The organism is Rhabdochromatium marinum (assembly GCF_016583795.1).
In the GTDB taxonomy this organism is placed as follows: domain Bacteria; phylum Pseudomonadota; class Gammaproteobacteria; order Chromatiales; family Chromatiaceae; genus Rhabdochromatium; species Rhabdochromatium marinum.
On sequence record NZ_NRRS01000002.1, the window covers coordinates 1 to 55926 of the forward strand.

Annotated in this window: 55 protein-coding genes and 1 tRNA gene (1 of these 56 only partly in view); 23 read left to right on the top strand and 33 right to left on the bottom strand. The window is 60.4% G+C overall.

Going from position 1 to position 55926, the window contains the following annotated elements:
* Window positions 1-430 precede the first annotated feature (430 nt).
* The 5 genes from CKO36_RS00820 to CKO36_RS00840 form a co-directional block, all read right to left on the bottom strand.
* Complete coding sequence (locus tag CKO36_RS00820; protein WP_200279213.1) at window positions 431-1168, bottom strand: alpha/beta hydrolase; 738 nt, start codon at window positions 1166-1168, stop codon at window positions 431-433.
* A gap of 340 nt (window positions 1169-1508) precedes the next feature.
* Window positions 1509-1796 (bottom strand): DUF6790 family protein, encoded by a 288-nt coding sequence (locus tag CKO36_RS00825; RefSeq protein ID WP_200279215.1) that lies wholly within the window; start codon window positions 1794-1796, stop codon window positions 1509-1511.
* A gap of 3 nt (window positions 1797-1799) precedes the next feature.
* Window positions 1800-2690 carry an SDR family oxidoreductase gene (locus CKO36_RS00830; RefSeq protein ID WP_200279218.1) on the bottom strand — a complete coding sequence of 297 codons (891 nt, stop codon included), beginning with the start codon at window positions 2688-2690 and terminating at the stop codon, window positions 1800-1802.
* 588 nt (window positions 2691-3278) lie between these two features.
* The gene (locus CKO36_RS00835; RefSeq protein WP_200279221.1) at window positions 3279-4277 is read right to left on the bottom strand and encodes a hypothetical protein; all 999 of its coding nucleotides are present in this window, start codon (window positions 4275-4277) and stop codon (window positions 3279-3281) included.
* Window positions 4278-4338: 61 nt separating this feature from the next.
* Window positions 4339-4680 (bottom strand): hypothetical protein, encoded by a 342-nt coding sequence (locus CKO36_RS00840; protein ID WP_200279224.1) that lies wholly within the window; start codon window positions 4678-4680, stop codon window positions 4339-4341.
* A 213-nt stretch (window positions 4681-4893) separates the two neighbouring features.
* On the opposite strand from CKO36_RS00840, the gene CKO36_RS00845 reads away from it, so the two are divergent.
* Window positions 4894-5883, top strand: a complete 990-nt coding sequence (locus CKO36_RS00845) for a diguanylate cyclase (protein ID WP_200279227.1) — start codon at window positions 4894-4896, stop codon at window positions 5881-5883.
* Window positions 5884-5939: 56 nt separating this feature from the next.
* Here the strand turns inward: CKO36_RS00845 and CKO36_RS00850 are convergent, their stop codons facing one another.
* The 5 genes from CKO36_RS00850 to CKO36_RS00870 are packed head-to-tail and all read right to left on the bottom strand — an operon-like array spanning window position 5940 to window position 10557.
* Entirely contained in the window at window positions 5940-6956 is a 1017-nt protein-coding gene (locus CKO36_RS00850; protein ID WP_200279229.1) for a nickel/cobalt transporter, read from the bottom strand.
* Window positions 6957-7005: 49 nt separating this feature from the next.
* Complete coding sequence (locus CKO36_RS00855; RefSeq protein ID WP_200279232.1) at window positions 7006-7710, bottom strand: DUF1007 family protein; 705 nt, start codon at window positions 7708-7710, stop codon at window positions 7006-7008.
* The gene (locus CKO36_RS00860) at window positions 7697-8953 is read right to left on the bottom strand and encodes a DUF4857 domain-containing protein (RefSeq protein ID WP_200279234.1); all 1257 of its coding nucleotides are present in this window, start codon (window positions 8951-8953) and stop codon (window positions 7697-7699) included. The genes CKO36_RS00855 and CKO36_RS00860 overlap by 14 nt, the downstream gene beginning before the upstream one ends.
* Window positions 8954-8962: 9 nt before the next feature.
* Entirely contained in the window at window positions 8963-9634 is a 672-nt protein-coding gene (locus CKO36_RS00865; RefSeq protein ID WP_200279237.1) for a hypothetical protein, read from the bottom strand.
* 11 nt (window positions 9635-9645) lie between these two features.
* Entirely contained in the window at window positions 9646-10557 is a 912-nt protein-coding gene (locus tag CKO36_RS00870) for an ABC transporter ATP-binding protein (protein WP_242469302.1), read from the bottom strand.
* A gap of 191 nt (window positions 10558-10748) precedes the next feature.
* Here CKO36_RS00870 and CKO36_RS00875 point away from each other — a divergent pair, with 191 nt between their 5' ends.
* From CKO36_RS00875 to CKO36_RS00910, 8 genes are all read left to right on the top strand, one after another.
* Window positions 10749-11069 carry a hypothetical protein gene (locus CKO36_RS00875; RefSeq protein WP_338053392.1) on the top strand — a complete coding sequence of 107 codons (321 nt, stop codon included), beginning with the start codon at window positions 10749-10751 and terminating at the stop codon, window positions 11067-11069.
* A gap of 94 nt (window positions 11070-11163) precedes the next feature.
* Window positions 11164-12219: a DUF4198 domain-containing protein gene (locus CKO36_RS00880; protein ID WP_200279243.1), complete on the top strand. Its 1056-nt coding sequence runs from the start codon at window positions 11164-11166 to the stop codon at window positions 12217-12219.
* 36 nt (window positions 12220-12255) lie between these two features.
* Window positions 12256-12840 carry a hypothetical protein gene (locus CKO36_RS00885; RefSeq protein WP_200279246.1) on the top strand — a complete coding sequence of 195 codons (585 nt, stop codon included), beginning with the start codon at window positions 12256-12258 and terminating at the stop codon, window positions 12838-12840.
* Window positions 12837-13181, top strand: a complete 345-nt coding sequence (locus CKO36_RS00890; protein WP_476705506.1) for a magnetosome protein MamC family protein — start codon at window positions 12837-12839, stop codon at window positions 13179-13181. Before CKO36_RS00885 ends, CKO36_RS00890 begins: the two co-directional genes overlap by 4 nt.
* Entirely contained in the window at window positions 13178-13369 is a 192-nt protein-coding gene (locus tag CKO36_RS00895; protein WP_200279252.1) for a carbon monoxide dehydrogenase, read from the top strand. The genes CKO36_RS00890 and CKO36_RS00895 overlap by 4 nt, the downstream gene beginning before the upstream one ends.
* Before the next feature lie 54 nt (window positions 13370-13423).
* Window positions 13424-13828, top strand: coding sequence for a YtxH domain-containing protein (locus CKO36_RS19475; RefSeq protein ID WP_242469303.1), 405 nt, complete (start codon window positions 13424-13426; stop codon window positions 13826-13828).
* A 51-nt stretch (window positions 13829-13879) separates the two neighbouring features.
* Complete coding sequence (locus CKO36_RS00905; protein WP_207161351.1) at window positions 13880-15985, top strand: heavy metal translocating P-type ATPase; 2106 nt, start codon at window positions 13880-13882, stop codon at window positions 15983-15985.
* An 82-nt stretch (window positions 15986-16067) separates the two neighbouring features.
* Window positions 16068-16379, top strand: a complete 312-nt coding sequence (locus tag CKO36_RS00910) for a FeoA family protein (protein WP_200279258.1) — start codon at window positions 16068-16070, stop codon at window positions 16377-16379.
* On the opposite strand, the gene CKO36_RS20360 is transcribed toward CKO36_RS00910, so the two are convergent.
* Entirely contained in the window at window positions 16264-16944 is a 681-nt protein-coding gene (locus CKO36_RS20360) for an HMA2 domain-containing protein (RefSeq protein WP_420826300.1), read from the bottom strand. The two genes, CKO36_RS00910 and CKO36_RS20360, sit on opposite strands and share 116 nt — an antisense overlap.
* Window positions 16945-17055: 111 nt before the next feature.
* On the opposite strand from CKO36_RS20360, the gene CKO36_RS00915 reads away from it, so the two are divergent.
* From CKO36_RS00915 to CKO36_RS00925, 3 genes are all read left to right on the top strand, one after another.
* Complete coding sequence (locus tag CKO36_RS00915; RefSeq protein WP_200279261.1) at window positions 17056-18291, top strand: LbtU family siderophore porin; 1236 nt, start codon at window positions 17056-17058, stop codon at window positions 18289-18291.
* A gap of 81 nt (window positions 18292-18372) precedes the next feature.
* A complete protein-coding gene (serB, locus tag CKO36_RS00920; RefSeq protein WP_200279265.1) occupies window positions 18373-19632 on the top strand; it encodes a phosphoserine phosphatase SerB in 1260 nt (419 codons plus the stop codon).
* 99 nt (window positions 19633-19731) lie between these two features.
* Window positions 19732-20937 carry an ammonium transporter gene (locus CKO36_RS00925; RefSeq protein WP_200279268.1) on the top strand — a complete coding sequence of 402 codons (1206 nt, stop codon included), beginning with the start codon at window positions 19732-19734 and terminating at the stop codon, window positions 20935-20937.
* Window positions 20938-20944: 7 nt separating this feature from the next.
* Here the strand turns inward: CKO36_RS00925 and nifM are convergent, their stop codons facing one another.
* The 5 genes from nifM to nifV are packed head-to-tail and all read right to left on the bottom strand — an operon-like array spanning window position 20945 to window position 24499.
* Window positions 20945-21856, bottom strand: coding sequence for a nitrogen fixation protein NifM (gene nifM / locus CKO36_RS00930; protein WP_200279271.1), 912 nt, complete (start codon window positions 21854-21856; stop codon window positions 20945-20947).
* On the bottom strand, window positions 21853-22323 hold the full coding sequence (locus CKO36_RS00935; protein ID WP_200279273.1) for a nitrogen fixation protein NifZ: 471 nt from the start codon (window positions 22321-22323) through the stop codon (window positions 21853-21855). The genes nifM and CKO36_RS00935 overlap by 4 nt, the downstream gene beginning before the upstream one ends.
* Window positions 22307-22654 carry a nitrogenase-stabilizing/protective protein NifW gene (gene nifW / locus CKO36_RS00940; RefSeq protein ID WP_200279275.1) on the bottom strand — a complete coding sequence of 116 codons (348 nt, stop codon included), beginning with the start codon at window positions 22652-22654 and terminating at the stop codon, window positions 22307-22309. The genes CKO36_RS00935 and nifW overlap by 17 nt, the downstream gene beginning before the upstream one ends.
* 55 nt (window positions 22655-22709) lie before the next feature.
* Window positions 22710-23261 carry a hypothetical protein gene (locus tag CKO36_RS00945; RefSeq protein ID WP_200279277.1) on the bottom strand — a complete coding sequence of 184 codons (552 nt, stop codon included), beginning with the start codon at window positions 23259-23261 and terminating at the stop codon, window positions 22710-22712.
* A 32-nt stretch (window positions 23262-23293) separates the two neighbouring features.
* Window positions 23294-24499 carry a homocitrate synthase gene (gene nifV / locus CKO36_RS00950; protein ID WP_200279279.1) on the bottom strand — a complete coding sequence of 402 codons (1206 nt, stop codon included), beginning with the start codon at window positions 24497-24499 and terminating at the stop codon, window positions 23294-23296.
* A 236-nt stretch (window positions 24500-24735) separates the two neighbouring features.
* Here nifV and ubiD point away from each other — a divergent pair, with 236 nt between their 5' ends.
* Window positions 24736-26208, top strand: a complete 1473-nt coding sequence (ubiD, locus tag CKO36_RS00955; RefSeq protein ID WP_200279282.1) for a 4-hydroxy-3-polyprenylbenzoate decarboxylase — start codon at window positions 24736-24738, stop codon at window positions 26206-26208.
* A gap of 2 nt (window positions 26209-26210) precedes the next feature.
* On the opposite strand, the gene CKO36_RS00960 is transcribed toward ubiD, so the two are convergent.
* Genes CKO36_RS00960 through CKO36_RS00970 form a run of 3 tightly spaced genes read right to left on the bottom strand, consistent with a single transcriptional unit; the run spans window position 26211 to window position 28726 of the window.
* Window positions 26211-27479 (bottom strand): vWA domain-containing protein, encoded by a 1269-nt coding sequence (locus CKO36_RS00960; protein ID WP_200279285.1) that lies wholly within the window; start codon window positions 27477-27479, stop codon window positions 26211-26213.
* Window positions 27480-27506: 27 nt separating this feature from the next.
* On the bottom strand, window positions 27507-28169 hold the full coding sequence (locus tag CKO36_RS00965) for a hypothetical protein (RefSeq protein WP_200279288.1): 663 nt from the start codon (window positions 28167-28169) through the stop codon (window positions 27507-27509).
* Window positions 28166-28726 carry a PspA/IM30 family protein gene (locus CKO36_RS00970; RefSeq protein WP_200279291.1) on the bottom strand — a complete coding sequence of 187 codons (561 nt, stop codon included), beginning with the start codon at window positions 28724-28726 and terminating at the stop codon, window positions 28166-28168. Before CKO36_RS00970 ends, CKO36_RS00965 begins: the two co-directional genes overlap by 4 nt.
* 249 nt (window positions 28727-28975) lie before the next feature.
* Between CKO36_RS00970 and CKO36_RS00975 the strand changes: the two genes are divergently transcribed.
* Window positions 28976-29695 carry a response regulator transcription factor gene (locus CKO36_RS00975; protein ID WP_200279294.1) on the top strand — a complete coding sequence of 240 codons (720 nt, stop codon included), beginning with the start codon at window positions 28976-28978 and terminating at the stop codon, window positions 29693-29695.
* Complete coding sequence (locus CKO36_RS00980) at window positions 29644-31926, top strand: sensor histidine kinase (RefSeq protein ID WP_200279297.1); 2283 nt, start codon at window positions 29644-29646, stop codon at window positions 31924-31926. The genes CKO36_RS00975 and CKO36_RS00980 overlap by 52 nt, the downstream gene beginning before the upstream one ends.
* Window positions 31927-32045: 119 nt before the next feature.
* Here the strand turns inward: CKO36_RS00980 and CKO36_RS00985 are convergent, their stop codons facing one another.
* A complete protein-coding gene (locus tag CKO36_RS00985; protein WP_200279300.1) occupies window positions 32046-32258 on the bottom strand; it encodes a hypothetical protein in 213 nt (70 codons plus the stop codon).
* A gap of 290 nt (window positions 32259-32548) precedes the next feature.
* On the opposite strand from CKO36_RS00985, the gene CKO36_RS00990 reads away from it, so the two are divergent.
* The 6 genes from CKO36_RS00990 to CKO36_RS01015 all read left to right on the top strand — a co-directional run bounded on the left by CKO36_RS00990 (window position 32549) and on the right by CKO36_RS01015 (window position 38265).
* Entirely contained in the window at window positions 32549-33379 is an 831-nt protein-coding gene (locus CKO36_RS00990) for an NAD(+)--dinitrogen-reductase ADP-D-ribosyltransferase (RefSeq protein ID WP_200279520.1), read from the top strand.
* A 135-nt stretch (window positions 33380-33514) separates the two neighbouring features.
* Complete coding sequence (locus tag CKO36_RS00995; RefSeq protein WP_200279303.1) at window positions 33515-33760, top strand: hypothetical protein; 246 nt, start codon at window positions 33515-33517, stop codon at window positions 33758-33760.
* Between the two features lie 406 nt (window positions 33761-34166).
* Window positions 34167-35609, top strand: coding sequence for a Fe-S cluster assembly protein SufB (gene sufB / locus CKO36_RS01000; RefSeq protein ID WP_200279306.1), 1443 nt, complete (start codon window positions 34167-34169; stop codon window positions 35607-35609).
* 70 nt (window positions 35610-35679) lie between these two features.
* Entirely contained in the window at window positions 35680-36432 is a 753-nt protein-coding gene (gene sufC / locus CKO36_RS01005) for a Fe-S cluster assembly ATPase SufC (protein ID WP_200279309.1), read from the top strand.
* 11 nt (window positions 36433-36443) lie between these two features.
* Window positions 36444-37772, top strand: coding sequence for a Fe-S cluster assembly protein SufD (sufD, locus tag CKO36_RS01010; protein WP_242469304.1), 1329 nt, complete (start codon window positions 36444-36446; stop codon window positions 37770-37772).
* A 55-nt stretch (window positions 37773-37827) separates the two neighbouring features.
* Entirely contained in the window at window positions 37828-38265 is a 438-nt protein-coding gene (locus tag CKO36_RS01015) for an SUF system Fe-S cluster assembly protein (protein ID WP_200279315.1), read from the top strand.
* Window positions 38266-38326: 61 nt separating this feature from the next.
* Here CKO36_RS01015 and CKO36_RS01020 read toward each other — a convergent pair whose 3' ends face one another.
* From CKO36_RS01020 to CKO36_RS01045, 6 genes are all read right to left on the bottom strand, one after another.
* A complete protein-coding gene (locus CKO36_RS01020) occupies window positions 38327-39442 on the bottom strand; it encodes an alkene reductase (protein WP_200279318.1) in 1116 nt (371 codons plus the stop codon).
* Between the two features lie 492 nt (window positions 39443-39934).
* A tRNA-Pro gene (locus tag CKO36_RS01025) sits at window positions 39935-40011 on the bottom strand.
* Between the two features lie 87 nt (window positions 40012-40098).
* Window positions 40099-41067, bottom strand: coding sequence for a polyprenyl synthetase family protein (locus CKO36_RS01030; RefSeq protein ID WP_200279321.1), 969 nt, complete (start codon window positions 41065-41067; stop codon window positions 40099-40101).
* 77 nt (window positions 41068-41144) lie between these two features.
* Window positions 41145-41546: a response regulator gene (locus CKO36_RS01035; protein WP_200279324.1), complete on the bottom strand. Its 402-nt coding sequence runs from the start codon at window positions 41544-41546 to the stop codon at window positions 41145-41147.
* Window positions 41547-41562: 16 nt separating this feature from the next.
* Window positions 41563-44505 (bottom strand): PAS domain S-box protein, encoded by a 2943-nt coding sequence (locus CKO36_RS01040; RefSeq protein WP_200279327.1) that lies wholly within the window; start codon window positions 44503-44505, stop codon window positions 41563-41565.
* Between the two features lie 5 nt (window positions 44506-44510).
* Window positions 44511-46082 (bottom strand): HD domain-containing phosphohydrolase, encoded by a 1572-nt coding sequence (locus tag CKO36_RS01045; RefSeq protein ID WP_200279329.1) that lies wholly within the window; start codon window positions 46080-46082, stop codon window positions 44511-44513.
* 284 nt (window positions 46083-46366) lie between these two features.
* Here CKO36_RS01045 and CKO36_RS01050 point away from each other — a divergent pair, with 284 nt between their 5' ends.
* Window positions 46367-47401: an efflux RND transporter periplasmic adaptor subunit gene (locus CKO36_RS01050; protein WP_242469305.1), complete on the top strand. Its 1035-nt coding sequence runs from the start codon at window positions 46367-46369 to the stop codon at window positions 47399-47401.
* Entirely contained in the window at window positions 47394-50660 is a 3267-nt protein-coding gene (locus CKO36_RS01055) for an efflux RND transporter permease subunit (protein ID WP_200279335.1), read from the top strand. Before CKO36_RS01050 ends, CKO36_RS01055 begins: the two co-directional genes overlap by 8 nt.
* Before the next feature lie 51 nt (window positions 50661-50711).
* On the opposite strand, the gene minE is transcribed toward CKO36_RS01055, so the two are convergent.
* From minE to dnaX, 7 genes are all read right to left on the bottom strand, one after another.
* A complete protein-coding gene (gene minE / locus CKO36_RS01060; RefSeq protein WP_200279338.1) occupies window positions 50712-50996 on the bottom strand; it encodes a cell division topological specificity factor MinE in 285 nt (94 codons plus the stop codon).
* Window positions 50997-50999: 3 nt separating this feature from the next.
* Window positions 51000-51806 carry a septum site-determining protein MinD gene (gene minD, locus CKO36_RS01065; protein ID WP_200279523.1) on the bottom strand — a complete coding sequence of 269 codons (807 nt, stop codon included), beginning with the start codon at window positions 51804-51806 and terminating at the stop codon, window positions 51000-51002.
* Window positions 51807-52171: 365 nt separating this feature from the next.
* Entirely contained in the window at window positions 52172-52951 is a 780-nt protein-coding gene (minC, locus tag CKO36_RS01070) for a septum site-determining protein MinC (protein WP_242469306.1), read from the bottom strand.
* A 129-nt stretch (window positions 52952-53080) separates the two neighbouring features.
* Window positions 53081-53431, bottom strand: a complete 351-nt coding sequence (locus CKO36_RS01075; protein ID WP_200279344.1) for a histidine triad nucleotide-binding protein — start codon at window positions 53429-53431, stop codon at window positions 53081-53083.
* 45 nt (window positions 53432-53476) lie between these two features.
* Entirely contained in the window at window positions 53477-54073 is a 597-nt protein-coding gene (gene recR, locus CKO36_RS01080) for a recombination mediator RecR (RefSeq protein ID WP_200279347.1), read from the bottom strand.
* Between the two features lie 46 nt (window positions 54074-54119).
* Window positions 54120-54443: a YbaB/EbfC family nucleoid-associated protein gene (locus CKO36_RS01085; protein ID WP_200279350.1), complete on the bottom strand. Its 324-nt coding sequence runs from the start codon at window positions 54441-54443 to the stop codon at window positions 54120-54122.
* A gap of 48 nt (window positions 54444-54491) precedes the next feature.
* Window positions 54492-55926: the 3' portion of a DNA polymerase III subunit gamma/tau gene (gene dnaX / locus CKO36_RS01090; RefSeq protein WP_200279353.1), read on the bottom strand. The gene runs 269 nt beyond the window's last position; 1435 of the gene's 1704 nt are visible here — the last part of the coding sequence; its start codon lies beyond the right edge, outside the window; its stop codon occupies window positions 54492-54494.

The following is a 55926-nucleotide window of genomic DNA, read 5'->3' on the forward strand; positions in this document are numbered from 1 at the left end:
GGCTCACTTCGATGGTGATCTCTTCGCCCGAACGCCGAACAACCGTGGCCATGATCGCTCCTCGCCTCATCATTTACAGAGGCTTAGAGCATACTCCTCGAAATAACATCTTGTCGAGGCCGCACCCCGTCGGACTGGCTTAGGCCCTGGCTTTCTTAGCTTGAGCACGCGCTTGAGGCGTTGCTCCAGATCCTCAACAAAGGCATCGGGACCGAGCGGCCGCCCGGTACTGGCATGGGTGTGCAGTCAGTCGCCAATGTCTAAGAAGCTGTCTGAAAACCCGTTTATGACAGGATAGGCGTGTCGGTTCATCGTGATCCCCCCTTGGCGCAAGGGCACCAGAAAACTCATCGGCTATCCTCATGAGGTAGCAGCGTCTCGGACTTTGCTCCAGAGGCTTTGACCATTGATCGAAAGGGGAATTAGGTTTTCAGACAGCTTCTAACCCTTGCCCCCGCGCGATCCTGTCGAGCAGACTGGCGGTCGACTCGGGATCGGCCAGCATCATGTCGTGGCCGCTCCGAATACGATGGATCTCCCAGCCGCCACCGAGGGCACGCTCGACGGACATCGCAAGCGATGGCAACTCGGGGTCAGTATGTTCGATGTAGACCCGCCTGAGCGCATCCAGCGCCGCCGGCTCGAACGTCAAGCGATCGGTCAGGCATTTCAGCGGAAAGTCGGTCAACCGCGGCGTGACCAGCGCGCGCAGCCCGGGATCACGAATGCCCCATTGATCCAGGAATCGAGGCATCGCCGGCAATCGCCAGCCATCCCCCTGTTCCCGCGCCAAACTCAGATACCGATCACGCGTTTCCTGCGGCTGGACATCCAGCAGGCACTCACCCGGCCGGGCCAAGAATCCGCCAACCACCACGAGCGTGCGGACCTTTCCGGCCAGCCGTTCTGCCAGCGGTCCAGCGAGGATCCCCGCATAGGAATGGAGCACCAGGACCGCATCGTCGATCGCCTCGAAGAAGAACAACTGCTCCAGATCGCGCAGATGCGTCCCAATCCCCACCTCGGGCGTCAGCAAGTGCGAACGCTCACCCTGCCCCGTCAACGAAGGCCTGTGGACCCGATGCCCCGTGGCAGTCAGCCGATCGGCCACCACGCGCCAACACCAGCCACCATGCATCGCCCCATGCACCAAGACCAAAGTCGCCATTTCCAGTGCTCCAACCCCGATTGGGAAAGCCAGAAACCCGAGTATAGAACCCTGGGTCGGCCCCCTTCCCGTGACAGAGTGAACGAAGTCCACATGGACTTGATCGATCGACTAGCCGAGCAGCACATCCAAACCGCCCTGAAGCGACTTGCCACCGATCTCGACAGCCGCCATGCGATAAAGGATATACCGCACATCATCAACAGGCTTCATGCGCGGAAGATTGTTGCCAGCACCAGGAAAAGCCACTCCCTCATTTTCCCGCCCCCTGCTCACTCGGCCTTTCCGTCACTTCAGTTCCCCGTGAGTCCATTCGCGGCCCCGCGACGCGCGGATTCCTCTATTGCGCGTAAAGCAGTGCGAAGCCGACGACCGGCAGCAGTAGATCTGTCCAAAGAATCGACCCCGCATTACCTGGGGCTAGATTCTCTGTCGTTAGGATCTGATAGACATGTCCACCGGCCGCACCCAGCAAAAACAACGCCGGTGGGATAAAGGTCGCCACCCGAAATGAGAGACCTTGCCAGAACGCGATCACTCCGGCCACGCCCAAGATGAAAAAGGTAACTGTAGGATTCGACAACACAAGCTCAACAAGCTCAACAAGCTCAATGAAGGAAGCGATCATCGATTACTCTTCTTTGCCGTTTTGAAAAACCGCCACCGACGACTCAGCATCACGAAGGGCGGAAAAGTACGCTCGCAACGAATGATTCCCATACTTGGGGGCAAGCATTTCCATCGACATGACCGTCAAAAAGAACTCGATCGGCCCATAGATTCGAATACCGGCAAACGTTCTGGCCACCTTGAGGGTCAGGTTCGCCACCCACTGCGGGATATAGGTGATCTTGGGTTCACGCCCCAAAACTTCGAAGGCCATCATCGCGATCTCGTTCTGAGAAAGCACTTGCGGTCCACCGACCTCAAGCTCACCATCGCATTCGTCGATCGCATCGACGCAAACCTTCGCCAAATCTTCACCATGAATGGGATTCGATGTCAACTTGCCGTGACCCAAGAGATAGATCCGCCCTTTGTTCGCCATATCAAAAAACTCGGCTACATCCGAGAAAAAGCCATTTGGGCGGACAACACAGACGTCCAAACCAGAACCCTTCAATTCATCGACAAACCGCTCCTTCGCATCACAGATCTTCAAGTGCCTGAGCTTGTTGCCATTTAAGACTGAAACATAGACAAACTTCTTGACCCCGCTACGCCTCGCCTCCTCCAACAGGTTCATATTCGCCTGATAGTCGACGTCCATGTAAGTGAGACCATCCTTTTGCCGCGTGATACCTACGGTCGAGATCACGACATCCATACCCTCGCAACAACCTGCGATCGATTTGGGAATCGTCACCTCCGCCTGGATGACCTCATCAACCTCGACCTGCTTGCGGTCCAAGGCCTGCGGATTGCGCACAATTGCCCGGCAATGATGGCCGCGTCTTCGAAGCTCTTTCGCGATATAGCCTCCCAGATAGCCTGTCGCTCCCGCCAACAAGACGTTTTTCATGCACGCAAACCCCGCCACGCGATTCGATCAGAAAGAAAAAGGCCGGCTCACAGAGAACAAGGCAAAACCATCCACCTAAGGATCGCTGCTCACAAGGCCGCGGCCGTCGTTTCGAGCGCAGAATAGGTAGAGTAGAGAGCAGGCGTCCTGCATCCGTAGATCCGGCCTATCTGTTGCCGCCCCTTTCGTCTGGCGGTGCCTCAATAGCCAAATCATAGCCAAAGTATACCCCCCCTACTCCATCAATACGTGCATGCAGTTGTACTCGGCATAGGCTTTATCGCTGCGCGCCTCGATCGCGTCCCAGCAAAACAGGTTCGTTTGTGTCATGGCCACCAAGGGGTCTCTCCTCTTCAGGGGAGCGTCTCGGCAACGACAAGGATCCCTTGGTGGCCGCCCTTTTTCATCCCCTGTGGGGTGGCTGGGGTGATTGTTTCCGTCCTCGACTGAGCGTCATGCGCAAGTCATTAATTGTTCGTTCATCGCTGAGGCAAAAGAACTCTTACCCGACTTCTAGGCTCATTCAATTCAGGGGGTTAGAGACTGCACAAATGTCTCCGGTTGTGAGAGCACGGCTTGGCTGCCGACTCAGTTTCGCAGCGCGTCGATCAGGCGCCGCCACAAAGGTGGTTCGCGTCCGCCGGGTTCCGCAACCGCGCCCAGCATCGCCACCGCCCGACCCTGGTGGTCGTACAGCCGCAGATGTCGCATCCCCCCACCTTCCACTACCCAGGCGGTGGCCAGCTCTTGGTGGGCAAGGCTCAGGGCGACATCCTTCCCGCGCAGCCAGCGGCGCCCCGCATGGAGTTGTGAATGCGTCAGCGACAGGCGGCGATACACCAATACCCCCGCATTCCCCGTCGCACACCACAAGGGTTGATGCTGGTCGGTGCAGATAGCAAGCAGGCCGGAGATCAGCTCGGGGTCGACGGCGCTGGCATGGCCCATTGCCCGCAGGCGATGGCTGTCCAACGCGAGGCACCCGGTCAGTTCCGCGAGATCGGCATCGGTCAAGCCCGGAATCACTGCGGCTGTGGTCTGGGCCAGGATGGCCCACACTGGATGCGAACCGACGTCATGCAGGGAGGACTGCTGGCGGCCCGACGCCAGATCCAACCAGATGCGCGGGCCGCCCCCTCGGGTCTTTATCAAGGCGTCCAGCGCAAAGGCGAAACCCGGTGTCACCCGGCGAGGCAGCAGCCGCAGCAAGGTCTCCCCGCGCGGGCTTTCCAGGGTCAACGCGCGCCCCCCCGCCACCCCCCAAAGCCATGCCCATTGCTGGGGCAGCCACAGCACGACGCCGTCTTCACCAACCGAGGTGCGCGCAACACCGCTTGCATCGAGGCGCGACGGCAACGGCGCCGGCATGGCCAACGTCAGAGCCGCGTTGCCCGCTTCCATCCACAGCGGCCCGAGGCAGCCGATATCCGCAAACAAGGCAACGGCCCGCGCTAGGCGATCCGCATCCAGGATCACTTCTGGCTCCGCTGCGCGTGAAGCCGTGCGGCGACGCGTCGGCTGCTCGACGATTGCCCCGCCGGACTGCCCTAGGGCACCGCCCAGTACGCTATAAGGTTCTGCAAACATAAATCCTGTCCTCGCATGGATAAAGAATGAATCGGTGTCGTCTCGTTGCGTACACGAGGGATCAGCCGGGCTGATGACCGCCATGGCCAGCCAGCCAGAACCAATGGCGCACTAGGCCGCGATAGGTGCAATGGCATTCGGGATCGCTGCACACCTCAGGGTGCCAGGCGAGACTCGCGCAGCAGGCACCGACCTGTTCAGCCAGAACCCGCGAGGGCGTGCGAACATAGCGCAGCATCAGATCGGCGACGCGCTGGCGCAGATGGTCCGCGCTTGGACGGGGCTGAATGTCTTCAAGCGAGAAGGCGTGGGGCTCGGACCACAGAGTCGATATCTCGCAGCTATCGGCGTCGATTCGGGACTGGCTGCGAGCGGATACCGGTGACTCGGGAACATTAGACATGGCGAAATCTCCCTGCAACTCAAACGGCAAAAATTCATATTGCGAACGATTCGCATTTAGAATAGACTGGGTTCTCGTGACAGTCAAGTGCCTTTGTTCACCCTGTTCTGCACCGGAATTTCACGATGTCACTTCCAGCCCCAGCCCCAGCCCCAGCCAACCCGAGCACTATTTACAACGACCGTCGCCATGCAACTACGTCTGATTAACCGCGTGCACTTGTCTGTATTCATCATTCTGCTGCTTGGTTATGCAGGCTTCGGGCCGCTGCTCTACGGGCTCGAACTGGCCGCACTCGAAACCCTGGCCATCTTCATGCTGTTGAACCTGGTCGCACTTTATGCGCTGTTGCCGTTGTTCATGCCGTGGATTGCCGCGCGCGATATCCGTGCAATTCAAGCCGTGTTGACCGGACTCAAGCAGGGCAACTTCCGGGTGCCGATTCAAATCGCACCCCAACCCCAGGATCCTAATGACGAGAACGAACTTAACCGCCTGAAGCGCGACATCGAGCGCATGCGCGCCAGCATTTACACCCGCGAATCCATGGTCCATCGCCAGTCCGAGCGCATTCTCAAGTTGAACGAAGCCCTGCGGCGCGAGGCCACCACCGATCGACTGACCGGACTCTACAACTCACGCTATTTCTGGGAACGCATGGAGGATTGCCTGGAGGCTTACTGGCATCACGGAACGGCCTTTTCCCTGGCGCTGCTGGATATCGATTTCTTCAAGCGCGTTAACGACACCTATGGCCATCTCGGCGGTGACCGGGTGCTCGCCAGCCTCGGCGCCTTGCTGCGCGGGAACGCACGCGACAGCGACATCGCTGCACGCCTGGGCGGCGAAGAATTCGTTTTGATTTTGCCCGGTGCCACCGCCACTGCCACCGCAAGCCTGCTGGACCGCTTGCATCAGCAGTTGCGCACCACGCCCATCGTACTTGACGACGATCGTTCCATTCAGGTGACCGCCAGCATCGGCTATACCACGTTAGGCGAGCCGGGATCGGCGACGATCGACCACCCCGATCACGCATCGCCGCAGGAGATCGTCAAACGCGCCGACGAGGCACTCTATTGGGTCAAGCGCCATGGCCGCGACGCGGTCATGTCTTGGGACGCCTTGCCGATCCCCCCAACGACGCCGATATCGAAACATCAGCACAGCAAGCAGTGCGGATATGTCAGAACATCCGCTTAGGGCAGCGGCCGGGCATTGCGCATCATTGCATTCCCATGGCTGAAAACAGCAAAGGTTCAGCCTCCAACCGCATGCACGTTTTGGGATACTGTGGCGGATAACAAGGGATGCGAAGGCGCCTTGGCACTGCCTTGCAACAGCAGTAAACCGATCGCCAGGATGGCCAGGCCGCCAAGAATGGTGCTGATGGGACTCACCAAGCGCCAGTATGGGTGAGGACGAACGGGCAGGCGCTCCAGCCAATAATTGGCTTGCACCGCTAAGGTGGCCAAGAGCGAGACGGTAATGGCGGTTCCGAGTGACATGGCCAACACGGCCAGGATGCCTGCCAGCCAGAGGTTGAGCAAATTGGCCACGGCCAGCACCATCACCGCGCCGGTGCAGGGGCGGATGCCAACGGCCATCACCACCAGCAACCGGGTGCCAAGCCCGGGGCTGGCTGCCACGGGCAGGACAGACTCCGCCGCGCAAGATGCCAGCGCTTGCCGATCGCCGCGCGCCCTTGCCGGGTCTTGGCTCCCACGCCAAGCCCAGAGTTTTCGCAGCCCACGCAGAATCAACCAAGCGCCCAGCAGCGCGACCAGCGTAAAACTTATCATGTTGACTAGGCGCACTTGCCCCACCGCATCGCGTGCCAACCAGCCACCGACCTTGACCAGGGCGAACACCAACACAATGGCGGTCACCCCCTGCGCCAGAGCGGCCAGGGTGGCGATCAGAACCCCTTGGCGCGCACGCTGGCGATGCGTTAACAGATACGTCGAAATGACCAATTTTCCGTGCCCGGGCCCGGAGGCATGCAGCACCCCGTACAGAAAACTGACCAGCACCAAAACACCGGCGGTTGTGGCACTGGGCGTGGCTTGCAGTTGACGCAAGCGCTCAGACAGTTGCCTCTGGAGTTGGCGTTGCTGTTTGAGTACCCAGGCGCGTGCATTCAACAGCACCTGCTCTACCACACCGGGCGTGGCTTGCACTGGATGACTCACCGGCGTCTGGTCGGGAGCAGCGCCGGTCAAAGGCGATGCCGGTGCCGACGGTGCCAAGGTGAGCATCAACATCATTATCAGCATCAGGACCGGCGCCAGTCGAGCTTTCAAGGACATCACGCGCATTAGACAATCACTCGCATTGCATGTGAACCCACTCAGCAAAATGGCGCCCCAGATCCGGATCGCCCGTCTCATTCATCCCCAACGCGGCGGCCTGGGCCATCTGCGCCAGGGACGGATTAGGTGGCTGAATCTTGATTTGGCAGGCGGGCGCCAGAGCGTCAGTACGAATGGCATCCTTGCTCTCTTCGTGCAACATCTCGATGTAGAAGGTCGGATCGGCAATGGCATAACTGAACCGACTGGCGGCCAGGGACCGAGGTTTGTCCAGCAGCACCTCGAAGGACAGTCGTAGGCGGTCCTGTTCGGCTGTCATCACTGAAGCCCCCGGGCTGATATCCACAATCGGTTCGCCTTCCAGTTCCAGCGTGGTGAAATACCGGTAGTCCGCAAGGTTCTCCAGGATTCGCGCCGCGATGGCCGCAAGCCATGCCTCCTCGTTGGCGCCCTTCACCTCGGAGCCGACATCCTCAAGCACGATTTGGCTATAGTAGGGATCGAAGAGCCATTCCTGGTAAAGCCCGGTCAGCTCGCCCGCCTCATTGGCCATCACTGTCACCCGCAGATCGATCCAAGCGTGCGGATGCGCCCATGTCCAGGCAGGCAAACTCAACAGGATTACCGTGATGACAGAAAATATAAATTTTTGTGTATAACACAATCTAAATGAACAACAAAGGTGCATAATATTCGGCTCCAACTCACTGCGATACATTCTCTTCCGGCGGGAACAACAAGAACGCGATCAGGCCCATAAAACCGGTCAGAACCACCAATGCCAGGAAAGCTCGGTTTGCCAGCAGAGGCGCGCGGCGCCAGCGCAGCCAGGCGAGCGCCAGCACCAGCGCGAGGCCACTGCCGATGCAGGCTTTGGCACCATGCCAGCAGAGGCGCAGCTGCAAATAGCGTGACTCGGGCAAGCGCCATTGCAGGCTGAAGGGCGTCAGGCTATCCCAGAGGGTATCGACCAGGCGTGGTTCGGCCATGGCCATGCGCCTTTGATAGTGGGCGATAGGAGTGAAATCGCGTTGCATCGCCACTGCGTGAATGTCCTGGCGGTCGGAGTAGATGGCGGTACGATAGAGCGGATTGAAGAGAATTTTCAGCTCCATGCGCTCCGGGTCGAAAGCGGGCAGCTCCAGGGGAATCAGCGGATCATCATCGCGACCGAGCAAATACAGCTGGCCATCCTCGGCGAGCAGAAAGCCCAGATGGGCGCTGCCCGTGTTTTCGCTGATCTTCAGCGCGCGCACCTTGAGGCCCTCCGGCAGCGGCACCAGCCGCACCCAGGGTGCGCCGTCAACGCGCTTGAGCTGAAAGAGCGCGCCCGTGTCATCGAGCAGAAAATAGCCGGCGTCGAAGGCCTTGAGAATGGATACCCGCCCGAAAGTGGCCCGCACCGGGAAGACAAAGCCCGCATCATCGAGCGCGCGGGTAAAGGTGGCCGTCAGGGTCGGATCGCGGCGATTGGCATCGCTGTCGATGAAGGTCAGCGCCTGGCCAGGGCGCATGATGTTTTCGGGAAAGCGCAGTCGGGAGCGTCCCGGGTTCGATTCCAGCAGCGGGAAGAGTTGAATGCGCGGGGCCCGCGCGGGCAGATCCCGGGGCTCGAATTCGAGCACCAGGCGCTCGGCGCGAATCGCCGCCTTATCGAAGCGCTGCCCGGCCAACTCCAGCGGCAGCTGGCCCCAAAGCTCCATGTTCTTGTAATAGATAAAGGGGATGAGCTGCTCGAATTCCTCGCGGCTGTAATCCCGGCCGTCCTGGTCGCGATAGACGAATTGATGTCCGGTGCCGAGCAACTCCTTGTAGACGAAGCGCTCGATGACCGGACTGTAGAAGAGCTGCGTCTTGCCAAAGCGGTACTCAAACAACAGCGCTTTGACCTGCGGCAGCCAGATGGCGAGCAGGGCAAGGGTCAAGGCGATCAACGACCAGCGGGCAATGCGTGCGGTCATGGCGTTCCCCTAGAGACTGGCCTGATGGCGATAACGATGGGCAGGCAGAATGACCGCCGGAACGTACAGCAGCGCGAGCAGCAGCAGCGCGGGCATGACCAGGTCGTATTCCTGATAGCCGCGTTCCTGGAAGAGCAGGCCGACAAAGGCCAGACTGACACCCAAATAGGCCAGTCGGCGCGGCCAGGCCGGCTCCAGCAGGGCCAGGGTGGCGCCGCAATAGGCCACCCAGCCCGCCAGCAGCCAGGGTAAGGCAGTCAGCACCGCACTCGCCGCTGCCTCGCGCGGAAACCAAAGGCCAATCAGCCCGTAAAGGCCAATGGCATCCAGCGCGCTCAAGGCGGCGCCAAGCAACGCACCCACCGCCAGCCAGCTCCACACCAACAGGTCAGCACGCACCGGCAAATGCAACGACAGGCGAAAGCGCCCGTGCAGTCGTTCAGGGCCAAACTGCGCCAGCGCCAGCGCGGCGCCGGTGACCGCTGGCAGGTATTGCAGCGGCGTATGGAGCAAGCGCCGCAACTCGAAGGCCCAGTACCAAATCATTTCCGAGTGCTCGACTTGGAACTGATAGCGCAACGCTAGCCCCAGATAGGCGAGCAGACCGAGATGCACCACCAGCAGCGCGGCCAGAGTCCAGCGCAGCTTCAGCCACTCTTTTAGCAGGATTGCTTGCCACATGCGAATCAGTCTCAATATTTTCCGGTCAGCCCAATAAAGGCGTCTTCCAAGGTCATCGGCAGTTCCTCGCCGAGCGCGATCTCCGGGCATCGGGCGGCCAGATGCCTGGCGACCTGGTCGCGCTCGGCAAAGCTATACAGACGTGGTGGTCGGGCGAAAACATCCGGGTTGTGGATGATGGCATCGGCTGCTGGCGGTTGGGCGCTGGCTGGCAGAGAGAAGGCAAAACAGCGGAAGCTGTGGCGGAACTCGGCCAGCGGCATCTGCAGGATCTCGCCGCCGCGCTGCAGGAACACCACCTCGTCGACCAGCACCTCCATATCCTGCACCACATGGGAGGTCAGGAACACCGTCTTGCCGCCCTCGCCCAAATAGGCCGCGAGATAGTCCAGAAACAGCCGCCGATAGCCAGCGTCCAACCCCATCGAATAGTCATCCAGAATCATCAACTCCGGATTCTGGGCGAAGATCAGCCCGAGTACCACTTGCGAGCGCTGCCCGCAGGACATCTGGGCGATTTTGTGGTTGCGCGACAGCCCCATGCGGTCGACCAGATCGTAGTACAGCTCAGCGCGCCAGCCGGGATAGAAGGGCCGGTGATAGCGCTCGATCTGAGCGATGCTCATGTAGTCCTGGGTCAGATGGCCCTCGAACAGCAGCCCAATGCGCGCGCGGGTGGCGGGCGAGAGCGCGTGCGAGTCCTGGCCCAGCACTCGGCAATGGCCGCTGCTCGGGCGCAGAAAGCCCATTAGCAGGCGGATCAGAGTGGTTTTGCCCACGCCATTTTTGCCGAGCAGAGCCACCACTCGACCCTTGGTGATGGTCAGGCTGAGATTGCGATAGAGCGTTCGTTGCCCATACCGGTGGGTAATGGCGTCGATCTCAATCGCGGATTCAGGTGGCAGAGGGCGAACAGGAGACATGCCATGTTCAGTGTCGATTTGAGAACACGCCAGTCTAAAGACAACCAGCATCAAATGCAAATGCGAGCGCCTCTTGTTTGCAAAACCATTTATTCTGGGGTAAGATCCGCACATTCGGTTGGGTATTGTCAGCGCAACCCATAGCAATCCTTTGATCTAAAAACATTTATTCTTTAACCCTTAAGGAGAACATGATGCGTCGGCTTTCTTTGTCCGTTCTGTTTGCGACCCTGACCCTAAGCAGCCTGTCCGCCCTGGCGCACACCCCGCTGTGCGCCTGCTACGACATGGGCGATGGTACCATTCTATGCGAAGGTGGCTTTTCCGACGGCTCCTCCGCCTCGGGCGTGAGCATCCGGGTGGTTGACAGTGACGACAATCCGCTACTGGAAGGTGAGATGAGCGAAGACAGCGAGTTTGAGTTCGACAAGCCGGATGGCGATTACACCGTGGTTTTCGATGCCGGCCCGGGTCATAACATCGAGATCGACGGCCAAGACATCGTTGAATGATGCCGATGTCGGCCAACCACATATAAGCAGCTTTATCGACACTTCGCTGAGTAACACTTCACTATCAACACTCTAATCAGGAGAATTCTGATCAATGCGCACCCAACTTGCCCTGGCCACTGCGGCCATGCTGACCAGCAGCCTGGCGCAGGCTCACTTTCAACTGCTCTACACCCCCGAAGTCATGCTGGAGAAACCCGGCACCCTGGATTTCAAGCTGGTCTTCGGCCACCCGATGGAAAACGGCCATACCATGGACATGGGCAAGCCTGAAGACTTCTATGTGGTGTTCAAGGGCGAGCAGACCGACCTTACCGACAGCCTTCAGCCCATTACCTGGAAAGGCGCACACAACGAGGCGCAAGCCTACGAAGCCAGCTACAAGGTACGGCGCAATGGTGACTACGCCTTCGTGCTGGTGCCCGCCCCCTACTATGAGAAAAGTGAGGACATCTACATCCAGCAAATCACCAAGGCGTTGATTAACAAAGGCGGCATGCCAACCGACTGGCACGAGCCCCTAGGGCTGAAAACCGAGATTGTGCCGTTGAACAAGCCCTATCAGGTCTATGCGGGTGGCAGCTTCACCGGGCGACTGTTGCGCAACGGGGAGCCGGCTGCGGGGGTCGAATGCGAAATCGAATACATCAACACTACAATCGACATGAACGCTAACGCCTTTGCTGCCGATGCCTTGGGCGATGTGCCTCCCTCCGCAATCGTGACGATCACCGATGCCGACGGCGAGTTTACCTTCGGCATTCCCGGGCCGGGTGTTTGGGGCTTTGCCTGCCTGGGATCAGGACCGGACACCGAGTATGATGGCAAAGAACTGTCACAGGATGCGGTATTGTGGATCAATGCCAGCCCTCTTGACACCACGGGCGCACCGGCCACGGCGGCGCACGCATCCACCCACATGGAGGAACCTGACACCGCCAATACGCAACCCCTGACCCAGGATCAAGTCCGCGAGCTGCAACAGGCACTCGCCACCATTGGGCTGTACCAGGGCAGCACCGACGGCGTCCCCGGCCCTGGTACCACCAAGGCGGTTGAGCTTTTCCAGCGCGCCCACGGCATCGACGGCACCGGCGAGGCCACTTCCGCCCTGCTGGCGAACATCGTTCAAATAGCCAAGCAGCTATGAGTCCATTATCCGCACACCACACCAGAGATTAGAAGCATGAGTGAACAGTCCACCGGCGGCCCACCTGAATCAGCTGGGCCATCGACAGCAGGCAATGCGTGCGCCGAGGCACCTGCCCAGCCGACCTCTCCACCCGGCCCACCACCGGCATGGGCGCCCGAGGCACCAGCCGTTACAGGACATGGACCAGGGCCGGGTTCCCCTTATCCACCGCCTCCTGGCCCGTTTCCGCCGCATGGTTATGAGGCGGCCTATGGAGCTTATGGATATGCACCTGGATATGCGCCGCCCGGCTATGCGCCACCGCCCGGCGCTGGGTATCCTCCAGGCTATGGCGAACCCGGGCCGGGCGTTGCGCATGGACAGCCTGGCGCTCAGGATCACACCGGCCATGGCCGCCAGGCCGGTGTCTCCCAGGTCATCGACGAGCTGGCCAGCGGTGGCAATGGCCTCAACAGCCTGAGCCGCCTGCTCAACTTCGATGACACCGAATTCTGGAAAGGCGCCCTGGTCGGGGCGGCGGCGGTGATGCTGTTGACCAACGAATCGGTGCAAAACACCCTGTTTGGCGGCCGTGCGAAGAACAGCCGGTCCGGAAACGATCAAGGGGCTGACGGATGAATTATCCACCGAACCTACCCTCATCGCCGCCCCACCCCCCTCCGGGGGATCTGTGCGTGGATCTGACCCAAATGGCGCTGATGGGCGCGGTGATCGGTGCCACCGGCGCGGCCGGTCAGCAGTTACGCGCCATGCAGCTCGGGCGTACCAACGCACGCCAGATGGTGCGCGAGACGGCGCGCACGGCGCTGATCAGTGGCGCGGCCAGTGCGGTTGCCGGCGCAGCGGCGCATACAGTGTCGCGTAACGGTCTGACCCGCCTGGCGGTGTTGCTGGCTGCGGGCACAGCGGTGATGTACGCGGCGCACAGCCGCACCAACCCGGAGGATTCCAATCCATGAGCTCTTCCCAAGGCCCTCAACGCCAGCGCCACGGGGTAAAGAAAAAACTGGTTGAAGGCGCTGGTGGCCTGCTGATCGGTGCGGCCCTGGTGGTTTTTCTGCGCGGTCTGGTCAAGCAGCGCCAGTCACAGGGTCGGTCGTCAGCAGATGCCAACACGCCCGAGGCCCCACCATCGCGCCCGGCTTGAGCCACGGCGCTTGATCCCTTCCATCTTCCTTGTCACCACAGCGAGCATCTCCTAATGAGCGATCCCCGTTTTTCTTCCGTGCACCCCGGCTTGTCCAACAATGCCCACCCCGGTTACGGCCAGGCCAATGCGCCGGGCAGCGGTTCCCAGGGCTTTGGCGCCCAATCAGCCGGCTATGGCTATGGCGCCAGCGGGGCGCAACAGTGGCCACAAAACATGGCCGTGCGCCCCAACCAAAACAGCGGCTCCCTGTTAAATTTCACCAATGATCGCTTCATCAAGGGCGCGCTGATCGGTGCAGCGGCCGCCTACCTGCTCACCAACGAAAGTGTGCAGCGCACCCTGATTAAAAGCGCTGTGCGCACTTGGTCGCTGGTACAGACCGGTGTCGAAGAGGTCAAGGAGCGTTTCCACGACGCCGAGGCTGAAATTCACGCCGAATCCAACCAGGATGACTGAGTCGTACCCGGCCAGGCTGCACCCATCGGCCACCTCCGAACGGTGATGGGTATGCGCTACCAACTGATCCACGAACTGCCCGGTCGGCTGCGCTTACGGGTACCGGCGCTGAACCAGCCTGAGTGTCCCGCCGGGATGCTGGAACGCTGGATGGAGACCAGCCCGGTGATCCGCTCGGTGCGCGTCAACCCCAGAGCCAAGGCGGTAATTCTGGAGTATCAGGGCGCGGCCCAGGAGCGTCGCACGGCTTTGCACCATTTGCGCGAGGCGCGCTTTGACACACTGCCGGCGCTGGATACGGATTTCTACCCGCCTGAGGATGATCTGCTGCCGATGGTTCGAGGGGGGTTGGCCATGCTCGCTCTGCCTCTGCTACCGCTGCCGGTGCGTGGTCTGCTGACGCTGCTCAATGTCGGCCCCACGCTGCTTCACGGGTTGGATACCCTGGTGCATCGGGGGCTGAAGATGGAAGTTCTGGATGCACTGGCGGTGGGACTGGCTGCCACCGGCGGTCAGCATCAGACCGCCAATGTCACCGATTTTCTCCTCAAGCTGGGGGAATTTCTCGAACACCGCACCCAGCGCCAGTCCGATCAGCTACTGCGCCAGTTGTTGCGCCCGCCACCGGCGCTGGCCTGGGTGGAACGTGCGGGCACTCTGATGCAGCTCAGTGCCGATCAGGTGCAGCCGGGCGAGACAGTGGTGGTCGGGGTCGGTGAGGCGATTCCAGTGGACGGCTGGGTGCTGTCGGGCACGGCCTTGGTTAATCAAGCCAGTGTCACCGGCGAGGATGTCCCGGTGCGCAAGGAAGCCCCGGCGCGAGTGATCGCCGGCTCCACCCTGATGGAAGGACGCTTGCAGATCGAAGCGGCGCGCGTCGGTGCCGAGACCACCCAGGCACGGGTGGCCGGCTTCATCCAGCAGGCACTCGATCAGCGCTCAGCCACCCAGTGCCTGTCCGAGCGCTTGGCCGATCAGCGGGTGTCTTTGACCCTGGGCACCGGTGCTCTGGTCTATGCGCTGACCCGTGATCTCAGCCGTCTGCAAGCGGTGTTTTTGGTCGATTACTCCTGCGCGCTCAAGCTCGGCACCCCGGTGACCTTCAAGGCAGCGCTGTCGAAAGCGGCGCACCACGGCGTCCTGATCAAGGGCGGTGAGGCCATTGAGCAACTCGCCGAGGTCGATACTCTGGTGTTCGACAAAACCGGCACCCTGACCGAAAGCGCGCTGGAGGTCACCGACACCCTGGTGCTCGACAAGCACAGCGGTTGTGCCAGTCAGGGCGCCTGCACCGAAACCGATTTGCTCGCCTTGGTGGCCTCGGTTGAAGAACACGCCAGTCATCCACTCGCTCAGGCGGTGGTGGCGGCTGCACGCGAGCAGCAACTGCCGCACATCTCCCATGGCGAGATCGATTATCTGGTCGCCCATGGGCTGTCTGCCGATGTGAAGGGCGGGCGCATTGTGGTGGGCAGCCGCCATTATCTCGAAGAACACATGGGGATTCGCTTCCAGCGTCATGAATCCACCATTAACCGGCTGCTCAACGAGGGCAAAACGCTGCTCTATGTCGCCAATGTCCAGGGGCCAGTTGGTGTGATCGCGCTGCGCGATCGCCCACGCGCCGAAGCCCCCGAGGTGATGATGCAGCTGCGCACCCTCGGCATACAACGCTTGATCATGCTGACCGGCGATCGCCGTGACAAAGCCGAAGCCCTGGCCGCCGAACTGGGGCTTGATGAAATTCATGCCGAACTGGAGCCTGAGGCCAAGGCTGAAATCATCGAGCAGCTACGCGCCGCCGGGCGCCGTGTCGCCTTCGTCGGCGATGGCATTAACGACGGTCCAGCACTGGCAGCTGCCCATGTTGGCATCGCCATGCCGCGCGGCACTGACATTGCCCGTGCCACCGCCGACATTGTTTTGCTTGAGGATCAGCTCGCCGCCATCGCCAGTGCCCGCGCGCTGAGCACCGGCACCATGCAGCTAATCCGCAACAACTTCAAGATCGCCGTGGGGGTGAATACCGCACTGCTGGTGGGGGCGGTGTTTGGGCGCATTTCACCCATTACCAGCGCCCTGTTGCACAATGGCACCACCATTGGCGTGCTGTTAAATGCGTTGCGTGGTCCTAGCTCCGACTCCAGAGCTCCCTAATTCCGCAGTCAGCCCCCGCAGTCAGCCCTGGCCGCTCACACCGCCAGCCCTTTAACCCTTAGTTCTGACCAAGAGAGACATCATGCCCCGTTCCCAACATCGCACAGGTGGTCGCCATCAACGCCAGCGCGGTCATCGTTCAGGTGATTGCATCCGTGAAATTCGCACACTTGATGAGATCCCTCCAGGAGGGCGGGCACGGATTCGTGGCCACCGCGCTCATGGCGCGGTGCGTCAGCGTTTGCTTGACCTGGGGTTGCATCCCCAGGCCGATGTCATCATGGTGCGCGCTGCTCCGCTCGGAGACCCGCTGGAAATCCAGCTAGACTCGTCTTTAATCGCCCTAAGGCGCGCTGAGGCCGTGCTGATTGACATTGATGCGGTGAGTGACTAAGCACAGACCCGAGCTCGCCATTCCACCAGCAGCGCAAGGTTTGGCGCATCATCCAACGGCTGAGCCGCACATTCATGCGGCACAGCATGACAATGCCAGGCGCCGGTGGCCCAGAGAGGGCCAGGCTTTGCGCTGGTTCGCGACGCTTGAATCGCTCGCGAATCATGAGCGTGGGCAATCGCCACCAGCCGCCCTGTGACTGGCGCTGGGACTTGGGCAACAACGCACCTGCTGCGGCGCCCGCAACAACGACGGCCGCCGTGGGTGTGCTTGCGGGGAGCAAAGCCTGCAAGCGTTGCTGCAGCGCTTCGGCGCTGACGCGCTGCGGATCATGGCGTATCACAACACTGGCACACGTCGGATTGGCGCGAACCGCATGAACACCATCGCAGCGCCGCAGCTGATCAGGTAATGCACTGGCAAGACGGGAATCGGTGCGCAACAAGGGAAGATGCAGGCGCAGGCGCCCTGGAACCTGATGGCGAATCTCAAGCATAGCGGAAAACTCCTCACAAAAACTTGTGCACAGTATAGTATTGCGAAAGATTCTCAAAAGCAATAGCATTGTTGTTGCAAAAACTGCACAATACCGTTGCAAAACGCCGTCAGTTACGCTATAAAACAAATGCGACTGATTCGCTTTCTTTTTAATTTACCCTTCTGAGTTCAGGCTCCCATGACAATCAGTAAATCTCTCACAGGCGCGGCCGCCGCCGCGCTCGCCAGTACCCTTAGCGCACCCAGCTTTGCTCAGTTGACCCTTGAACAACGGGTCGAGCAGCTCGAACGCGAAAACGCCCGGCAGGCGACACAGATCGCCGAACAGCAACAAGCGTTCAGCGGTGCCCCGCAGCGCGTTGGCAAACTCGAAGACGCCTTGGACAGCGGCCTAGGTGGCGGCTGGTTCCAAAACATTGAGATCGGCGGGGTGATCGAAGTCGAGGCCTCCTACATCGACCCCTACGAGGGTGATTCCACCTCGGATCTGGTGCTCGCCACCTTCGAGCTCGGCCTGGCTTCGCAGGTGAATGACTGGGTCGGCATCGAGGCCTCGCTACTTTATGAAGATGACGACACCGATCTGGAAGTCGATCTGGCCTTCATTACCATTCATAACCCGGATGTCTCGCCGGTGTTCTTCACCGCCGGGCAGTTCTATGTGCCCTTCGGCGTCTACGAGACCAATTTGGTCTCGGACCCGCTAACGCTGGAAATTGGCGAAAGCCGCGAGGTCGCCGCGCAGCTCGGCTTTCTTTATGAGGGTTTCAATGGCAGCGTCTATGCCTTTAATGGAGACAATGACATCAATGGCGATGACCGCATCGAAAGCTGGGGCGTCAATCTGGGCTATGCGATGGACACCGACCGCTACAGCCTGACCGTCGGCGCGGGCTATATCAATGATCTCGGTGACTCCGACACCCTACAAGATAGCGTAGCCGATAACCGCTCAGACGCTTACCAAGCGCTGGTGGATGGCGAAGATCCCCGGGCTAGCTGGTTCAGTACCGATCCGAGTGAGCGCACCGGCGGTTGGACAGCCAACATGGGCGTTGGTGTCGGTGACTTCAGTTTCATTGCCGAGTACCTGTCGGCCAGTGACCGTTTCGACGTCGACAGCTTGGCCTACCGCGACAAGGGCGCCGAACCCTCAGCCTGGAATCTTGAGATCGGCTACAATTTCCCGGTCTTTGGGCGCGACAGCGTCGCTGCACTTGCGTATCAGGGCACCGAAGAAGCCGTTGCCCTGGAACTGCCCGAGACCAGTTGGCTGATTGGTTGGTCAGTGGAGGTCTTCGACCGCACCGCGTTGTCGTTTGAATACCGCCACGACAGCGATTACAGCCGCCGCAATGGCGGCACGGGCGAAGACGCCAGCGCAGTCGTCGCACAGCTGGCGGTTGAGTTCTAAGCCTGATCCACAACAAACCCGCCAGGAAAACCCGGCGCCGCCGGTAGGCAGCACCGGGCCCCCTCCCACACGGCAACGCCTATGCAAGAAGTCGTTTTGATCGAAGTGACCGGGCGCGACCGCCCCGGCCTCACCATGACCCTGACCCAGACCCTGGCGCGTAATCGGGTGCGCATCCTCGACATCGGCCAGTCGGTGATTCACAACACCCTGGCGCTTGGCCTTCTGGTCGAGCTGCCCGCCGACAACGCCGGCTGTCAGGTGTTTCGTGAGCTGTTGTTCGCCGCCCACCGTCTGGGGTTGGATGCGCACTTCACCCCCATCGAATCCGACGCCTATGAAGACTGGGTGCGTGAACAGGGCCAGCCGCGCCATATTCTGACCCTGCTGGGCAGCGTCATCAACGCCGAGCACATCGCCCAGGTCTCCGCTGTGGTCAGTCAGCAGGGGCTGAACATCGACCAGATCACCCGACTGTCGGGGCGCATTTCCCAACGCCCAGCGGTTGCCGAGCCACCCGCGCATGCGGCCGGTACTCGCCCGGCCTGCGTGGAACTCTGGCTGCGCGGCCCAGTGCCGGACATCTCCGCCCTGCACGCCAGCTTTCTGGAGCTGGGCAGTCGGCTTGATGTCGATATTGCCATTCAGGAAGACGACATTTTCCGCCGCAACCGCCGCTTGGTGTGCTTTGACATGGACTCCACCCTGATCCAGACCGAGGTCATCGACGAGTTGGCCGCCGCCGCTGGTGTCGGCGCACAGGTTGCTGCTATCACGGAACGCGCCATGCGCGGCGAGCTGGACTTCAGCGCCAGCTTCCACGAGCGGGTTGCGCTACTTAAAGGACTGGAAGAATCCGTGCTGGCCGAGATCGCCGCACGGTTGCCAATCACCGAGGGCGCCGAGCGGCTGATTGGCAGCTTAAAGGCACTGGGCTACCGCATCGCCATTTTGTCCGGTGGCTTTACCTATTTCGCCGAGTATCTGCAACAGCGCTTGGGCATCGACATCGTCCACGCCAATCCGCTCGACATTCAGGATGGCCGCCTGACCGGCCAGGTCACCGCCCCCATCGTCGATGGTGCGCGCAAAGCCCAACTGTTGCGCGAAATCGCCGCTCAGGAAGATGTGCGTTTGGAACAGGTGATTGCCGTCGGTGATGGCGCCAATGATCTGCCGATGCTGGCCATCGCCGGACTGGGCATTGCCTTTCATGCCAAGCCCGTGGTGAAGGAGCAGGCGCGGCATTCGCTGGCCTCAGTGGGATTGGATGGCATTTTGTATCTGTTGGGGATGCGGGATCGGGATTTGGAAGCATTGCGTGAGGTGGGAACATCGTAATCCTCCACGCCGGCATGGCAGTCAATACATAGCCGTTGGTACGCTTTATGCTTTGATGGCGCCGCTCCCAGTACAACAACGTTAAAGAGGAGGTCAAGTATGGAGCCACTGCAAGCCGGCACCGATGTCCTGTTTCTGCTCATCGGCGCCGTGATGGTGCTCGCCATGCACGCCGGATTCGCATTTTTGGAAGTCGGGACTGTGCGCGCGAAAAATCAGGTCAATGCGTTGTCCAAGATTTTAAGCGACTTTTCAATCTCGACCATCGCCTATTTTTTCATCGGTTTTCTGGTCGCTTATGGCGTCAATTTTTTCCAAGATGCCAACGCTTTACAGGACAAGAACGGCTATGAGCTTGTCAAGTTCTTCTTTCTGCTCACCTTTGCGGCCGCCATTCCCGCCATCATCTCCGGCGGCATTGCCGAGCGCGCACGCTTCTATCCACAGCTGCTCGCCTCCTTTGTGATCGTCAGCCTGATTTATCCTTTCTTCGAAGGCATCGTCTGGAACGGCAATCTTGGGGTTCAGGGGCTGATCGAACAAGGATTCGGCGCACCATTTCATGACTTCGCTGGCTCCATTGTGGTGCATGCGATGGGCGGCTGGATTGCCCTCGCCGCCGTGCTGCTGCTCGGTCCGCGCTCCGGGCGCTATCGCCACGATGGCAGCATGACCGGGCATCCGCCATCGTCCATTCCGTTTCTGTCACTTGGCGCCTGGACGCTAACAGTTGGCTGGTTCGGCTTCAATGTGATGTCGGCGCAGAGCGTCGAAGCGGTCAGCGGCCTGGTGGCCGTCAATTCCCTGATGGCCATGGTCGGTGGTGTGCTGGCAGCCCTGGTTGTTGGAAAAAATGATCCGGGATTCCTTCACAACGGCCCCCTCGCTGGTCTGGTCGCGGTCTGCGCCGGCTCAGATCTGATGCACCCTCTTGGTGCGCTAGTGGTTGGAGTCGTCGCTGGTGCGCTCTTTGTCGTCACCTTCACCCTGACCCAGAACAAATGGAAAATTGATGACGTGCTCGGCGTTTGGCCGCTCCATGGCCTGTGCGGTTTATGGGGTGGGATTGCCGCTGGCATCTTCGGACTCGAAGCCCTTGGTGGCATGGGCGGAGTGAGCTTCATCGCGCAATTGGCCGGTAGCCTGCTGGGCGTCGTGATTGCACTCGCCGGGGGCTTCACCGTCTACGGCATCATCAAGCTCACCCTGGGTCTGCGCTTAAGCGAGGAACAGGAATACCAGGGCGCCGACCTCAGCATTCATCGGATTACCGCCGAACCGGACTACAACCGCGGCGAAGTTTGACCCCAACCTACACGAGTGGGCGATTCTCCACAGCCTTGTCGCAGGCGCGCAGCTCGCTGATCCAAGCCTTTTGGATCTCGCGCTGGCGGCGCTCGGTCAGGGCCTGGTGAATACGCTCACGGGCTTGGGCAAAGCTGGCCTGGCGCGCGGGGGTGATGGACTCGCAGCACAGCAAATGAAAGCCCAGCGGGGATTCAAGCACGCCACTGATCTCGCCTTCGGCCAACGCGAAGAGGGCGGCATCCAGGGCCGGGTAGAGCTGCCCGGCGGTTAGGGTGCCGAGACGGCCGTCTTCGAGTGCGCTGGGACACTCGGAATGAGCACGCGCGAGCTGGCCGAAGCCGGCGATATCGCCACAGGTGACTTGCGTGACCAAGGACTCAATGCGCGCGCGTGCCGCCGGGCGGCGGTTCTCGGCGAACTCATCATTGATGGTAACGAGCAGATGCCGCGCGGTGCGGGTCTCGGGCTGACTGAAGCGCTCGGCATGCAGCTCGTAAAACAGCTGCTCGTCGGCTTCGGTTACGGGGGCATGACGCGCCCCGACGGCACGCATTACCGCATCGAAACGCAGTTCGCGCTGCAAGGCCCGACGCAACAGGGCGAGATCCAGGTCGTTGAGTGCCAGTTCGCTGAGAAACTCCCGCTCATCGCTGTAGCGCGCGCGCAACTGGTTCAGCGCCTGCTCGATCTGCTGCTCGGGGATCACCACATCGCGGGCCTCGGGCGCGTTCAGCACCAGGGTTTCGAGGGCGAAACTTTGCGCCGCGCGCGCTTCGACCTCAGGCCACTGCTCGTCGGACAGAGCGGCCAGACCGCAGGAGAATTTGTCCGCCGCCGCCCGCAGCCGATGATAGTGATACTCCGCTGGCTGCTCGGAGGGGGGCTGTGTGGAGGTTGCCTCCGTGACGCCACTCATGCAACAGACTCCGTGGCTGTGAACGATTGATCGGCCGGCTCCAGCGCCGACTCCGGCACTTGCAGCAGATTGGCCTCAGGAAACTGCACATGATAGCCAATCAGCTCGCGCTCGCCACGCAGCACCTTGACCACTTCGCCGGGCGTGCCAGCTTCGACCAGCACCCGGCCAGCACTGGCCAGCGTCAGACTGGCGACAACCTTATCACGCGTATCGAAGCGGCTTTCGACCCAAACGGCCTCTGCCGGCTGCAATTCCTGCTCGCGACAGCCGACCACCAGATCCTGATCGACGAAGTGCACGCTGTAGATGAGCTGATCCTGCAGGAAAGTGCCGACATCCCGCACATAGCCGGTACTGCCGCGCCGGATCAGCAGCGTGCCCCGATCACGCCCGGGAAAGGTGCCATCATTGCGCAGATGCCGGATGACCCGCACCGCATCGCCGTAATCATACGCCGGACGCATGAGGCATCCCAGCCAGTAGCCCGTCCAGCCCCACCGTCACCGGCGGTTGGGATTGAAACACGCGAAACACCTTTTCTGTCTTGGCATCGGAATGGACAAAGTCGCGATAGGCGCCCTGCAACAGATCGCGATGCAGCGCAAAACGCTCCGCCCCTTCCGCCGGCATGCAATCGATCTGGGCAATATAGTCGTGGAAGCGTTGCAAAATATGCAGACGCTTCACCTGCACGATGGCGGGTTCATAGGGAATGCGAAAATAGTCGAGAAAATCCTCGGCTGTTTCCAGTTCATCGAGATCTTCGAGATTGAAATCCTGGGTCTGATCCATCATGGCGGTCACCTTTTGGTTGGAGGCTGGCTCTGTATAAAATCTAGCGGCATAAAATCTAGCGACGGAACACATGCAGATTATCCCCCGCATTCCGCACTTGCTGCTCGGTCATCAGGGAACGTGCCATGCGCAGCAGGCTGCTGATGCCGAGTCGCCCGTCAGTGTCAAGTTCGGCAAGCTTCTCGAAGCGCTCCAGCGCGGGCTGCGCCTGGCCCAGACGCAATTCCAGGTAGCCCGCGCCCTTGAGCGCCAGCAACAAAAAGCGTGTCTGCGTCATGGAGCGCGCGGCGATCTGTTGCAGTCGGGCCTCATCGAGCGTGCGCCAGTCCTGCTCCAGTCCCAGCGCGCGGTGGCTCAGTGCAATAGCACGTTCGGCCACCATGAGCGCATCCGGCAGGCGATGCTGATAATAATAGTAGCGGTAGAGTGCCACCAGCACACTGAACTGCTCAGGGGCCAGAAAATAGGCGCGCAGTAACGCCCGCTCAGCCCCGGCACCGCCATCGCGACCATAGTCATTGGCGGCGTCCTGCAGCAGTGCCTCGACCTCGGCCGACAGCGGCTCATCGAAGTACATCTCCTGCGCGCTGAAATCGAGTAAATCCACGGGCGGACTCCAAGGTTGAACAATGAGCCGGATTAGAGAATGATGGGCGCAGCAGCGGATCGGGGCGCCGGGGTGGCACTGAGATCAACCTCGGAGAGAAAACCGCGCAAATCCGCCGTCTCCGGCGAGCGCTTGTTCTCGGTCACAAAGCGGCGCACGCGCGTCAGCAGAGAGTTGGCCTGCTCGGCCGTCAGGGAGGTATTGAGCTGCTCGGCATAGGCGCGGCACAGGGCATGACGCCCCGAGTGCTTGCCCAACACCAGCCGATGCGTGCGCCCTAGTTCGGCCGGGTCGATGCCTTGATAGTTGCGCAAGTCTTTCATCAACCCATCGACATGGATACCGGCCTCATGGGTAAAGGCGCCAGCGCCGATCAAGCTTTTTTGCCAGGCAACCGGCCGCCCCGAGGCGCTTGCCACCAGCTCTGAGAGGCTGTCGAAATGGGTCAGATCAACCCCCGTCACACAGCCATGCACATGCTTCAGGCCAATCGCGACTTCCTCCAGAGGCGCATTACCGGCGCGTTCCCCCAGCCCATGCACGGTCGTATTGACATGGGTGGCTCCAGCCCGCACCGCCGCCAGGGTATTGGCCGTGGCCATGCCCAGGTCATCATGGGCGTGCATTTCAATCTCGCAGTCGGTGCGTGCGCGCAGATCGCTCAGTGCCGCAAAGACGCCGAAGGGATCCATCAGCCCCAGGGTGTCGGCATAGCGCACCCGCCGCGCTCCGGCAGCCTGGGCCGTTTCAGCAACCCGCCAGAGGAATTCCGGATCAGCGCGCGAGGCATCCTCACAGCCGACGCCCACCTGAAAGCCCAGCTCCAGCGCGCGCGGCACCTGCTGGCGAATCTGCGCCAGCACCCAGTCGCGATCCCGCCCCAGCTTGCGCGCAATCTGCTGATCCGACACCGGAATCGACAGATCAATCAAGTCCACCGCCAGCCCGCGACTCGCCGCCAGATCGGCCTCGACCATGCGCGCCCACACCATGAGCTGCGCACGCAGCCCCAGCGCAGCCACCGCTTCAATCGAAGCACGCTCTTCGGTCCCCATGGCCGGAATGCCGATTTCCAGCTCCGGCACGCCGAGCGCATCCAAGCCACGTGCAATGGCCAATTTTTCTTCCAGCGAAAAAGCCACACCAGCGGACTGTTCGCCATCGCGCAGCGTGGTGTCATTGATCACAACCACCGCCGGCGCCCGGCTCGGGTGAATGGCCATGGGCGGTTTTGTCATGCAGGTCTTCTCCAGCAAAATCCCAAATACCCTGATACCCTCAGCTCAACCAGTTCGACGCCAAACCAGTCGCTGAGTATTACCAGAGCAGAAGCAAAACCCACGCCAACCATTCAATCAAAGAATAAACAGACACTTAACTGCTACCCAGGCGACACTTGAAGCCTTCCCGACAGCCGGCCCGGGATCATTGTCGGCTTGGTTGCAAGCCCCGGACCGGAGCGATACAAGAACCCATGCAATACCGAGATTTACGCGACTTTATCGACCAGCTTGAAGCCAGCGGGGAATTAAAGCGCATTCGCGTTGAAGTTGACCCCTATCTGGAAGTTACCGCCATCTGCGACCGTACTCTGCGCGCGGGAGGTCCGGCGCTGCTGTTCGAGCGCCCCAAGGGCTCGAAGATTCCGCTGCTGGGCAATTTATTCGGCACCACGCGACGGGTTGCGCTCGGCATGGGAGCAGAATCGACCGAGGCACTGCGCGAAATCGGCAAGCTGCTGGCGTTTCTGAAAGAACCCGATCCGCCCAAGGGCATGAAGGACGCCTGGCGCAGCCTGCCAGTGTTTAAAAAGGTGTTGGATATGGCGCCACGACTGCGCAAACAGCCCGATTGCCAGCAGGTCGTCATGGAAGGCGCGGCGGTTGATCTCGGGCGCTTCCCTATCCAGCACTGTTGGCCAGGCGATGCAGCGCCCTTGATTACCTGGGGGCTGGTCATCACGCGCGGCCCGCATCGGCCACGACAAAACCTGGGTATTTACCGCATGCAGGTGCTGGGTAAAAACCGCGTCATCATGCGCTGGCTCGCGCACCGGGGTGGTGCATTGGATTATCGCGACTGGCAGCAGGCACATCCGGGCCAACCCTTTCCGGTAGCGGTGGCACTCGGTGCTGACCCGGCCACCATTCTCGGTGCCGTCACGCCGGTGCCGGATAGCCTGTCGGAATATGCCTTCGCCGGCCTGCTGCGTGGCCGCCGCACCGAAGTCGCCGCCTGCCTGGGCTCGGATCTGCAAGTACCCGCCAGTGCGGAAATCGTGCTCGAAGGCCATCTCCATCCCGATGACATGGCCGATGAAGGCCCCTATGGCGATCACACTGGCTATTACAATGAAGTTGATCGCTTCCCGGTCTTTACCATTGAGCGCATCACCCATCGCCAGCAGCCGATTTACCACAGCACCTACACCGGCCGCCCGCCAGATGAGCCCGCGATTCTCGGCGTGGCATTGAATGAAGTCTTCATTCCGCTGCTGCAAAAGCAGTTTCCGGAGATTGTTGATTTCTACCTGCCACCCGAGGGCTGCTCCTACCGCCTCGCGGTGGTGAGCATGAAGAAGCAATACCCTGGCCACGCCAAGCGCGTCATGATGGGCGTGTGGTCCTTCCTGCGCCAGTTTATGTACACCAAGTTCGTGATCGTGGTAGATGATGACGTAAACGCGCGTGACTGGAAGGATGTCATCTGGGCCATGACCACCCGTATGGATCCGGCGCGCGATACCCTGCTGATCGAGAATACCCCGATCGACTATCTGGATTTTGCCTCGCCCGTCTCGGGCCTTGGCTCCAAGATCGGCCTGGATGCCACCAATAAATGGCCCGGTGAGACCCAGCGCGAATGGGGCCAGCCCATTCGCATGGATCCGGAGGTACTGGAGCGGGTGGATCAACTGTGGGATCAGCTTGGCATTGATGGGCCATAGCGTCAGTAAGTCAGCGCGTCGGCGTCGTACTTCAGCCCCTTCCCGCTGGCCTGCTCGCGCACGGCGCTGAAGATTTTGTGATCCAGGGACTCCTCGGCTTCGCCGCTAGCGGCAACTTTCGAGCGCAAATACTCGCTGCGCTGGTGGCTGAGTGATTGGATTTCGGTGCTGAGTGCCTGGCGCTCTTGTGCTTTCTGATCAATGACCGCCTGCTGCGTTTCCGGAGCGAGATCGGCCAACGGGGCGGGAAGCTCCTCGGCCGGCAGCGCCTTGAGGTCCACGCGTCCGCGACTGACTTCATCGACCAGTTCGTGCTGACCGATCAGGCTGGCCTGGCCACTCTTGGAAGTGACGAAGTCAGCACGCCGGGCCAGTGCTGCGGGTGAAGCGGCGGCCTTGGCGGCTTGCTCAACAGCCAGTTGGTCGCGCCGCGCCGCACGCTCTTCGGTCTTGCCATAGTACAGGCGGGTGTTGTCGAGCTGAGCCGACAGGCGCGCGAGATCCTCGTCATAGGGAGTGGCCATCGCAATGGCGCCACCGCCCTGTTCGACCTGAAAATAGCCACCGCCACCCAGCTGGGCGATGCGCTGCCATTGGGTGGTGGTCTTCCTTTGGTTGCCGCATTGAATGGCATTGACATGAATGCCGCGCTGCTTGGCCAGCGCCAGCGTTTGTGGATACGGGATGTCATGGTCATAGTCCATATGCGCCGGAGCATCACCGACCAGGAAAATCACTTGATAAGCCTCGCTGTTCTGACTCCACTGGATGCGATGCAGCGCCTCATGCAGCGCCTGATTGACGCTTTCCGGCCCATCCCCGCCGCCTCGGGCCTGAAACTGCATCAGCTCGGCATGGATGGCATCCAGATCAGACGACAGATTCACCACCCGGGTGACATAGGCATCACCGCGATCGCGATAGGCCAGCAGCCCGATGCGAATCTCCGGCGTTGGCTCGGCAGCGGCCAGCGTCGCGGCAATGGACCAGATTTTGTCCTTGGCGGCCTGGATCAACCCGCCCATGCTGCCAGTGGTATCCAGCACGAAGACGGCTTCGATCAGCGGCTGCGTCTGGCGATTTGGCCTGGCTGTCACGGCAGTTGAATACTCAGGCGCCGGTGTGGGCCCGGTCGTGGGCGTAGCTGTGGGTGTAGGCGTAGATGCCGAGAATGCGAGCTGAATGCCGGGATAAGTCAGAATCGCCAGCAGTGTGGCTCCGAACAGGATCGCCGCCACGACGGGAACGGTCTTTTTATGGTGTATACGCATGATTGTAGCCTCAATGCAGGAAAAAAATCACAGCAGGGGAAAGTCACCAGTCGCAAGCCGCCGCAGCGCGCGTTCCGCCGCCCGCTCGGCCGCTGCAAAGCGCATGTGGTTGTCGGTTGCGGCGGATTCTGTGGGAGTTGCGCTTCCAGGTGGGGGGATCAGAACAAAAAGCGCTTGGGTCAGCAGCCAGGTCCAGCTGGCAAGCAGCAGACTGCCGCTCTGTGTCAGCGCCCACAGTGCCGCCAGAGTGCCACCAATCAGCAGCGCTGCATCAAGCAGCGCGGCCAGTGGCCGAGGGTGAAAACACCACACCCGGATCAGCCAGATAAATCCAAGTTGCACCGCCAGCAACGGCCCGAGTCCGCTGAACAGCCAGGCACGAAACCAAATGCCGAATCCGTCACCGATGAACCGGGCACTGAACAGCGCGCAGCACAAGCTGACCAGCCCCCACAGCAGCGCGAGCCACAGGCGTCCCACCGGGATTGGGCTGCGCGCGAGCAGATAGAGCCCATAGCCCCAACCCAACAGCAGAATCAGCACCAGCCACAGACCCAGGCTCAACCCAGAGGCTGACCAGGCTGACGCATACGGCGGGCGCGACATCATCAGCGCCTGCGCCAGCACGGAGGTGCTCAGAGCCCCCAGCAAGGCCAGAACGACTCCTTCGGCAAATCCGGGCCGGTTCATGCGGCGATCTCCCGCTGGCGCTTGGCCTGTACCAGCGCAATCTCAATTTCGGCATCGCGCACAGTGACAGTGCTGCCCAGGCCCATATCAGCGGATGTAGCGCACGCCTCCGAAGCCACACCACCGACTTCATCTGTCTCAAACACGGCTGCGCGGGCGCGCAATTCGTTCAGGCGGTGCTCCTGTTCAACCAGACAGGCTTGAGTGTGCGCACGGGCACGGCGATTCTCCTGCCCTTGCTGTTGTAGCCGGCTCAGCGTTTGCTCAGCCTCCAGGCGCCGACGCAACACCGCGCGGGCCAGGTCATCGCGCTCAGCGGCCAGGCAGTCCTCCAGCGCCAGGCGCTCCTGTTCCAGGCGCTGCTCAACCTCGGTGCTCAGTTGCTCCAGCCGCGCATGCTCATGCTCCAAACGCTTGAGCTTGGCACTGTCGAGCGCCTGCGCCTGTTCCATATCACGCAGCGCCTGAGCCAGCACCAGCTCGGGAGCCTCCAGGCGGTCGAGCATGGCATGCAGATCGGCGCGCAGCAGCCGTGATACTCGGGTCATAATGGCCATCAATAAGGATCTCCGTGGTTCACCAGATGCAAGGACGGATCGGACAGCTTCAGTCTAGGAACCAGGACATCGGCCGCCCAGGCAGACTTTGGTAAAGATGACGCGTGCGGATTTACCAAACATTTACCTGGCTGCCACCAGCAGACGCTAAGCTGAAGCCATGCCAGTCAACCGGACCGGCTAACTGAGCCAGCCAACTGAGTCTGTCAACCGAGACCACCACACGCCACTGATCCCACGCATCACCTCATGGCACACGCTCTACCCAACAAATCACGCCTGCTGATCATTGAGGATGAAGAACCCATCCGCGTGGGGCTGGAGGATCTGTTCGTCTTTCACGGCTATGCGGTGGAGAGTGCCGCCGAAGGGCCGGACGGACTGACCAAGGCGCTCAGCGGCCAGTTCGATCTGATCCTGCTCGACATCATGCTGCCGGGACTCGATGGCTTCGCCATCTGCGACCGGGTACGCGCCATTGATCGCACCCAGCCCATCATCATGCTGACCGCACGCACGGCAGATGAGGATATTATTCAGGGGTTGCGTCTGGGTGCCGACGACTATGTCGCCAAGCCGTTTTCGGTCACTGAACTGGTGTTGCGGGTGCAGGCGGTGTTACGTCGCAGTAGCGGAGCCGCAGCGGAAACCGGGATGCAACCGCTGCACCTCGGTGATCTGACCCTGGATCTGCCCAATCTGAGCGGCCAACGCGGCGCGGAGGAGATTCCCTTCACCCGGCGCGAGGCAGAAATTCTGGGCTATCTTGCCGCCCAGCACGACCGCGCGGTCAGTCGCGAGGAACTGCTGCACCGGGTTTGGGGCTATGCGCGTGACTGTGGAATTGAAACCCGCACCGTCGATATCCATATCGCTAAGCTGCGGCGCAAAATTGAACCCGATCCTGCACATCCCCAATGGCTGCAAACCGTGCGCGGTCTGGGCTACCGACTGCGACTGACGCCCTGAACGAGTCACGCGCTCAACGCCGGCTGCGCTTCGGCATCGGTCTGTTCGTGCTGGCGGTGGCCATTCCCAGCGCCCTGCTGGTGTTCAAGGCCTACGATCAGATGCAGTGGGAATCCTTCCGCGCCCAACAACTGGTAGCCGAAGAACTGGCCGCCCGCATCGACACCCGGCTCGCCGCACTGGTGCGCCGCGAGGCCACCCGTCCGATCAGTGACTATGATTTCCTGCATGCGCCGACCGACACGACCCAGAGCGCGAACATGCGTTCTCCGCTGGCCGCGCTGCATGACACAGCGGCACTCCCCGGTCTGATCGGCTACTTTGAAGTGGCTCCGGATGGACGTTTCCATTCGCCGTTGCTACCCGAGCAGCCGGCAGCGCAACGCGGACTGGATCCCGCCGAACTGGCCCAGCGCCAGGCACGCGCGCAGCGCATTCAGCAGGTGCTGATCGGCAATCGGCTCATTGAGCGCGCCTGGCCTGAGACCCGGCAGGTGGAATTCGGTGCGACAGATCAGGAGATGACTGAGGCTGAACCAGCAGCGTCCGGCAACTCTCTAGCGGCGGCAGGGGCATCGATATCAGCACTGGCGCCAACCCGGCCATCGGCACCAGCTCCCGCTCCCGCCGCCACGCCACCAATGGAAGAAAGCCCGCGCCTGTCCCAGGCCGCCTTTGCCCGACTGAAAACCCAAGACCGCGCCGCCCGGGGAGCGCCTTCCCAGCCAGCAAGGGCATCCAAGGCGCTGCCCCAGCTCGATGAGAGCTATGCCAAACGCAGCCGCCGGGAACAATCGCCGACCCTGTTCGGCGATGCCGCCGAGCTTGCCAACACCACCGCCGCAGGTGCAGACAAGTCGCTAGCGAAGCTGACGCTTGAACATGAATCCGAACAGACAAAGGAACAGGTGCAAAAGCAGGAGCAAAAACAAACACCGGCCTCCCCGGCGAAAATCCAGTTGTTCCATCGCATGATCGGCCCGGTTGAAGTTGGCCTGCTCGATTCCGGGCATCTGTTGCTATTTCGCAGTGTGCAGCGCAGCGGCGAAGTCTTTATCCAGGGCGCACTGATTGCGCTGGAACCCTTTCTGCACCACTTGATCGCCGAACCACTGGCCGCCACCGTGCTGGCACGCAGCACCCACCTCAGCGTGGCCTATCGCGGTGACCTGTTGAGCAGCTTTCGCGCTGCCCCGACACGCAGTAACTCTTTTACCAGCTCACGCAGTGAAAACATTGAAAACGACATCAACGGTATCAAGGGTATCAACAATGACAATGGCACTCGCAGCAACAGCCTGAGCGAGTCTTTAAGCGGTGCCCTGCTCTACCGCAGCCGCTTGCAGGAACCCTTTGGCGGTTTTGAATTAATTTTCAGTGTCAGCCATCTGCCCACGCCCCCTGGCGCCAAGGTGATCGGCTGGATGGCAGGCGCGCTGGCGCTGGTCCTGCTGGTTGGTGCCGGGCTCATGTACCGCCTGGGTACCCGGCAGCTGGCCCTGCTGCGCCAGCAACAGGATTTCGTCTCTGCCGTCAGCCATGAGCTGAAAACTCCGCTCACCTCCATCCGCATGTATGCCGAAATGCTGCGCGCCGGCTTCGCCTCCGAGGAACGCAAAGCGACTTACTATCGGTTTATTCAGGAGGAAAGCGAGCGCCTGTCGCGACTGATCAACAATGTCCTGCAACTCGCCCGTATCGGCCGCCAACAACTCCGGCTTGAGCCGTGCCCGCTCGCCGTCAGCGAGCTGCTGGCCATGGTGCGCGAACGCGTGGCCTATCAGCTCGAACGCGCCGACTTCAGCCTGCGCATCGGCTGCACCCAAGACTTCAGCATTCTGGCCGACCCCGATGCCAGCGTGCAGATTTTGCTCAATCTGCTCGACAATGCACTGAAATTCGGCGCCGCCGCCAAACAGCGCCGCATCGACATCGACTGCGAGCCGTTGACCGGGGGCAACGGCAACCATGAACAACGCCTGCGCCTGCGCATACGCGACTACGGCCCCGGCATCCCTCGCGCACAGCGCCAACGCATCTTCGAGCTGTTCTATCGCGGCGATCTGGCACGCACCGCTGCCATCTCCGGCACCGGCATCGGACTGGCTCTGGTGCAACGCCTGACCCTGGCCATGCACGGCCGGATCGAGGTCATTGAGTGCGATCCGGGGGTTGAGTTTTGGCTGGAGCTGCCTTGCCCGCCCCAAGGTCAGTCTTCAGCTAGGGAGTAGCCAGCCCCGGCGATACCGGGGGATCGATGATCTCAGCGAGCGGCGCTTTCTGGTTGCCCCGGCTGTGAATTGCCAAGCGGCATCTGGGCACGAATGATGGCGCGCATACGGGAGAGGGATCAACGAGCATCGCTGTCGGATGCTTTTTTTAGTGTCATCTTCAAGTGCTGATTCTCGAACTTCAACCGTGCCACTTCTTCGCGGATTTTGACCAGTTCGGCTGAATAATACAGCAGATCACGCGACAGCCTGTCGATCTCGGCTCGCGCGGCTTTTAGTTTCCGCTCGCATTCGTCTTCGAAATCAGTATCACTTAGTAGATCGTCGATCATTGCTTCATTCCATTAGGGTATCAACCAAGACTGGATAATATCTGATCCGCGCCTGGCTTTCACATGACTTGTACATGACTGGATTCTGAGGCTTGATCTGGGGCCAAGTCATGAGGGCCAGATCTCTGCCCAGGCTTTCTGAGTCACCCAGAGTCAGTCTATACTGCCTCGCGAACATGGCGATGCTCACCCGTGCGGCTCCCTGCTGCACTTTGCAGCCCTTTGCCGCTCAATGGTTTGATTCGGAGATCCCCCTGCTCTTGACTGAAGATGCACCACCGCCCGATTTGATGCCACTGCATGCGGCTCCACGCTTGCCAGCGGAGGTGCGGCTGCCAATCAACCGCTGCAATTTGCCAGCGACAATTCTCGGCGGGTTGACATATCAGCGCCATCCGGTGCCCTTGCAGCTCGATGGGGTGCGGGATTTTCACCATGACCTCTTTGCGACGCTGGATCCGCTGACGTGTCAGGATGAACGGGCGGCTTATTTTATCGACTATATGACGGTGCATTTCTGCCTGGAGGATCTGGAAGAGGCGGGATTCACACCGGGGCCACGCAAGAAATACCGTTGCAACGCCAACTATTTGCGCATGGTGCGCGGCTGGTCATTCGACTCCGATGGGCGCGAAGGCGCGGTGCTTAAGCACTGGGTGGAATCGCGCTTTGGGCTGCTGGCGCGTCATCATGGCGGACCACTCGATGGGCGCGACAGTGATGCCTATCATGCCTATTTGGTGCAGGGCAGTCGCGGGCTCTATGCTACCAATGCGCTTGAGGCTCAGCTGGATTTGCTCTACACCTATTGTCAGTATGAGCTGGAACGGGCGCATCCTGACCAGACACATCTAACGTTGTATCGCGGCATCAATCGCATTGATGAGCACGAAATCCTCGCCAAGCATCCCGGTCAGCGGTATCAGGTGCTGCTGAACAATCTCAACAGCTTCACCAGTGATCGCGAGCGTGCCGATGAGTTCGGCGACTACATTCTGGAAACCCAGGTGCCCCTGGCCAAGGTGTTTTTCTCCAATCGCCTGCTGCCCGGCATGCTCAAGGGCGAGGATGAATATGTAGTGGTGGGCGGACTCTATGAAGTGGGTATCAGCACTTTTTGACGGTTCGACAGCCGAAGCGCAGTCACCGGCGCCGCCCCGGAAGGGCTCACCCTGTCGGCGCCAGCCGGTTACAATGCCGCTTCGCAGGATCCGGTCTTCAAGGATCTGTCGTCACCATCTTTAGGGAGCTTACCAATGGGAACCAACATCATCCTGCTGATCGCGCTGATCGCCATGATCGCGATCTGGATTTATCTGTTTCGCGATGGCGAGGGAACCGTCAGAACCGGTCGCTTGACTGGCAAGCTGCGCGATGCGGTGCCCGGTGCCACCATTCGCATCAAGGCTGTACCTCCCGAAGATGAGGCCGCCAAGTCAGCGGAGGCTGCAACTCCAACCCATCCGCCTGCCGATGCCGACGCAGCTGACACCAAGCAGTGACTTGGGCGGCGACCACGTCAGTGGGGACTCTGTAAGCGCCATTCCTCCCGCCTGTAACAAGCTCAGCAGCTTCGGGCACAAAACTTGCCACATCCCTCGTTCAGACGGCTGCGAACCAGCCAGCACGGCCCTGCAACCTTTGCGCAACCCCTTGGATCAACAATTTTTTATCCTATTGCTAACGCGCAGGCCGGCCATGCTGGTTGTTGCAAAGCCGACAAGTTCCCCCGCTGGGCGGTTGCCTTGCAACCGTGGCAGACGTTCCCGACAGAGCGTCCGGCGGATTTTTTGCCATCGGCCAGGTCGCGCTAAACTGGCCGCTTGGGGTCAAGGGCGCTCTTGAAACGCCCAACCGATAACGCCAAATAACCCAGCATTGCACTGAGTAATAACCCGGAGCTACCGCATGAGCGCAGCCACTGAATACGATCATCTAGTCAGGTCAGAGTATGAGCACGGCTTTGTCACGGAGATCGAATCCGACACTCTACCGCCCGGCCTGGATGAGCAGGTCGTGGCCGCCATTTCCAAGCGTAAGGGTGAACCCGACTGGATGACCGACTGGCGCCTGAGTGCCTATGGCAAGTGGCTGAACATGCCAACGCCAGAGTGGGCGGCTGTACAGCATGCGCCCATCGATTTTCAGGATATTTCCTATTACTCAGCGCCGAAAAAGAAAGAGGGGCCGAAAAGTCTCGATGAAGTCGATCCGGTGCTGCTGGAAACCTATCAGAAGCTGGGGATTCCCATTGAGGAGCAGATGGCACTGGCCGGCATCGCCGTCGATGCCGTCTTTGACAGCGTCTCTGTTGCCACCACCTTCCGCGACAAGCTCGCCGAAGCCGGCGTGATCTTCTGCTCCATTTCTGAAGCCATTAAGGACTACCCGGAGCTGGTCAGGAAGCACCTCGGCACTGTGGTGCCGCCGACGGATAACTTCTATGCCGGACTGAATTCAGCAGTCTTCACCGACGGCACCTTTGTCTATGTGCCCAAGCATACCCGCTGCCCGATGGAGCTGAGCACCTACTTTCGCATCAACACCGCCAAAACCGGGCAATTCGAGCGCACCTTGATCATTGCCGACGAGGGCAGCTATGTCAGCTATCTGGAAGGCTGCACCGCTCCGCAGCGCGATGACAACCAGCTGCATGCCGCCGTGGTAGAACTGATCGCGCTGGAAGGCGCTGAGATCAAATACTCCACGGTGCAAAACTGGTATCCCGGCGACGCGAACGGCAAGGGCGGCATTTACAACTTTGTCACCAAGCGCGGCGACTGTCGCGGCGCACGCTCCAAGATCAGCTGGACCCAGGTGGAAACCGGCTCAGCCATCACCTGGAAATACCCCAGCTGCATCCTGCGCGGTGATGACTCAGTTGGCGAGTTCTACTCCGTTGCCGTCACCAAGGGGCGCCAACAGGCCGATACCGGCACCAAAATGATTCACCTGGGGCGCAACACCCGCTCGACCATTGTTTCCAAGGGCATCTCAGCCCAGCATGGCCAGCAGTCTTATCGTGGCCTGGTGCGCATCGCTGGCAAGGCCGAGGGGGCACGCAATCACACCCAATGTGATTCGTTATTGATTGGCGATACCTGTGCGGCTCACACCTTCCCCTACATTGAGGTGAAGAATCCGAGCGCCAAGATGGAACACGAGGCCACCACCTCCAAGATCAGCGAGGATCAGCTGTTCTACTGCCGCTCGCGGGGGCTGAGCGAGGAGGATGCGGTGTCCATGATCGTCAATGGCTTCTGCAAGGAAGTCTTTAACGAACTGCCAATGGAATTCGCGGTCGAGGCGCAAAAGCTGCTCAGTATCAGCCTTGAGGGTGCAGTGGGCTAAAGCCCACGCTCAGGTTAAGCGTCGCACCTGCACATCAAACGGATTAAAAGATTTTTCTGGAGCCATCATCATGCTGTCTGTGAAGGGCCTGAAGGCCAAAGTCGGTGACAAAGACATTCTCAAGGGTCTCGATCTGGAGGTCGGCCCGGGTGAGGTGCATGCCATCATGGGTCCCAACGGCTCGGGCAAGAGCACCTTTGCCCATGTGCTGTCGGGGCGCGAGGGCTATGAGGTCACCGCTGGCTCGGTTGACTTCAACGGCCAGGATTTGCTCGGTCTCGAACCTGAGGAACGTGCCCAGCTCGGACTCTTTCTGGCCTTTCAGTATCCGGTGGAACTGCCGGGCGTGAACAACACCTATTTCCTCAAGTCTGCCGTCAATGCCATCCGCAAGGCGCGCGGTGATGACGAACTCGATGCGGTGTCCTTCCTGCGTCTGATGAAGGAACGCCTAAAAGTACTGCATCTCAATGACAGCCTGCTGAAGCGTCCGGTCAACTTTGGCTTTTCGGGCGGGGAGAAAAAGCGCAATGAAATCTTCCAGATGGCCATGCTGGAACCCAAGCTGGCAATTCTCGATGAGACCGACTCCGGCCTGGATATTGATGCCTTGCGCATTGTTGCCGCTGGCGTCAATGCGCTGCGCGGCCCCGAGCGCTCCATGCTGGTGGTGACTCACTATCAGCGCCTGCTGGACTACATTAAGCCTGACTATGTGCATGTCCTGGCACAGGGACGCATCATCCGCTCCGGCGGCAAGGAGCTGGCATTGGAACTGGAGGAAAAAGGTTACAGCTGGATTACCGACGGGGAAGCAGCATGAGTGCAGCGGCGTTGACAACACGGCCCCCCGATCCGGCGCTGCTGGCCTGGCTGGGCCAGGCCGGTGAGCCGCCCACCAGTGCAGATGAACCGGCCTGGCTGGCGGAGCTGCGTCACGACGCTGCTGCACGCGCCCCTGATCAGGGTATGCCGACGCAGAAGTCTGAGGGCTGGCGCTACACCGGTCTGAGCGCTTTGATCGAACAGGGGTTTAAGCCACAGCAGAAGCCGATCAGCGCCCTGCAATCCGAAGACCTGGACAAAGCCCTGATCGACGGCCTGGAGACCTATCGGCTGGTCATGGTCAATGGCCAATTCGAGCCGCGCCTGTCCCAGCTCGACGGCCTGCCCACGGGCGTGCACATTGGCGGACTGGCCGAGCTCATTGCTCAGGATCCAGACCGACTCGCCGGTCAGCTCGGCCAGATTGCTGGCGCGGGTCAGCATCTGTTCACCTCACTCAATACCGCCAACTTCGCCGATGGCCTGGTCATGCTGCTGGATGAACAGGTGCAACTGGACCGCCCGGTCGAGCTGCTGCATCTGTCCATCGGCTTGGATGAGCCGAGCGTGGCGCAACCACGCCATCTGGTGGTGCTGGCCGCTGGCGCCCAAGCGGAACTGATCGAGCGTTATCTGAGTTTTGACCAGGCGCCCTACTGCAACAACGCTGTGGTTGAAATCCGCCTGGCCGAGCGGGCGCAGCTGCACCATTACCGGCTGCAACAGGAAAGCCCCAGCGCCTATCACCTCAGCGGCCTCTATCTGGAGCAGGCGGCGGCCAGCCGCTACCGGGGAATCAATATCGGTCTGGGGGCGACCTGGTCGCGCACCGATCTGGTCACGCGCTTTCTGGCTGAACAGGCCGATTGCGGACTGCAAGGCTTGTACCTGGCCGGCGACCGGCAGCTGATCGACTATCACATGGATGTGCAGCACCAGGTGCCGCATTGCTCCAGCCGGGAAAATTTCAAGGGCATTTTGCATGGCAAGGGTCGCGCCGTCTTTGACGGGCGCGTGTATGTGGCCCGTGATGCACAGCACACCGATGCCGCCATGTCCAACCGGAATCTGATCTTATCACCCAATGCCGAGGTCGATACTAAGCCGCAGCTTGAAATCTATGCCGATGATGTCAAATGCAGCCATGGCACCACGGTTGGGCAGTTGGAGCCTGAAATGCTGTTTTACCTGCGCTCGCGCGGTATCTCGGCACCGCTGGCCCAACGCATGCTGTGCCTGGGCTTTGCCGGGGAGATCATCGACGCCCTCGGCCCCGAGCCGTTGCGCGAGCAAGTGACCGAGGCCGTCGGCCAACGGCTGGAGCAGTCACCACTGTGAAGCGACTATCCACCAGGCAAGTGCATTTCGTTGTATTCGTGGGGAGTTTAGGGCAATGAACAGACTGGCGCGATTCGCTGGCTTCGGCCGCAACCAACAATCGACGGACTCAAGCGACGCTGCGGCGACTGATGTTAAGGCAGCGGATGATGCATCCACCGATCAATACCCGGTCGAGCGGATGGACGCCGAAGAGCTACGCGAGCCGATTATCGCCTCGCTGCGCCAAGTCCATGACCCGGAAATCCCGGTCAACATCTACGACCTGGGGCTGATCTACAACATCGACATTGCCACCAATGGCGATGTCGATGTTGACATGACCCTGACCGCACCGGGCTGTCCGGTTGCCGGCATGATGCCCATGATGGTCAAGAATGCCGTCGAGAAGGTCGAAGGCGTCGGCCAGGTTCAGGTGGAGCTGGTCTGGGATCCCCCCTGGACTCAGGACAACATGTCCGAGGAAGCACTGCTGCAACTCGGCATGATGTGAGCCTGCCCGCCCATTGGGCGGTTGGTCGGTCGGGCCCCGGGCACCTCAGTGATCTGGCACCTCAGCGGTCCAGGCTCGGGTAGTCGGTATACCCCTCGGCACCACCGCCGTAGAAGGTATCCGGGTTCGGTTCGTTGTAGGGACCGTTGCGGCGAATGCGCTCCGGCAAATCCGGATTGGCCAGGAACAAGCGGCCGAAGGAAATGCAATCGCCGTCTCCGGCCGCCAGGGCGGCACGCGCTCGCTCCGGTGTGTAGCCCCCGTTGAGCATCAGAATCCCGTCGAAACGCGCGCGGGTGAACGCCAGCATCGACTCCATACGCGGCTCGGCGCCGGCCATCACATCGGTATCCGCGATCTCCAGCAGCGCAATGCTCAAGCGGCTGAGATGATCGGTGACATGGCCAAAGGTCTCCGCCGGATCAGCATCCGCCATCCCGTTGAGGTTAAACAGCGGCGAGAGGCGCACACTCACCTGACCAGCTGGAACCTCGGCCAACACCGCGTCCATCACCTCGAACAACAACCGACAGCGATTCGACAGGCTGCCGCCATAGCCGTCAGTCCGGTGGTTGGTGTTGCTGGCCAGAAATTGATGCAGCAGATAACCATTGGCACTGTGCACCTGCACGCCATCGAAACCGGCACGCATGGCCCGTCGCGCCGCCTGGGCGTAATCGTCGATGGTGGACTTAATCTCGGCCGCCGTCATCTCCTGCGGCGGTGACACCGGCGTGCGCCCGCCGCGTCCTTCGGCATCGACCGTAAACACCTGACAGCTGTCGCACGGGAGCGCTGAGGGTGCGCGCGGCGCCTCCCCCGGATGCAGGGACTCGTGCGACATCCGCCCGCAATGCCACAGTTGTAGCAGCATGCGCCCGCCGGCGGCATGCACGGCATCCGTTACCAGGCGCCAGCCAGCGACCTGCTCATCGGTAAAAATCCCCGGCGTCAGCGCATAGCCAGTACCAATTTGGGAAATATTGGTCGCTTCGGACAAGATCAGCCCCGCACCAGCGCGCTGCACATAGTAATCGGCATTCAGCTGCCCGGGAACATTACCCGGCTGCCCGGCACGCGAGCGCGTCAAGGGCGCCAAAACAATACGATTAGGCAGCTCAAAAGCTCCGGCAGTCAGCGGGGCAAACAACGGATCATCATTGGTGGTTGCAGACATAGGTGTATTTCCTTCGGTGGGCTAGCCAGCAGCGAACTGCGCCGGGCGAGATGCACTTTGGCTCGAATGGACGCGCGAACGGAAGCACATCGATCTCAAGAACGGTGTCATCACCTTCGAGATCGAACGAGAAAGGGTAGATGAGGGGACAGTGGAACGGCAAGCTCGGACAAGTGCTACTCAACCAAAAGGTGCGAGCCGCCATCCTGTCACGAGCCAAAATCTGTGCAACTTACTGCCCAAGCCGTTGGGGCCGGACTTGGCGATGTGCATCCGCACAATCTTCGCCAAACCTTTGGGAACTGGTTTGTGCAAGCGGAGTTGGAATTGAACGAGTTTCCGAGCTACTCAGGCACAGCAATGTGAATAGCATCGTCAGGGTCTATGCTCGTCTCAGACCCAATATCTCGGAGGTTCAAGACATGGGACCCGATTTTTCACGCGAACCGCGTAGGAGGCGCATGCAAAATGACGCGACCCCCTGAATTGTTATGGTCGGGGTGAGAGGATTCGAACCTCCGGCCCCTGCCTCCCGAAGGCAGTGCTCTACCAGGCTGAGCTACACCCCGATATTGTGACTGTTTGCTTTGCAGCAACCAGTATTGAACGATCAACCAATCAACTCATTAATCCATCGATCAATTAACCCAAACAGATCAATAGGTTCGACTGACGGCGAAATCTGCTGTGGTCATCAGTGACTGGCGGCTGTCGGTCTCGGGCAGGATCGCGAGTGCGTCTTTGGCGGACTGCGCATGAGACCGTGCAAGTGCGACAGTATACTCCAGTGCTTCGGTTGCGACAATGGTTGCGCCAACTTGGTCCATTTGCTCGCGACCGCCGGATTCGATGGCCTGGCGCAGGATGTTGCGTTGTTGCTCGGTGCCGACTTCCATGGCGCGGATGACCGGCAGGGTGGGTTTGCCCTCGGCGAGGTCGTCACCGATGTTTTTACCGATGGTTTCCTGATCTGAGCCGTAGTCGAGGGCATCGTCGACGAGCTGGAAGGCGATGCCGAGATGCAGGCCATAGGCGGCCAGGGCTGCTTCGGTTTCGCTTGGCGTTTCGGCGAGTACCGCGCCCAGACGCGCACCAGCCTCGAACAGGGTGGCGGTCTTGCGCTGAATGACTTCCATATAGCGCGCTTCGGTAGTGTCCGGGTCGTGGGTGTTGAGCAGCTGCAGGACTTCGCCTTCAGAGATGCGGTTGGTGGCGTGGGCCAGCACATCCATCACGCGCATCTGCCCGACATCGACCATCATCTCGAAGGCACGCGAGTAGAGGAAATCGCCCACCAGCACGCTGGCCTCGTTGCCCCAGACGGCGTTGGCGGTCTCGCGGTTGCGGCGCAGCTCGGAGCCATCGACGACATCATCGTGCAATAGAGTAGCGGTGTGGATGAACTCGACAATGGCGGCCATGTCGATGTGGCGTTCGCCGGCGTAGGCGCAGGCGCGCGCAGCGAGCAGCACAATGAGGGGGCGCAGGCGTTTGCCGCCACTGCCGACGATGTAATGGCCAATCTGGTTGATAAGTACGACTTCAGATTGCAGGCGATGCAAAATCAACGCATCGACGGCGATAAGGTCATCCCGAACCGGGGCCCGAATACTGGAAAGATCCATTGAAAAAATAACGCTCGTGATAATACCGCGAAGGATGCTAGGTGCGGGCGCCGATACTGTCAAGCAAGCGTTTGGGTTTAAGCATGAGCGCCGGTGGCCGTTTTGTCATCATCGCCCAGCACCGAGCGAGTGATGTGAATGATTTGCTGGCGCTCCAGAGGTTTGCGCAGCAACTCAAAGCTCAGGCCATTTTTGCGCACCGCCGAGAGGTCATCCAGAAACTCACGATGGAAGGCGGTGGCAATATAGATGAGCTGCTCGGGCTTGGCCGCACGGATACGCTGAAGGGTTTCGACGCCGTTGATGCCGGGCATGCGCAGATCCAGATAAATCAGATCGAAATCCTCCTGGAGCGCGCGCTCAACGCCTTGCTCTCCACAATCCGCCGTAGCGACTTGATAAGGCGTGCTGCGCAAGGCAAGCGAGAATGCCTGCCGCACAGCCGAATCGTCGTCAATGATAAGGATTTTTTTTGCCATGAAGCGTGATGCACAATCAAGCGGATGATGTTGGATGCGGCGGCTGGATCGCGGTTGGCGCGGGTTGCGGTGAGGTGTCCGGCAAGCGAGCAGTCACCCGGGTCCCCTGACCTTCCAGACTGGCAAAGTCTAGCGTACCACCATGATCGGTAATGATCGACCAACTTGTTGAGAGCCCCAGACCGGTGCCCTGACCGGTCGGCTTGGTGGTGAAAAAGGGCTCGAATACGCGCTGTTGAATCTCTTTGGGCACTCCTGGACCGGTGTCGCTGATTTCCAGTGCCACCTGGCCATCCTGGCGCGACAAGCGGAGACTGATGCGTCGCTCTGGGCTCCCGGCGACAGCATCGACCGCATTGCCAACCAAGTTGGTCACCACTTGCTCAAAGCGTTCCGGCTGCAAGCGTAACCGCTGGAGCTGTGGATCGCAGTTAACGTCGAGCTGGATGCCAGCCTTGGTCAAGCGATAATCAAACAAACGCAGCACACGCGCGATAATGGGCTGCGGGTCGATCTCGCAAAACACATGCATATCCACGCCACGCTGGCGCGAGAAGGCCAGCAGTTCGCGCACGATGTTAATACAGCGGCGCGTTTGCTGTTCGGCATCCCTGAGGACCCCACGGCGTTCCTCATCGCTCAGATGTTCTTCAATACAGAACTGTATGCCATTGATAACCCCCATCAGTGGGTTATTGAGCTCATGCGCCAAGCCAGCGGTGAGCTGCCCCAGGGAACTGAGTTTTTCCAGTTGCAGAACCTGCTGATCATGGTTTTTCTGCGCAGTGATGTCGGAAGCGATCTCAAAGCGCACCCGGCGCCCATCCCACCAGTTGAGCAGTTTGTCGGCGCAGCGATACCAGCGACCTGTATGTGAATCGTGAAATTGCCACACATGACTGTTGCCCGCGTCGTGCAGCCGCAAGCTGGGCTTGTTGCAAAAAGCACAGGGACTGTCATGGCCATGCATGAATTGATGACAGCGCTGGCCGGAGAAGTCGCGCACGCCCGGTTGCACAAAGCTGTCGTTGGCATAGATCAGCTCGTAGGTGTCCAGGTCGGACACATAGATGATGGCGTCAATGCCGTCAAACAGAGTGCGCAGTTGGGCACGTTCCTGCTCCAAAGCTTGTTGGAAACCTTTACGCTCGGTGATGTCACGCAGGAACGCATAGAGGCGTCCTCCCTGAAGATGACTGAAGCTGGCGCTGATTTCGAGGTAGGCCAGGCTGCCGTCCTTGCAGCGGTGGGCGGTTTCAAAATACTCACTGCCCCCTTGGATGATCATCCGTGCGATGCGGGCATCCACGAGCGATTGGTCCTCATAAACTTCCACAGCCGTGATCGGCTGACCAATGAGTTCTTCGCGTGCATAGCCAGTCAAGCGGCAATACCCCTGGTTGACCCCCAGCAAGCGGCCGCTGAGGTCAAGAATCCAGAAGCCATCCATGCAGGTGTTGAGCAGCACATCGTAGAGCTGTTCGGCCTCCTGGCGATCGCGCATGTCATCGACTTGAATCAGTAAATGCTTTAAGGACGCATCGGCTTGGCGGATCGCGTGCAGCGCCAGGCGCACCGGCAAGGCGCTGCCATCGGCCCGCAGCAATCGAACTTCCTGCCTTGACACTTTTCGTTTGTCATGCCGCAATTGCTCAAAGGCTTCCATGACGGCCGCGCGATCCTCAGGGAAAAAGAGTTCGCGACACGGCTGTCCGCACAGGGCGTGCGGCTGACAACCGATCAATTCAGCAAGTGCCGGATTAATCCGTTGCCATTGCAAGCTGTGGGTAGCCACGCCCATTCCGGAGAAAGCGTCGTTGAAGAAGATGTCCAGTTGACTGTCGCTCTCGCGCAGAGCCTCAAGCAGTTTGCGCCGCTCGCGCTCGCCCTGGTAGCGACGCAGATACTCCTGGTTGCGATGGCGCAGGGTCAGCAAATGATTGGCAGCGATCAGTGTGCTGATCACCGCGAGGATCATGACACTCAGGATCAGCAGGGTACGGTAGGTGGAGCCAAGCAGGCGGTCCACCGGCGCCTCGGTCACCAGCAGCCAGTGGCTGCCAGGCACGTTAGCTGCAACAGCGAAGGCATGACGACCACCCCAATCGGTCAATTCGAGCATGAACACTGTGGCTCTGAGCGCGGAATGCCCGCTGAGATCGGCGCCAAAGGTCTGTTCTGCCGCGCCGCTTAGTGCGTTGTGCAATGGGTGGGGGCCGGCCAGCAGGCGCGGGTGTTCTGTGCTGGTATCAATGAGCCAGCTTTTACCGCCAATGTCATACAGGGAGTGTTTACCAAGCAGCGGAAACAGCGTCCGATGCGGGCGTTGGCCCAGAACCAGCAAGCCAATCAGCTGGCCTGGCGACTCGGGATTGCTCAGCGGTAGCATGACGGCAATATGCAATGCGTCTTGACGGGTCTGCTGCAAGCCTTGCCCCTCGGCGCTGTAGGGGTAGATTTCCGTCAGCTGCACCTGCCGTGATTGAACCACCTGCTCCATAACCGCTTTGGATGGTATGGGAATTTCCGGCTCGGTTCCGGGCCAGGCCAGACCGGGGATGGGTTGCAGATCGGGCGTGAAAAACCGCACATCGCTCCAGCTGTGGCGATTGCGCTGGCTGCGTGCCCAGACCGCGAGATCGGCCCGAGCCTTGGGATTGCCGGCGCGCACGGCCAGAAAGGCACGCGCGAGCAGCGGATCCCGGGCTAGGGTGGCGGCCGCCTCCAGCTGCGTTTGACGCCACAGACTGAAGTCTTCAACCAGGGAGGTGTTGATCTGCTGCAGTCGGGTTTCAGCCTGCTGACGCGCTTGGCGCATCAGCCATTGGTAGGCTGTGGCCGCAATGGCGAGGGTCAGCAGAATCAGCCCAACCAAAATCGCAATCCGCAGCGGATAGGCCAAGGGAGCCTCAGCCTCGGCAACCGAGCCCGGGTTGAATCTATTCTCGGGTCGGCGCATGGCCTTTAAGGGATGGCCTCCAGGTCTTCAAGGCGCAGATTCTGCTGCGTGAACAAACGAATGCAAGCCGCGACAGCCTCTGGATCATAACGGGTACCGGAACCACGCTCAATTTCCTCCAATGCAGCATCCAGACCCAGCGCCTCGCGATAGGGGCGCCTGGAACTCATGGCATCAACCACATCGGCCACGGCCAGAATGCGCGCCTGGAGTATAATCTCCCCCCCCTTCAGCCCCTGCGGATAACCATTGCCGTCAATGCGTTCGTGATGCTGATGCACCATTTTTGCCAGCGGCCAGGGAAAATCAATGTCGGCAATGATGTCGTACCCCACCGAGCTGTGGGTTCTGATCAGCATGAACTCGGCTTCATTGAGCTTCCCTGGGCGATTGAGGATTTCTGCCGGGATATAGAGTTTGCCAATATCATGAATGGTGCCGCCCATATACACACCATCCACGATAGACTGATCCAGCTCCATGGCCCGCGCGATTTCACGGCCCAGCGCGGCCACCCGACGCTGATGGCCGGCGGTGTAAGGATCGCGCGTTTCGACGGTGCGCGAGATCGCCTCAATGGTTTGCACCAGCGCCGCGCGCAGGCGGTTGGCACTGGCACGCCTTTCGTTTTCGATTTGGCGACGGGCGGTCAAATCACGCAGGGTCAGCACATGGGCACGTTGGCCATCCCAGGTGGTTTCCATGGCGTGCAGCTCCACCGGGATCCGCTGACCGGTGGAACAGTGCACTTCAATCTCACCGACACTGCGTTGCGAGGTGAGTCCCAGCGGATAGCCGGTCAGTTCCTGCGCATTGCGCGCAAACAGGCGCTGAGCAGCGATATTGGCAAAGCGCACGCAGCCATAATCATCGGTGATCAAAATAGCATCGGGATTACGTTGGATAATCTCATCGAGCTGGCGGTTGGAGATGCGCGCCGTGGTGATGAGTCGTTCGCGGTCGATGACCAGGCTTATTTGCCGGGCGATGCTGGTGAGCCGTCGCATCTGCTCGGGCGTCAGGGAAGCGGTCTCAGTCCAACTGGCCACACAGAGGACCGCCTGCACCTGCTCCTGCACGATCACTGGACAGGCCAACAGAGAACGGGCGCCGCTGCGCAGCAGCGGATCGCTGCCAGCCTCTGCCTGCGGGTGCGGGTGCTGATTCCGATCCTGAGTCGGATCCTGATGCGGTGGCCAAGACCGCGCCTGGCCGGTGCGCAGGGCCTCCCCGGCCAGGCTGGTAGTGGAGGCAAAGGGCACTTGCAGGGCCGCCCGGTCCGCCGGAGCCGCGCTCAGCGGCATGATGCAGCGGTAAACCAGCTCGCGGCCGTCGGCGTCCGGAAACGCCAGGACGGCGCAGTCAGTCCCTGTCAGGAGGGTGGCAGCCTCCAGGTTCTGTTCCAGCAAATCAACCGCATCGGGCGAACCGCTGCTGATCAGAGTCCACAGGCTCGACGCTTGCGCGCGGCCGCAACAGGCTCTCGTTGGAGTTCCAGGCGCCTGAGATCGAGGCTGGGAACTGGGCTTGGCTTGAACTGGCTTGGCCCGGACTGGCACACCGCTGGCTGGGGTCATGAAGTTCTCGGCAAGTGGTTAACGCGTTGCTTGCAGGCCAAGCGCGTTAAGATGATGATCCTGATACCGGTTCAGTTTAACGTATCCCAGCGCGTATCACGGCTGATGCATCGCCGGAGTATCGCTGAATATGATGGCCCTGCTCCCTTGAAGCCTCCCCGGGAGTACCATATATTAGAAAAATCTAATTTTCTAATATATCAGCTTTCCCAACAGGCACAATGATAATGCGAACAGTCAATCCCCTTCTCGTCGGGCTCAGCGCTTGCCTGCTGAGCCTTGTGATGGATGCGGCTCAGGCCAATGCCGCCGCTCCCGAACTTAACACCGCACCGGTGGAGTATCAGCCCATTGAGCGCACCTATCGGCTCGATGGGATGGTGGAGGCGGTGAATCGCACCACAGTCTCGGCCCAGACCCAGGGAGTGGTCGAGGAGATCTTCTACGATGTGGATGATGTCGTGGAGCGCGGCGCCGTCATTGCGCGCCTGCGCGATACCGAGCACCGTGCCCGGGTGGCGCAGGCGGCGGCGGAGATGAAATCCGCCGTGGCCCAGCTGGAGCAGGCACGCGAGGAACACAAGCGCATCAAGGGGCTCTTTGCCAAGCAAAACGCCTCGGACTCCGAGATGGATAAGGCCAATACGGCGCTGAAAAGCGCACAAGCCAAGTTCGAGGCGACGCAGGCGTCACTTGAGCAGGCCCAGGAGCAACTCGACTATACCCTGATCCGGGCGCCCTACTCGGGCATTACCACCAAACGCTATGTCGAGATTGGTGAAATGGCCAGTCCCGGCCAGCCGATCATGAGCGGCGTGTCGCTGGACGAGCTGCGGGTCAGCGTGGATGTGCCCCAAAGCGCCATCCCGGCGGTGCGTGAGCACAGCCAGGTGCAGGTGTTCGCCACTGATGGCGCACCCATTGAAACCGGCGGCATTACAGTGTTCCCCTTTGCCGAAACCGGCTCAAACAGCTTTCAGGTCCGGGTCGCGCTCGTCGGTCAGCACCCAAACCTGTTTCCCGGGATGTTCGTCAAGACGGTTTTTGTGGTCGGCGAGCAGCTGGAACTCAGAGTGCCGGCAGCGGCGGTGGTCTATCGCTCGGAAGTGACCGGAGTCTATGTGGTGGATAACGCCGGACAGATTCGCTTTCGGATGATTCGCGTCGGACATCGGCGCGGCGATTCGCTGCGGGTGCTGTCGGGGTTAACCGAGGGCGAACAGGTGGCGCTCGATCCCATCGCCGCCGGTGTGGCACTCAAGCAGCAGGCTGCTGCACGCGCGGCCGCTCAGGCCGAGGAGGGAGCGCAGGATGGCTGAGTCCACTCCCCTAGGTCTGGCCGGGCGCATCGCTGCCCGCTTCCAGAACACCGAAATCACTCCACTGCTGGCGCTGGTCGGCCTGCTGCTGGGACTCTTTGCCATTCTGGTCACGCCGCGCGAGGAAGAACCTCAGATCAATGTGACCTTTGCCGATGTTTTTATTCCCTTTCCCGGGGCTTCGGTCAGCGAGGTTGAGCATCTGGTGGCCGGGCCGGCTGAGCAGGTACTCTCGGAGATCAAGGGCATCAAGCATGTCTATTCGATCTCGCGCCCCGGCATGGCGGTGGTCACCGTGCAGTTTAAGGTGGGCGAGGATCGCACCCAGGCCATTGTGCGCCTGTTCAGCAAGGTGTTTGCCAACGAGGACTGGCTGCCGCCCAATCTGGGCGTTGGCCAGCCCATTGTGAAGCCCAAGGGCATCGATGATGTGCCCATCCTGACGGCGACGCTGTGGTCGCACAATCCCGCAATCGGTGCCTTCGAGCTGGGCCAGGTCGCCCATGCCATTGAGCAGGAACTCAAGCGCGTACCCGGTACCCGCGACATCTATACCCTGGGCGCGCCGCATCAGGTCGTCCATGTGCTGCTCGACCCGCAGGCACTGGCCGGCTTTGGGATTGATTTAAGCGACCTGCGCCGCGCCCTGCAAGCGAATAATCTGATTCGTGATGACATCGCTGTGACGGCCGACAATCGCGAGATTGAGGTTCAGGCCGGCACCTTTCTGACCTCCCCCGAGCAGATTGCCGATCTGGTGATCGGCCTGCATGACGGGCGCCCGGTGTATCTGCGCGATGTCGCTCAGGTCGAGCGCGGCCCCGCCTTCCCGCAGTCCTATGTGCGCCTCGGCAGTGGAACCACTGCCGAGCACTACAACCTAGTCGATCTGGCCGGGACCACGCCAGCGGTGACCATTGCCCTGGCCAAGCAGGCGGGCACCAATGCGGTGGATATCGCCCAGGCGGTCACCGAGCGTTTCGAGCAGTTACAGGGCACCTTTATTCCCGAGGGCGTCGAGGTGCTGATCACCCGCGACTATGGCGCCACGGCCGATGCCAAGGCCAGCCGACTGATCCATGAGCTGATCTTTGCCACCCTGTCGGTGGTGGCGCTGGTAATGCTCGCGCTTGGCTGGCGTGAGGGGCTGATCGTCGGGGCGGCGGTCATTGTCACTCTGTCCCTGACGCTCTTTGCTTCCTGGGCCTGGGGCTTCACGCTCAACCGGGTGTCGTTATTCGCGCTGATTTTTTCCATTGGCATTCTGGTCGATGATGCCATCGTGGTGGTGGAAAACATCCATCGCCATCTGGCCATGGGCGGCAAAAAACTACTCGAAGCTATCCCACGCGCGGTGGACGAGGTAGGCAATCCCACCATCCTCGCCACCTTCACGGTCATTGCCGCGCTGCTGCCGATGGCCTTCGTCAGCGGCCTGATGGGGCCCTATATGTCGCCGATCCCCATCAATGCCTCCATCGGCATGCTGATCTCCCAGGTGGTGGCCTTTGTCTTCACCCCCTGGCTAACCTATAAAATCCTGGCACCCAAATTCGCCACCGCCTCCGGTGCCTTGGCCGGGCAGACGGGGGGCCATGCGACTGAAGACGACATCCCGGCTGGCACTGGCTTGCAGCGGCTGTTTGACCGTTTGATTCGCCCCTTCCTGGTCGGCGGCACGGGACAGCGCAACCGCTGGCTGTTGCTGGGCAGTATTTTGCTGCTGATTGGCGCTTCGGTGTCCTTGGTGGTCACGCAAGCGGTGTTCCTTAAAATGCTCCCCTTCGACAACAAGAGCGAATTTCAGGTCGTGCTTGACATGCCGGAAGGCAGCAGCCTGGAGCAGACCACCCGGGTACTCGCAGCCATGGGTGAGTATCTGGAGCGCGTCCCCGAGGTCACCGACTACCAGCTCTATGCCGGCACAGCGGCGCCCATTAACTTCAATGGTCTGGTGCGGCAATACTATCTGCGTGAAGGTGCGCACCTGGGCGACATTCAGGTCAATCTGACCGACAAAGACCAGCGTGAGCGCGCCAGTCATCAAATCGCGCTGGCGGTGCGCGAACCGCTGCAAGCCATCGCGCGGCGCTTTGACGGCAACGCCAAAATCGTCGAGATCCCGCCGGGACCACCGGTGCTAGCCCCGCTGGTCGCTGAAATCTATGGCTTGGACTATGACGGGCAAATCGACATCGCCCGCCAGGTGCGCGCGCAATTTGCCAGCACGGCGGATATTGTCGATGTCGATGATTCCGTCGAGTATCCGGCCGAGAAGCGCATTCTGGTGGTGGATCGCGCCAAAGCAGCGCGCCTGGGTGTTGCCCAGAGCGCCATTGTCGAGGCTTTGGCCACGGTGCTTGATGGCGAGGACATGAGTTACCTGCATGGCGCCAATGTGAAATACGCCGTGCCCATCCGCATTGAGTATTCCGAAGCCGACAAGGCCGATCTCGATCAGGTGCTGGCGCTGCGGGTGCGCTCGCAAAATGGCCATCTGGTGCCGCTGTCAGAGATCGTCACGGCGCTGGATACCGAGCGCACCGCCAGCGTCTATCACAAAGATCTGCTGCCCGTGGTCTATGTGACCAGCGACATGGCCGGTCGCGCCGACAGCCCGCTCTATGGTCTGTTTGCCATCGCCGGTCAGCTGACCGATACCCTGGGGCTGACCCAATGGTACCGACAGGCACCGGAAAATCCTTATGAATACAGCCTGAAATGGGATGGTGAATGGCAAATCACCTATGAGACCTTCCGCGACATGGGACTGGCCTATGGGGTGGGGCTGGTGTTGATTTACCTGCTGGTGGTGGGGCAATTTCGCAGCTATCTGGTGCCGCTGGTGATCATGGCGCCCATTCCGCTGACCATCATCGGTATCCTGCCGGGGCATGCACTGCTAGGCGCTCAGTTCACCGCCACCTCCATGATTGGCATGATTGCGCTCGCGGGGATCATCGTGCGCAATTCCATCCTGCTGGTGGATTTTATCAACCTCTCAGTGCGCCAGGGCATGGCGTTTGAGGAGGCGGTGGTCAATTCGGCTGTGGTGCGCGCCAAGCCCATTGCCTTGACGGCAATCTCGGCAATGGCTGGGGCCATGTTCCTGCTCGGCGATCCGATCTTCTCCGGACTGGCGGTATCGCTGCTGTTTGGCCTGCTGGTCTCCACCCTGCTCACCCTGGTGGTGATTCCGGTAGTCTACTATGGTGTGATGCGCAAGCGCGTGGAGTGGATTCGCACCGCGACGGCTTGAGAGCGATGCCCGGCGCAGGCCGCTGAGCCTGTGCCGGGCATGAGAATTGGACTAGCGCGATTCGGATTGATACCATTCGGATTGATCCGGCAGCAGGATGTTCAGCTCCAGAAACTCCTGCCGCTCATCTTGTTCATAACTGACCGTCACAGCGTTCGGATCAACATCAACATACTTTCGGATCAAGTCAAGGATCTCCCGCTCAAGCTTCGGCAGATAGGACGGCCGCCCGCGCGCGATGCGATCATGCGCAACCAAAATCTGCAACCGCTCTTTGGCGACCGAAGCCGAGCCGCGACCGTGATTCGCACTGCGGAAATTATCGAGTAAGCCCATCGGCTAGCCTCCAAACAAGCGCCCGAACATTCCCCGCTTATCCGAGGTGAAGCGCATGGGAAGCTCTTCACCGAGATAGCGTTTGACCATGTCCTGATAGGCTTGTCCGGCATCTGATTGGGTATCGAGAATGACAGGAATTCCAGAGTTGGAGGCATTCAACACCGATTGGGATTCGGGAATGACTCCGAGCATTTTCAGCGACAGAATTTCCTGCACATCCGCGACGCTCAGCATCTCGCCGCGGACCACACGATTGGGACTGTAGCGCGACAGCAGCAGATACTCGGTAATTGGCTCGCGATTCTGTTCTGCGCGTTGGGATTTACTCGCCAGAATGCCCAGCATCCGGTCTGAATCCCGCACTGAAGACACTTCCGGATTGGTCACCACCACAGCATCGTCGGCGTAATACATCGCCATGAGAGCGCCGTGTTCAATACCTGCCGGGGAGTCGCAAATAATATATTCGTGATCCTTGGATAGTTCCTCAAGCACCTGCCCAACCCCTTCGACACTGAGCGCATCTTTATCGCGCGTCTGCGAGGCGGGCAAAACCGACAGCTTATTACAGCGTTTATCTCGAATCAGGGCCTGATTCAGATGCGCCTCACCGTTGATTACATTGATAAAATCATAGACCACACGCCGCTCGCAGCCCAGCACGAGATCAAGGTTGCGTAGCCCAACATCGAAATCAATCACCACGGTACGGTGGCCCTTTTGCGCGAGCCCCATCCCCATGGAGGCCGAGGTGGTGGTCTTGCCAACACCACCTTTGCCCGAGGTGATTACGATAACTCTAGACAAAGATAAATCCTCCTGTAGCCCCAAATGGCCCAAGCCGCCAATCATGACTGATCATCGCCTCTCATCGCCCCAGTGCCGCTGCATCATTGCGATCAGGATGGCGCCAATCATGTTAGCCTGTATCAATTCAGTTTCTGTCCCTATCTGTCTGCACTATAGTGCAGAATCCGACCCACTTTAATCGTTATAAAAACAACCTTCTTTTTATCGCAAGCGAAAAATCGCAGTATTGCAATAAACTATTTCCACAGCAAAATAAACTGCATCTTGCCAAAAAACCCCCCACATTGGCAACTTCAAGCGCAAAACTTCCGACCACCGGTGCTTATAGGATGATCCATCAGGTATGCATCAACAGGCTTGAATCAGAAAGGCTCAATTCGCAGCTTATGCTTCTCAAGAAAAATCTGTACCCGCGCATGTTTCAATTTCAGCGGAATATTTTCACTCACCCGATAATGCCCGGCCACCGCCACCAGTTCTGCCTGCAAATCCTGACAGAAAATGCGTGCCTTGGTGTTGCCCTTGATGCCGGCAAACACCCGTCCGCGCAGTGGCCCATAGATGTGAATATTGCCATCCGCCATGAGCTCAGCTCCCGAGCTGACGGCGGCGGTGACGGTCAGATCACCCCCAGCGGCATAGACCTTCTGCCCTGAGCGCACCGGACGCCTAATCAGTGTGGACCCCACCTCAAGCCCAATGCCAGCATCCATTGGGTCATCCTGGTTCTGTGTCCTGCCTATTTGCAGGTTGATTGCATGCGTCACGGCCACTGAGGCATCGCCGTTGGCAGCCTCACGCATCCGGCGCGAACTGCCGTCGCTCATCAGAGCCAGCGCCATTCCATGCGCGGCCTCCTGATGCCGCATGGATCCACCACGCAAGCCGACCGGCAACATCCCATAGCCACGCAGCAACCCCACTAGGCGCGGAAAGCTGATGTCGGCGTCTGGATCATCAAGGCCACTGAGATCAATCACCACCGGTGCATGAGCGAACAGATCCGGCGCCTGCTCCACCTTGGCCTGGAGTTGTTCGGCCAACGCCCCCATATCCACCTGAAACAACCGGATCACCGGCAGGGTGAAGGCCGCCGCCTTGATTTCGAGCGCGGTTGCCGCACTTTCTCGTTCGGATTCCATCGCCACAGTCATCGCATCATTCCATCACCCGCACAGAAGGTCTCAGTCAAACACTGCTACCATTATCCACACGGCTGACCCGGATTGCGACCACTTCGGCAGCGTGCCCCGCATCCGGCCCGACTTGGCCTAACCCGGTGGCCACTGCAAGGCGCGTCCACCCAGCAGATGCACATGTAGATGATAAACCGTCTGTCCGGCTTGAGCATTACAGTTAATCACTGTGCGATAGCCCTGCTCTGCAATTCCTTCCTGCTTCGCCAGCTGGGCGGCCACCTGGAGCAGACGCCCCAGCAGGGTGGCATCGGCGACAGAGACATCATTTAATGTGGCAATGGGTTGGCGTGGAATAATAAGTATGTGCACCGGCGCCTGCGGATTCAGATCGCGAAAGGCCACGATTTCGTCGTCCTGATAGACAAGATCTGCTTCCAGTTCACCGCGCGCAATTTTACCAAACACAGTATCTGTCTCTGTCATCGCTTGAGTGCCTCCTGAGTCTTCGGCTTGTTCCGTTCGCCAAGGTTATACCGGCTGGCGCCCGCTGAACGCATGTGCCAGGGTACCGCCATCGACATATTCAAGCTCCCCGCCCAAGGGGACGCCATGCGCAATGCGCGTCACCGGCACCTGCTGCGCTGCCGCCATCTCGGCAATATAATGCGAGGTCGCGCTACCCTCAATGGTGGGGCTGATGGCTAAAATCAGCTCGCGCACCCCACCGGCCGCCAAGCGGCCTTGTAGTCGCCCAAGTTCCAGTTCAGCGGGACCAATGCCATCCAGCGGTGACAAGCGCCCGCCCAAGACAAAGTAACCGCCGGAGAAGTCCGTGGCCTGTTCGATTGCCACAATATCCGCTGGATGTTCCACTACACAGAGCAAGCTTTGATCGCGCTTGGGGTTGGCGCAAATGCTGCACAGGGATGCCTCCGTCAGCGTGCGGCAAGTGTTGCAGCGGCCGATGCGATCCATAGCCGCTGCCATGATCGCCGCCAGACGCCGACCGGAGTCGCGATCGCGCTCCAACAGATAGAAGGCTATGCGCTGCGCTGAGCGGGGTCCGATACCGGGCAGGCGGCGCAAGGCATCAATGAGTTCAGACAGCAGGTTGGATTCAGACACAGCGGTGCATGGCTCTTGCAGCTGCCATCCGACCCTGTCAACCAGCCTAAAACGGCAGCTTCATCCCCGGTGGCAGCGGCAGGCCGGCGGTTAATTCAGCCATGCTGGCTTGCTGCTTTTCGGTAATCCGATGCACAGCATCGTTCGCCGCCGCCGCAATCAGATCCTCAAGCATGTCCTTGTCATCTTCCAGCAAGCTGGGATCGAGTTCGACCTTGCGCATCTCATATTTGCCGTTCATGGTGATCTTCACCATACCACCGCCGGATTCACCGGTGACCTCTTCCTGAGCCAGGCGCTCCTGAGCTTCCTGCATCCCCTGCTGCATTTTCTGCGCCTGCTTGAGCATATTCCCAATTCCGCCTTTCATGCGTGTTCCTCTGTCGTGATCAAATCATTAAGGTATCGTGATAATCGTTCAGCCGGTGGCACGAATACTGTCCGGCACCCACTCGGCATTGAGTCGCGCTATCAGGCCTTGCGCAATGGGATCTTGACGCAGCAGTGCCTCGGCCTCGCGCTGCCGCCGCTGCGCCTCACGCGCCCGGCGCCGCGCCGGGGTATCATTGCTCGCGCGCTGGGCCTGAATACGCAGCCGCACCGGCTGGCCGAGCACCTCGCGCAAGGATTGCGCAAGCCGCTGTTCGGCGGTGTCAGCGCGGATCAAGTGCTCACAGTCCGGCTCCAGGCGCAGATGCAGTTCGCCATTCTCCCAAGACTGAAAGGCGCAGTGAGCCGCCAGTTCACGCCCCAGCCCGTGCACTGGCAGACGCTCGACTAGCTGATGCCAGTCCTGATCGCTCTCCAGATCCCCGGAAACGTCAGTCTGGTCGGCTTGGTCGACTTGAATCGCTGCCGCCGTTGCAGCAATCGCCGCGCTACCCTGATCGCCAGCCGCTTCCCCGGACTGACCACCAGCCGCCGGCGGTGACGTACCGGGCGCCGGCCCTGACCCGGACGGGGCTCCCGAGGGCGTGCGCGCAACTGGCGCGTGCTCAGGCTCGGGGCGAAACGCCAGGGCGCGCAGGAACACTATTTCCAGGCCAGCGCGCGGATCCGGTGCCAGCGGCAAATCCTGCTGGCCGATGGTGCACACCTGGTAGTAGAGTTGCAAATCCTCCGCCGCCACGCGCTCGGCTAAAGCCTGCAATCGCGCATAATCCGGATCGGCGCGATCCAGCGTGGCCGGCACCTGCTGCGCCAAAGCCAACCGATGCAGGATTCCAATCACCGTCTTGAGCACCCCGGCAAAGTCCGGAGTTAACTGCGCCACCCGGCCGATCTCCTCCAGCAGACGCGGACCGTCGTGATTGCACAGCGCCTCAACCAGCGCCAGGGTCAGGTCATGATCCAGTGCCCCGAGCATGGCGCGCACATCGGCCACGCGCACCCGCCCGCCACCAAAGGCAATGCCCTGATCGAGCAGGCTGAGCCCATCGCGCATACTGCCCTCGGCCGCGCGCGCCAACAGCGCCAGCGCCTGGGGTTCAAATTCAATCCTCTCGGCCTCCAGCACCTCGCGAAAGCGCGCCTGGATCTGCTCCGGCAGCAGATGCTTGAGATTAAACTGCAAGCAGCGCGACAGCACCGTCGCCGGCAACTTTTGTGGATCGGTGGTCGCCAGCACGAACTTAACATGCGGTGGCGGCTCTTCGAGGGTTTTCAGCAGCGCATTGAAGCTGCTGGCCGAAAACATGTGCACCTCATCGATTAAATACACTTTATAGCGGCCACGCACCGGCGCAAAGGGCACGTTATCAAGCAGCTCGCGGGTCTGGTCGACCTTGGTGCGTGAGGCGGCATCGACTTCCTGCAAGTCGATAAAACGCCCCTCCTGAATTTCGCGACAGCTG

What these genes read in the sequence shown, in the direction of transcription:
- CKO36_RS00820 (WP_200279213.1), bottom strand. Translation starts at nt 1,168, where the DNA reads ATGGCGACTTTGGTCTTGGTGCATGGGGCGATGCATGGTGGCTGGTGT.
- CKO36_RS00825 (WP_200279215.1), bottom strand. Translation starts at nt 1,796, where the DNA reads ATGATCGCTTCCTTCATTGAGCTTGTTGAGCTTGTTGAGCTTGTGTTG.
- CKO36_RS00830 (WP_200279218.1), bottom strand. Translation starts at nt 2,690, where the DNA reads ATGAAAAACGTCTTGTTGGCGGGAGCGACAGGCTATCTGGGAGGCTAT.
- CKO36_RS00835 (WP_200279221.1), bottom strand. Translation starts at nt 4,277, where the DNA reads ATGTTTGCAGAACCTTATAGCGTACTGGGCGGTGCCCTAGGGCAGTCC.
- CKO36_RS00840 (WP_200279224.1), bottom strand. Translation starts at nt 4,680, where the DNA reads ATGTCTAATGTTCCCGAGTCACCGGTATCCGCTCGCAGCCAGTCCCGA.
- CKO36_RS00850 (WP_200279229.1), bottom strand. Translation starts at nt 6,956, where the DNA reads ATGCTGATAATGATGTTGATGCTCACCTTGGCACCGTCGGCACCGGCA.
- CKO36_RS00855 (WP_200279232.1), bottom strand. Translation starts at nt 7,710, where the DNA reads ATGTATCGCAGTGAGTTGGAGCCGAATATTATGCACCTTTGTTGTTCA.
- CKO36_RS00860 (WP_200279234.1), bottom strand. Translation starts at nt 8,953, where the DNA reads ATGACCGCACGCATTGCCCGCTGGTCGTTGATCGCCTTGACCCTTGCC.
- CKO36_RS00865 (WP_200279237.1), bottom strand. Translation starts at nt 9,634, where the DNA reads ATGTGGCAAGCAATCCTGCTAAAAGAGTGGCTGAAGCTGCGCTGGACT.
- CKO36_RS00870 (WP_242469302.1), bottom strand. Translation starts at nt 10,557, where the DNA reads ATGTCTCCTGTTCGCCCTCTGCCACCTGAATCCGCGATTGAGATCGAC.
- CKO36_RS00875 (WP_338053392.1), top strand. Translation starts at nt 10,749, where the DNA reads ATGATGCGTCGGCTTTCTTTGTCCGTTCTGTTTGCGACCCTGACCCTA.
- CKO36_RS00880 (WP_200279243.1), top strand. Translation starts at nt 11,164, where the DNA reads ATGCGCACCCAACTTGCCCTGGCCACTGCGGCCATGCTGACCAGCAGC.
- CKO36_RS00885 (WP_200279246.1), top strand. Translation starts at nt 12,256, where the DNA reads ATGAGTGAACAGTCCACCGGCGGCCCACCTGAATCAGCTGGGCCATCG.
- CKO36_RS00890 (WP_476705506.1), top strand. Translation starts at nt 12,837, where the DNA reads ATGAATTATCCACCGAACCTACCCTCATCGCCGCCCCACCCCCCTCCG.
- CKO36_RS00895 (WP_200279252.1), top strand. Translation starts at nt 13,178, where the DNA reads ATGAGCTCTTCCCAAGGCCCTCAACGCCAGCGCCACGGGGTAAAGAAA.
- CKO36_RS19475 (WP_242469303.1), top strand. Translation starts at nt 13,424, where the DNA reads ATGAGCGATCCCCGTTTTTCTTCCGTGCACCCCGGCTTGTCCAACAAT.
- CKO36_RS00905 (WP_207161351.1), top strand. Translation starts at nt 13,880, where the DNA reads ATGCGCTACCAACTGATCCACGAACTGCCCGGTCGGCTGCGCTTACGG.
- CKO36_RS00910 (WP_200279258.1), top strand. Translation starts at nt 16,068, where the DNA reads ATGCCCCGTTCCCAACATCGCACAGGTGGTCGCCATCAACGCCAGCGC.
- CKO36_RS20360 (WP_420826300.1), bottom strand. Translation starts at nt 16,944, where the DNA reads ATGCTATTGCTTTTGAGAATCTTTCGCAATACTATACTGTGCACAAGT.
- CKO36_RS00915 (WP_200279261.1), top strand. Translation starts at nt 17,056, where the DNA reads ATGACAATCAGTAAATCTCTCACAGGCGCGGCCGCCGCCGCGCTCGCC.
- serB (WP_200279265.1), top strand. Translation starts at nt 18,373, where the DNA reads ATGCAAGAAGTCGTTTTGATCGAAGTGACCGGGCGCGACCGCCCCGGC.
- CKO36_RS00925 (WP_200279268.1), top strand. Translation starts at nt 19,732, where the DNA reads ATGGAGCCACTGCAAGCCGGCACCGATGTCCTGTTTCTGCTCATCGGC.
- nifM (WP_200279271.1), bottom strand. Translation starts at nt 21,856, where the DNA reads ATGAGTGGCGTCACGGAGGCAACCTCCACACAGCCCCCCTCCGAGCAG.
- CKO36_RS00935 (WP_200279273.1), bottom strand. Translation starts at nt 22,323, where the DNA reads ATGCGTCCGGCGTATGATTACGGCGATGCGGTGCGGGTCATCCGGCAT.
- nifW (WP_200279275.1), bottom strand. Translation starts at nt 22,654, where the DNA reads ATGATGGATCAGACCCAGGATTTCAATCTCGAAGATCTCGATGAACTG.
- nifV (WP_200279279.1), bottom strand. Translation starts at nt 24,499, where the DNA reads ATGACAAAACCGCCCATGGCCATTCACCCGAGCCGGGCGCCGGCGGTG.
- ubiD (WP_200279282.1), top strand. Translation starts at nt 24,736, where the DNA reads ATGCAATACCGAGATTTACGCGACTTTATCGACCAGCTTGAAGCCAGC.
- CKO36_RS00960 (WP_200279285.1), bottom strand. Translation starts at nt 27,479, where the DNA reads ATGCGTATACACCATAAAAAGACCGTTCCCGTCGTGGCGGCGATCCTG.
- CKO36_RS00965 (WP_200279288.1), bottom strand. Translation starts at nt 28,169, where the DNA reads ATGAACCGGCCCGGATTTGCCGAAGGAGTCGTTCTGGCCTTGCTGGGG.
- CKO36_RS00970 (WP_200279291.1), bottom strand. Translation starts at nt 28,726, where the DNA reads ATGGCCATTATGACCCGAGTATCACGGCTGCTGCGCGCCGATCTGCAT.
- CKO36_RS00975 (WP_200279294.1), top strand. Translation starts at nt 28,976, where the DNA reads ATGGCACACGCTCTACCCAACAAATCACGCCTGCTGATCATTGAGGAT.
- CKO36_RS00980 (WP_200279297.1), top strand. Translation starts at nt 29,644, where the DNA reads ATGGCTGCAAACCGTGCGCGGTCTGGGCTACCGACTGCGACTGACGCC.
- CKO36_RS00985 (WP_200279300.1), bottom strand. Translation starts at nt 32,258, where the DNA reads ATGATCGACGATCTACTAAGTGATACTGATTTCGAAGACGAATGCGAG.
- CKO36_RS00990 (WP_200279520.1), top strand. Translation starts at nt 32,549, where the DNA reads ATGCCACTGCATGCGGCTCCACGCTTGCCAGCGGAGGTGCGGCTGCCA.
- CKO36_RS00995 (WP_200279303.1), top strand. Translation starts at nt 33,515, where the DNA reads ATGGGAACCAACATCATCCTGCTGATCGCGCTGATCGCCATGATCGCG.
- sufB (WP_200279306.1), top strand. Translation starts at nt 34,167, where the DNA reads ATGAGCGCAGCCACTGAATACGATCATCTAGTCAGGTCAGAGTATGAG.
- sufC (WP_200279309.1), top strand. Translation starts at nt 35,680, where the DNA reads ATGCTGTCTGTGAAGGGCCTGAAGGCCAAAGTCGGTGACAAAGACATT.
- CKO36_RS01015 (WP_200279315.1), top strand. Translation starts at nt 37,828, where the DNA reads ATGAACAGACTGGCGCGATTCGCTGGCTTCGGCCGCAACCAACAATCG.
- CKO36_RS01020 (WP_200279318.1), bottom strand. Translation starts at nt 39,442, where the DNA reads ATGTCTGCAACCACCAATGATGATCCGTTGTTTGCCCCGCTGACTGCC.
- CKO36_RS01030 (WP_200279321.1), bottom strand. Translation starts at nt 41,067, where the DNA reads ATGGATCTTTCCAGTATTCGGGCCCCGGTTCGGGATGACCTTATCGCC.
- CKO36_RS01035 (WP_200279324.1), bottom strand. Translation starts at nt 41,546, where the DNA reads ATGGCAAAAAAAATCCTTATCATTGACGACGATTCGGCTGTGCGGCAG.
- CKO36_RS01040 (WP_200279327.1), bottom strand. Translation starts at nt 44,505, where the DNA reads ATGCGCCGACCCGAGAATAGATTCAACCCGGGCTCGGTTGCCGAGGCT.
- CKO36_RS01045 (WP_200279329.1), bottom strand. Translation starts at nt 46,082, where the DNA reads ATGACCCCAGCCAGCGGTGTGCCAGTCCGGGCCAAGCCAGTTCAAGCC.
- CKO36_RS01050 (WP_242469305.1), top strand. Translation starts at nt 46,367, where the DNA reads ATGGATGCGGCTCAGGCCAATGCCGCCGCTCCCGAACTTAACACCGCA.
- CKO36_RS01055 (WP_200279335.1), top strand. Translation starts at nt 47,394, where the DNA reads ATGGCTGAGTCCACTCCCCTAGGTCTGGCCGGGCGCATCGCTGCCCGC.
- minE (WP_200279338.1), bottom strand. Translation starts at nt 50,996, where the DNA reads ATGGGCTTACTCGATAATTTCCGCAGTGCGAATCACGGTCGCGGCTCG.
- minC (WP_242469306.1), bottom strand. Translation starts at nt 52,951, where the DNA reads ATGGAATCCGAACGAGAAAGTGCGGCAACCGCGCTCGAAATCAAGGCG.
- CKO36_RS01075 (WP_200279344.1), bottom strand. Translation starts at nt 53,431, where the DNA reads ATGACAGAGACAGATACTGTGTTTGGTAAAATTGCGCGCGGTGAACTG.
- CKO36_RS01085 (WP_200279350.1), bottom strand. Translation starts at nt 54,443, where the DNA reads ATGAAAGGCGGAATTGGGAATATGCTCAAGCAGGCGCAGAAAATGCAG.